The sequence below is a fragment of the Bradyrhizobium sp. JR3.5 genome (assembly GCF_054057015.1).
The window spans coordinates 1-57,104 of the sequence record NZ_JBSRYV010000001.1 but is presented as its reverse complement, the minus strand read 5'-3'; the positions used below and the strand labels follow the sequence as shown (position 1 = coordinate 57,104).

Below are 57,104 nucleotides of genomic sequence, written 5' to 3'. Positions count from 1 at the left end.
ATCCATCGCCTTGTTGTGGGCATCGGTGTCGAGAAGCGACGATGCTTCGTTGGTCATTACCTCCTTGAGAACCGCTGCGATCGACTTACGCTTGGCAAACCACTGGCGTCGGATCTTCATCAGCAGTTTTGTGGCCTCGAGCTTGTCGAGCATGATGGCGCGAGTGGACCACCGATACGGGAATGCCAGGCGGTTGAGATCATCGAGAATGCCGGGCGTGGTTGCGGTCGGGAATCCCACGACGGTCAGAACGCGCAGATGTACGGCGCCCAGCATCGGCTCGAGACCACCGGTCAGCGGCTGATCGGCGACCAGCGCAAGCTCGAGCTGATCGCGCTCGGAATGCTGTTTGCCCGCATGGTCAATGCTTTCACGCGACGATCAGCGGCGTTCCTGGCCCGCATACGGGCGCAGCACCGGGTGCTTCTTGGCCGGCAGCACAGTGCCTTTGCCGGGATCCGAGGTTGACGTCTTGGCGCCGAGGTCAGCCCATGCTTTCAGGTCATCCAGAGCGTAGACGACGCGCCCGCCGATCTTCCGATACGTCGGCCCGGTGCCGTACGTGCGGTGCTTCTCAAGAGTGCGTCCGGAAAGACCAAGATATCGCGCGGCCTCCGGTGTACGCAGGAAGCGCGGGGGCAGTCCGGACATTGCATCGGGCATTTGAGCACTCCAAGGTGACAGCGCACCGCGCACGGCGGAGCCGGCGCGTGTGCGGTCATCATGGAGAAGCAAGTTCTCGGAGGGGGATGCCGAATATTGGGGGTACGATTTTCGATACCCCTCGGCCGAGGGGCTACTTGTCCCTGCGGCCAGGTCGCAGAAGTTTGCGGTAGCCTCCGCGTACCAACGCGAGGCCGCCCTGCACCAGGCGGACCGTTCGATTGCGCAAATCATGCGTCTTCCAGGCGCGATCAGGGATGCGCTTTTTGCCGAACAGCGCTTCGGCGGTGACGCGATAGCTGCCACCCGCAGTATGCGCATCGAGCGCGCGGATAGCGGCGCTCAGGCGCTCGCACCGCTGCTTAGATAGCTTGTGAAAGGCAGGACCTGGCGCGCGTCCATTCATCGCGCGCCACAGCCGCCGGGCTGCATAGGCGCGCGCTTCCAAATCGCCGTCAAACAGCAATTCGGCTGCATAGGACGCGCCGACGACGGGAGGCTCTTTGGACCAGACACGGTGATCCGTCGCCCCGATGCGCAGTACGATATGCCAGCCGTCGGCGGCGCGGCGCACCTGCCCCGCTGTAAGGTCGAGCAGTGGCCGAGAGGCCGAACTGCGACCGGCGGTCGACGCGACCGTGACTGGAACGACAGTCGTTAGAACCTCAGGCGCCCAAAAGATTATCTGCTCGTCGAAGGACCGCTGCGGGTCATGGGCGAAAGCAGATGCCCCACTTCCTCCTGAACTCGGCGGTCGCTTCGCCATCTGGGCTGCTAGCGATCATCGCTTCGTACTCGCGTCGATAGTCCGCGTTGCGGCGAAGACATTCCCAGGCGATGTCGGTGATTTCGGCGTCTTGTAGGCTCTTATAGGAATCCGGCGACCGCCAGTCGAATTCAGGCATTGCTTCCGCCCCATTGCACGTAGCTAACAAGGATTGCGGCGCACAATAACTATGAACGAGACGGTTGCAGGAAGCCCCTAGTTTGGCACCACGTGGTGCTGCGGAATGACCACCGGCTTGCGGAAGAAAAGAATTCTGATTGTAAGGCGCAAGTCGGTGATTTTCTTCTATGTAGAGCCGGCACCGCGTAAGAGACGCCCCTGCTCGGTCACCCATTTAGCGCGCGCAAGATGACTCTGATATGCGCTCCGCGCACGGTCCGGTTCTCGCTCTGGGTCCATATGCAAGACCACTCGAGCCACTTCGCGCCAGTCCGCCCCCTCGCCCTCTGCCTGCAGAAGGCGAATGTACGTGACGACGTGCTGTTCGTCATAGGCTGTCAGCGCCGGCTCGTTCGGCGCAACGTCCGCGACGTCAGGATCTAGCGGCGGTTTCGTCATAAGCATCCCAACAAGCAGCGAATGATTCTAACCTCCCAGGGTTGGCCGAGATCGTGCGCAGGTCTCATTTTAGCCTCATTGCAGACGAGCCGACCAGAAGGGCTGGGTCGAAATACATACTATAGGAGATAAACCTCATAGTATGTAAAGCCGCAATTTGCGCCGATGGACATGCGCAAGTTGGTCGGTCGGAATTTCGCAAGACTGCGGAAGCAGAAGCGGTTCACGCAGGAGAAATTCGCCGAAGTGTCCGGATTCACCCAACAGTATATCAGTGACCTAGAGCGTGGCCGTCGCAATCCAACTGTCGTCACTCTATTTGAACTCGCCAGCACATTGGGCGTTAGTCACGTCGATCTAGTCGTGCCAGATGATGAGGCACGAGACGAGCGACCAAAACTAGGCAAACGGCGGTGATTGTCGCAACCCACACTATGTCGCTTCGGAACAGCTCTAGGGCGGTTTGCGACGGACACAAAAGCAGTTTTGCCGCTCGAAGCGCGACAAGCGAGTTAGGCTGTGTACTCCATTGAGCGGCTGACCGCCTGATGTCCGCTCACCCCCCAACAGCGGCGGGAAAGCGGACGTCTCCTGAGGTCACTGGAGGGGTCCAACAGCAGATATGACGGAAATCGACGGTGCACTTAACTGGTCAGCACATGACGCCTCGTCGGCTCTGACAACACGGCGGAGGGCCGCGGCGCGATTCGATCCCCTAGAAGCACTCGGCAATTAGCGCAGCGCCAACATGATGAGCCGATCCATAGCCCGATCCGACAACCAGCGCCGCATAAAGAGAATCGGACCGGCGGGTCTGCCGGCCTGGTAGCGTGTCCGCGGGCGCTCAGTCTCGAGGGCTCGCACGATCAGGTCGCTGATAACGCGCGGGGACGGCATCTTGCCTAGTCCACTCATCGCCCTTCGCATCTTGACCACCAGGTCAGCGTACGGTCCTTTACCTGAATAGCGTTCTGCTTCGTCTTCGGCGATACCGCCCCATTCGGTCTCTATGCCGCCCGGCTCGATGACTATGACGTCGACCCCGAATGGGCGCACCTCGTTCCGCAGCGAGTCGGAATATCCTTCGAGCGCGAACTTGGAGGCGTGATACCAACCGCCGAGCGGAGAAGCGACTTTTCCGCCGGTCGAGGAGATATTGATAATCCTCCCGAACTTCCGCGCGCGCATGTGGGGCAGGACAAGTTGAGTCACGTGGGCCGCCCCGATCAGATTGACTTCCATTTGGCGACGGCCAACTTCGATCGGGACGTCCTCCAACGCCCCAAACTGACCATAGCCAGCGTTGTTGATCAGGACATCGATCCTTCCTCGCTCGGCGATGATGCGATCGATGGCGGCGACCACCGAAGCGGCGTCGGCTACATCCACCGACAGCGCCGTGCCGCCGACGGCTTCCGATGTCTTTCATCCGTTCGACGCGACGTGCCGCGCCGTATACTGCGTAGCCCTTGGAAATAAGTCTCAAGGCGATATCTTTGCCCATTCCCGAAGACGCGCCGGTGATGAGGGCTACGCTATCGGATTTTGCTGTAGTCGATGACATCTCGTATCCTCTCGTCGAGGCGGCCAAGTCGGCAGGCGTGCGGGGTTCGAAGTTTTCGGCGGCCGCGCGACAGTCGGAAGGAGCCTTTGTCACTCCGTCATTTAGGGGCGTACTGCATCTCGCCGTTGCCGAACGACCAGTTTTCCGGAGACACATCCACCAGGCTGATGAAGACGTCCTGCTTGCGGATGCCCGTCTTCTCGTGGATGTCGTCAGCGATCTTGCGATAGAAGGCCTTCTTCACGTCGGTGGTCCGACCAGCATTCCACGTGATCTGGATAAATACGATCCCGGGAGTGTAGTCGATGCCGAGGTAGCCTTCCTTCGGGTAAACCAAGTTGCCCGGCGTATGCGTCGAGACGATCATAAACTTGTCGTGGACGGGGACCTTCGCGATGCTCGTCATCGCGTCGTAGACTATGTCGCTGAGCTTCCGGCGCACTTCCTGGGAAGTCGAAGCGTCCACGTCTATTCTTGCGAGAGGCATTTTCAAACTCCTTGTTCGGCGGTTGAAAGATTTCCAGTGCAGCGTCGCTGTCGGCGAGAATGATGACCTTCGAGAGCGCCCGCTACGAAGCGTGACCGTTCAGCGTGTCCGTCTTTCCCGCCTGCCAGTCGTCGCTCAGGCCTCCGTACATCGTGTGGTACATCTCATCGCCCGCGTGCTGAGTAAACTCGACGTTGATTGTCGTCTCATCGAGCCCGCAGATCTCGATGCATGCCGCCACCAACTGGCGGGCGAGCTCCGCGCGGACCTCCTTCTCGCGACCCTGCCGGATGTCGCACATCAGCAGCGCCGCCGGCCGGGGCTCGCCGGGCCCGCATCGCCACAGGCCGCCTTCTCCCAGCCCGCGGATGGCGATGCTGATCCGATTGATGTTCGCGCTCATCACGTCGGCGTAGATCTCGCCCATCCGCTTGGCGAGGCGCCGCTTCTGATCGGCCGAATGGGTGAATGGGGTGTCCAACTGCAGATAAGGCATTTCGAAATCCTGCAGGCTTGAGGTTGGGAGGTGGCAGAGGTCTAGGTCTTCGCGCCAAGTCTCTTCAGGTAGGACTGCAGCGGCGCAGGAAGGCCTTCGAACCATTCCTGCTCCTTGCCGGGCAGCGGCAGGACGTATCCGTACTCGACCATGTCCGAAGGCTCGAGGTTGCAGAGGTAGACCCAGATCGACTCCTGCGGAATCTTCGCGATGGCGCCGACGTCCTGGGCGATGCTGACGATGAGCGCTCGACGCACGTCCTCGGACCGGCCAGCCCGGACGTCGCCGCGGATCCAGATGTGGCCGTCGGACGGCTTGCCGCCGAGGTAGCGCCTGGTCGACGTGTTTTCCTCAATGACGACCTGAGCGAAATAGGACGGAGCGCCCGTCGCTTCGCTGTGGCGGCGACCGATCGCGATCGCGATCCGGTCCTTCTGGTCGTCGTTCAGGAGTTTCGGCGGAACGGCGCACACATACGTCGGCATGGGTATCTCCTTTGTGTGAGCTAGATGCGGGCTGCGGCAAGCAGATCACCCGGTCTGATCGGGAGGCGTCGCAGACGGATGCCAGTGGCGGCGAAGATCGCGTTTCCGATCGCCGGCGCGACGACCGTGGTCGGCGGTTCTCCTTTCACCCGTCCGCACTTCAGACTTCACGCACGATCAGGTCGTCGGCGCTGCACATAGGCAATAAAGGGTGGACTTATCCTTCAGATAGGCCGTCCTGCACTGGAGACGTGTCACGCAAGACGGCGACCATCGGATGCGCACATTGCTCGTCGCTCGGCCCAAGCTCCATCGATTCTTGAGTCACCCAGCGAGATCAGGGCGAAATGGCTTTGATAGCGCCGGGCGTCTCTCAGCCTGTCGCTGTGACGACCGGCTTGATCTTCGCCGGTGCCTTGTCGGCGTTCTTCGACCAGGACCGGTAGTACGCCAGTGCGGTCATCATCAAGATGCCGGTAATACTGACTGCGATCTGCATCCAGATGGCGCCGGAAACCTCGACCAGCACGAAATGTGCGGCAAACGACAGGAATATCCCGGCGCAAAACACTTCGAGCGACTGCTGGCCGCATTTGATGGCGGGCCGAAAGATCCGCCATTCCAGCCCCGGCCAATCGCGTGGCAGCAGGCGAACGACGAAGAATGCGAACACGACAAAGTGCAGCAGGCGATAGGGCGCGAGGTTGGTCTTATCGTTCGGATTGAAGGTGCCGTAGATCTCCGGCGGGATCAGTGCCCGCAGTTCGTCAAACCGGGCCGCCATCGTCATCACCAGTGCGAACAGAAGATAAGCAATGCCGAGCACCAACTCGGTTCGCGATCGAATGAATGGCATCGCCTGCGCCGATCCACCAAGCGCAAACCAGGCCCCGAACGTGAACAGAAATTGCCATGCGAACGGATTGAAATACCAGACGCCCGTTGGATAGGCCGGAACGTTCCAACCGAAGTGCCTGGCCATTACATAGAGCAGCGCCGAAGCGGCCAGGGTCATGTTGGGCCGGCGCAGCATCAGCCACAGGATCGGCGGGAAAACACCCATCAGCACGATATAGAGTGGCAGCACGTCCATGTTCACCGGCTTGAAGCGAAGGATCAGCCCTTCGAACAGGAACTGCGCCGGATTTGCCAGAAAACCGCGGATGTTGAATTCATCGGTGAAAGCGGCGTTGCCATACTTCTGCGCGAGATATCCGATTTCGGCGAGGTAGAGCACGAAGAGGAAGACGTGGGCGACATAGATCTGCCAGACACGCTTCAGCAGCCTCGACGCGCCGATGATGAACCCCCGTTCCAACATCATCCGCGCAAAGACAAAGGCGACCGTGTAGCCGGAAATGAATATGAAGAGATCCGCCGCGTCGCTGAACCCGTAGTTCCGCGTCGTCACCCAGTTCACGATGTTGTTGGGGATATGGTCCAGGAAGATTCCCCAATTTGCCACACCGCGGAAAAGATCAAGTCGGAGATCTCGGCCTTTCACCGGGAGCGTAGCGAGAATCTTCATCGTCCTTGCACCGAAGCTGTAACGCGCGATCTCTTCCGCCGACTGCTTGCCTGCGCGGCACCCCGACGTGGTCGCTCCGAGCTTGGCTGGCCGACGACCGCACGTATTGTACAATTATGCGCAAGCCGGACCGGGCTTTTCATTCAGCTCGTATGATCGCTACTTTGGCCGCGGAATCGGGCGACCTATCCATCGGTCACGGCGCGCCGCGCTTGCGTGATTCAGCTCGCGACGTTGTTCGCCCATCCAGCGCCTCAAACCAACAGCACGCCTCGCCCAATCCCGCTAGCTCATTGGGACTACGGACTCTTGCCACATGAAACGATAGAACCGCCCTCGCCTTCTTATGTCTGGCCCGCACCGGCGGATGATATGCGACGATCGGCTGAACATCAGGCTTTGACTTGGCCGTCGATTTAGCCAAGGACTCGACGCTGGCCTGATCCATTATTTCACCAGGCAGATGCTCGACCGATTCCTGGGGCTTCGCCGCCTCAATGGACGATGACGAGAATATCGGCTGGTTGGTATCCAGGACGACCTTTTCCGGCCATTTGCGCTCGGATCTGATCCGGATAACCGCCCTTTCGATGATCTCCAGCCGATCAGAGAAGCTCGCAGGAGGCTCCGGCAAGGACCAGCCGGCTACCAGCAGCAGAACCAGAAGCGCGCTTCCGACAACCATAAAATATCTGGCTATGGGCACAGACGATAGCTCCCGCGAGTTGAGCAATCGCGGTCAGCCCCAGGGCAGCGACGCTTGACCACACTCATGCCGCGCGGCAATCGAATGGGGGGTGCCGCACCGCCGCGTCACGCCTTCAGCGGGACGACGACGCCTCGACTAGAGAACATTCTCCTTCACCATCTCCCAGACGTCGCCTCCCCGGCCATGCAGAATCGCACGCGTCGAATAGAGCGCCATTCCGATCGCCGGCTCTACCTGCATGAACGGCGGCATCACGAGCTGCATCGGGTTGACGTGCACGTGCAGAAGCGCAGGCCCCGGTTGCGCCAGCCAGTCCTTGACCGTGGTCTCGAGCTTGGTCCGCGTTCGAGACTGTTTCGCCCCAGAGACCCAGCGCGCGTGCAACCCCTGCAAAATTCGGGTTCTTCAACTTCGTGAAGGTATCGAGCATGCCCTCGGCCTTCTGCTCGATCTCCACAAAGCCAAGCTTGCCGTTGTCGTAGACGGCAATCTTGATCGGCAACTCCTGTGCGACGACCGTCATCAGGTCTCCGAACAGCATGGAAATTCCACCGTCGCCCGCCATGCACACGACTTGTCGACCGGGTTCCGCCTTCTGGAGTCCAATGGCTGACGGCATGCCATTGGCCATCGTGCCGTGAAGCAGGCTCGCGAACGTGCGGCGCTGACCGTTCGCGTCGATATGGCGATAGGCCCAGGCGGCCGGGGTACCATCGTCGGCCGTGAATAACGCATCCTTGGCCGCGTGGCGGTTGATCACCTGTGACAGATAGCTCCCGGGAATGCTGCCATCGTGGCCGGCAGCGACTTTGGCCAATTGCTGCTCCCGATAGTGCGCGTAGCGCTTGACGTATGCCGTTCGGAACGAGGCGTCGGCACGCTCGACCAGCAACGGCAGCAACGCCGCGATGGTCGCCTTCACGTCGCCGACGACGCCCTTCGTGACCGGGTGGCGGCGTCCGAGATGAGTCGGATCAATATCGACCTGCACGATCTTGGCTTTGTCGGGGTAGAATTGCCGCCAGGCAAAATCCGCGCCCAGCATCAACAACGCGTCGCAGTCCAGCAGGGCATGGTAGCCAGCCTCGTTGCCGAGCATCCCCGTCATTCCGATGTTGTAGGGATTGTCATGCTCGAGGAAATCCTTCGCCCGCGACGTGTGCGCGATCGGCGCCTTCAGTTTGTCGGCAACGGCAAGAATCTCCTGATGCGCGCCCTGGCAGCCCGATCCGCCGTACAGCACGACGTTTTCGCTCTTGTTGAGAATTTCCGCGATCTCGGCGAGATCGGCGTCGTTTGGCCGAGTGACCGGCGTGGCGACATGCACCGCGTAAGGGATGCGGTCGTCCACGACGGAAGCGGAGACATCCGCTGGCACGATCAGAACGGCAACACCGCGTTTCGCAAGCGCCGTCTGGCAGGCAATCACGGTCTTGCGTCGCGCCTGTTCCGGCGTGTGGATCATGTCGCAGAAGACGCTGCAGTCCCGCTAAACCTGCTTGAAGTCGACCTCCTGGATGAAATCGAAACCCAATTCATCGCGAATGATCCGGCTTGCGATCAGGATGACGGGCGCCCGGTTGCGATTGGCCTCGAATATGCCGTTGATGAAATGCAGGCTACCGGGGCCGCAACTCCCGGCAACTGCCGTCAGGCGATCCGCGACCTGCGCCTCCGCCTGCGCAGCAAACGCGCCGGCCTCTTCGTGTCGCATCGACACCCACTCGATTTCGCTTTTTCGAGCGAGCGGGCGATCAGGTTGAGCGTATCGCCCACCACGCCGTAACAGTGCTTGACGCCTGCACTCCGCAGGGTTTCGACAATGATATCCGCGACCAGCCTGCCCATTACATCAAGCCCTGTTGTGATCCTTGGTCACAACGTGCACCCAATCGCGCGCCCGAGGCTTGTATCGGAATGCGAGGACTTGGACCCACCTGCGCTGGCAGCGCGGTGTCTGCTTCAGCCAGAGAAGCCGGTTCGGAGTTGGTTGAGAACCTGCACAGCGCGCGTGTGATCGGGAGACAATATCTCGCCTGGCATTCGATCAACGGCAGCGCCTAGGTGCTTGCGGGCTTCCGGCACGCGATGCTGCTTCAGCAACAGCTCCGCAAGGTCCGTCGCCGCCTTCAATTCGAACAAGGCGGCGGACTGCCGTTTCGCCCAGTCGATGGCCGAAAGAAAGCTTGCTTCTGCTTCGGGATAGTCCTCCTGCGACCTGGATGCTAGGACGACGCCTTTCACTCTCATCAACGCCGGCACGAACAGAAATTTTCCTCCACGTTGCTGGAGGTCAAGAGCATTCGCCACCAGCGTCAATGCCTCTTCGTGAAGGCCAGAAGCAGCAAGACCCGCACCGAGATCGCTGACAAAATCCATATTGAGCATTTCATGACGTTGGGCCTCGAGCTCTTCCGACGCCTTCTTCAGCAACGGAACGCCGTCGCGAACGTTACCTTGAAGCAGAAGCCAGCGACCTCGCATCCCGGTTGCGATGGCTTGGAGCGGCTTGAGGGCGTGAGCTGCGGAGAGGTCGCTCAGTTGCGCGATGTACTGCTCTGCCTTCGGCCAATCCTCCGCCGCCAGATAGAGAGGGAGAACGAGGATGAGGGCTCGGCACAATGTCGCCGGATAGCCGGATTTTTCTCCCTCCTCTATCGCGAGCTTTGCGTAGTCCAACGATTGGTCGAGCACCCCCCTGTACAACAGCGAGCGCGCCATGCCGGCAAGCGAGAGGGTGGTGTGATGAAACAAGTAGTGTCCAGCGCGCGAGCCCGAGCCCGATGCCGAGTGGCGCAGGCTCGCTTCGAAATGCCTCTGTGCAGCAAGATGATTTCCCGCCAGATGATTTGCGGCGCCCAACATCGTTTCAGCGAACGCCATGTCGTCGGGATCTCGGATTTTCAAAGCCACCTTTTGGCTTCGCGCGGCGATATCGAGCGCGCGGTGAATGTCGGTGGTCCAGCTCGAATGCAGGAACAGTCCGCTCAGAAGCCTTAACTCGCGCGCGAGGTCCTGCTGCATCACTAGGGGCAGCGAAGCGGAATCCTCCCTCTCGTGGCTGGAGTTTCCATGCTGACCTTCCAGCCGGGCTATCGCCTGTTCTGCCCAGCCCTGCCATTCGCTCAATAGCGACAGCTCCATAAATGGCTGCGTTGAAGCGACCGCAAGTTCGGTCGCGATCTCGTCGTTGCCGTGCGATCCAAAGCTCCATTCCAGTGCCGACCTGATATTGCTGAGTTGCTGGGAATAGGCTGCAACCCTTTCAGCCCGTGGCAAGGCCGACAGCACCTCTTTTTGCGATTCGAGCTGTTGGGTGACGTATTCCACGTGCCGCAGGAAGATCGGGTCGAACTCGCCATGTTCCTCCAGCTTTCCAAGCGCGTATGCCCGCGTCGTGTCCAGCAACCGATATTGCGCCTGCGTTTCGTCGATCCGGGTTGCAATCAATGACTTCTCGACCAGGCCGGCAAGGGCGTCGAAAATTTCTCCGGCGCCGATGTCGAATTCACCGGCGACGTATCTCGCGCCTTCGAGGGTGAATTGACCGACGAAGGGAGCGATGCGTCGAAGAACAATCCTCTCGGCGTCGGACAGCAGATCGTAGCTCCAATCCAGTGCCGCCTTGAGCGTCCGGTGCCTGGGAACTGCCGTTCGATGACTGAGCTTCAACAATTCCAGCCGGGACACCAGGCGGGCTACCGTGTTCTTGATGCCGAGTACGGCGACCTGGCCCGCCGCCAACTCGATCGCCAGCGGCATGCCATCCAGCTTTCGGCAAATTTCGGCGACGAACGGCGCTTCCTCGTCGGAGAGAACGACGCCTCCCGCCCTCCCCCGCCGACACCCGCCGTACGAACAATTGCACGGCCGGATACCGAAGCACGCTATGTGCGGTCTGCTCGGAGCCATCAGGTGGAACATCGAGGGGAAGAACCCGGCAGCAGTGCTCGCCTTCGACCTTGAGCAATTCGCGGCTCGTGGTCAGGAGATGGATATGCTCTGTTCCCTGGTACAGTTGCTCGGCAACCAGTGCGACCGCCTCGATCACGTGCTCACAGCTGTCGAGAATGATCAGAAGCTTCTGCGAACCAACGAGGTCGACCAGCTCCAGACCGGGATCTTTCGATTTGAGTGTAAGTCCCAGCGATGTCGCGACGGCCCCCGCTACATGCCGCGGATCGGTCAGGCTTTCCAGGTCGATAAAATGCACCTTGCCGTCAAACTCCTCGGCAACCGCGCGGCCGACAGCCAGCGCAATGGTCGTTTTGCCGATGCCGCCTGGGCCGAGCAGTGTTACGAACCTTGCTTCCCGCAGCTTGTCGCTGACCTCACTGACGGCTATTGCGCGCCCGATCATCGTGATCGGCCGCAAGGGGAGCCTGCGTTGTTGCCGGAACCTGGCGTTCCCGCTTTCCGCCCCATCGGCGTGAGAGGCAACGTTACCGACGAACGAGTAGCCCCGTCCCTTGACGTTTGCGATGTATCGGGTGCCAAATTGGCCGTCACCGAGCGCCTTGCGGATCGCGGCGACGTGGACCCGGATGCTTCCCTCCTCGACGTTCACGTCCGGCCAGACGTGATCGATCAGTTCCTGCTTTGCGATCACTTCCCCCGGACGCCCGGCCAGGTAGATCAGAATGTCAAGGGCCCTGCTGCCAAGGGGCAGCACCTCACCCTCGCGCCGAAGCACCCTTTCCCTGCTCGAAAGCTCAAAGGGGCCAAACTGCAGATTTCCCTGAGCTTCATCGTCAACCATGGTTCTTGACCTGGACTTGGTTTGCTTGTCCGGGTGTTCAACTATACGTGCAAAACCCAAGCGTGCGGTCCTGCTAGACATGAGCTTGCTTCGCCTCTCCGGTAAGCTTTGTCCCCATGATGCCCGGCGCTTCCCTCTCGCTAACAGAAATCGTACACTTTAGTCATCGGGGGTATCCCCCGAATGGGGGGAGCCCCCACGGCGATAAGGGGGAGCCCTTGATCCAGCCGCGATCGAGCAATCTTGCTACCGGGAGGGCTGGCTTGCCTGCCAGGGGACAGCTGCCATTCCTCGCAACCAAGGTTTTGCCGGCACGATTCGGCGGGCTGGTAGCGCGTCCCCGGCTCGTCGCGATCTTGTCCGAACTCCCCGCCAAGCGACTTGCCGTCATCAAGGCGCCGGCGGGCTTCGGCAAGAGCTCGCTGGCGGCCGCTTGCGCCGAGCAGCTCGAGCAAGGTGGCAACTGCGTTGCGTGGCTGACCATCGATTCAGACGATGACGAGGCCACGCGGTTTCTGTGTTACGTATCGCAGGCCCTGCACCAGGCCTGTCCGGACGTTGGCGCCGGCGCATTAGGGCTGGTCCTCGAGAACAACCTGATCGACCCGACAGCGATCCTGTCGAGCCTGATCAACGATCTGGCCGAGATCGAGGATGATGTATATCTGTTCCTCGAAGATTATCACTGGCTCAGCGCTTCGCGCATCCATCAGACGGTCGCGTATTTTCTGAAGCACGCGCCGTCTCATTGTCATGTGGTGCTTACGACACGCACCGAACCTCCCCTGCCGCTCGCGACCCTGCGAGCCCAGAATCAGCTGATCGAAATTGATTCCATAGCCCTGCGATTCGATATGCAGGAGACCCAAGCGTTTCTCGACCACGCCAAGCCTGGCGTTCTGGAACTCTCCGACGTCCAACTCCTGCAACGCAAGACCGAAGGGTGGCCCGCCGCCCTGCGAATTGTTGCGTCGATGCCCTCACAGTTCGGATTGTCATTCAAGGAGTACGTACAGAGCCTCTCAGGTTCGCAGCGTCCAATTGCGGCCTACTTGTCGGAGATGCTGAACACGCTTCCGGTCGAAATGGTCGACTTCATGCTGCGAACCGCCATTCTCGATCGGCTCTCCGGTCCACTATGCGAGGCCGTAACCGGTTCGAGCGCGAGCCGAGCAATCCTGGCATCGCTTGCCGGGCGCCAAATGCTGCTCACGCCGCTTGATAATGACGGGGTGTGGTTTCGCTATCACGCGCTGCTCGCCGAATATTTGAGACAGAGGCTGGAGGCCGACCGCGGCATTGAAATTCCAGAGCTGCACGGACGTGCCGCGCTTTGGTATGCCTCCCACGAATTATGGACCGAGGCGGTACAGCACGCGATTGCAGCCGGCGCTTCTGACCGTGCGATCGGCTGGATCAAAAATTGCGCCATGGCCCTGATAAAGAAAGGCGATCTCTTCACCTTGCTCGAATGGCAGCGCCAATTTCCCGACGAACTGATGCGAGGTCAGCCCGAGGTCAGGTTGGCAATCGCCTGGGGATTGGCGCTCGCGCTTCGTTTTGATGAGGCCCTACAGCTTGCAACTGAAATAGAGACCGATATCGCTGCCACTCAGCTGCCGGAGAGCGACTTGCTGTGCGCATGCCAGGCGATCCGCTCTGTTGCTATCGCGCTGAAGGATGACAGCGAGCGGGCGCTGCCTCTGGCACAGGATTGTGTGAATCGCTCGTCCGATCCCTGGACCGCGAATGTTGCCTCAAACGTCGTTCGCTTCGGCCACCTGCAAGCTGGTGACCTCAAGCAGTTCTATGCGACGCCCTGGATGCCCTATTCGCCGGAGGAAGACCGGAGAAACGTATTCGCGTCGGTATATCGGCGCTGCCTTCAAGGTATCGCAGAGCTCCGGCAGCTGCGACTCGCCGCGGCGGAGGGTCATTACCGTGAGGGGCTGCGCATTGCGGAGCAGTACGTCGGCCCGCACTCGGTGGCAGCGGCTTTGCCTACCAGTCTGATTGCACGAATCCTGTACGAGCAGGGCCAGCTGGACGAAGCAGAAGCCCTGGTGATCGATCGCGCATCGCTGATCAACTCCGGGACAATGCTCGACTGCGTTCGCAGCGCCTATTTCGTGATGGCCAGGGTAGCCGCTGCCCGGATGAACCTCGATCGTGCCCAAACGCTGCTGGAACGAGCTGAATGCCACGGCATCTCACGTGATTGGGGAAGGCTGACGGCAGCTTCAACAGCAGAACAAGCGCGGCTTTACCTCAACGAACGCCGCATCGATGAAGGCGCCGCGTGCGTCGATCGGCTGGAGCGGCTTGCGAGAAAGTACCCTGCGCCGCGACTTTGTGCATGGTCGGAAATTCAATGGGACCACAAACTGGCCCAAGCTCATTTGCTGGGACAACAGGAGCGCCCCGAGGAGGCGATGTCTATCCTGCGGGAACTTCAGCGTGAAACCGAAGCGGCCGACCATCGCTACTTCCTGATCCGGGTCGAGATTCGAATCTCGGCCCTTCAGCTACGCCTTGGCAAGGCCGCGGAAGCAACAAGTCGATTTCGCCGTATCCTTGCCGCATGCGCCAGCGGGGGTCTCTATCAGATCATTTTGGACGAGGGTTCGCTCACTTCCGAGCTCGTCCAGATGGCCCAGCAGAGCGGCAGCATTGGCGCGCACTTGACGTCTTATGTTGATCGACTCGTGGCCGATTTCCAAAGGGCCCGGCAAGATAGCCTTGCGCCGCCCTTCAGAGTCCAGGCCCTGCAGGCATTGAGTCCCCGCGAGACCGACATCCTCACGCTGATTGCGGGAGGATTGTCCAACAAGGAAATCGCCCGGAGCCTTTACATCGGTCCTGAGACCGTGAAGTCGCACCTCAAGAGCGTCTTCACCAAGCTGGGTGTGGAGAGGCGCGCGCAAGCGGTATCACGCGCGCAGACCCTGGGTCTTGTCACAACGCAGTGACGCTGAGCCTGGACGCATATGGGTCTATTCAAGCTTTCGCTCTGCCCGATGATTTCGCCATCCCTAGCCCGGTTTGCAGGGCCCTAACGCTTGCCTGTTCGAGGATTCGCCTGGCCAAAATGAGATCGGGTGTCGTGAGACCTTCGGAGAACCGACTGTAGACCGGACTGATCAGATCACGGGCTCTCTGCACCTCGCCGCGCCCGATCCAGATCCGCGCGAGCTCCAATCCAGCACGCAGTTCGAACGGAAGCGCTGATTCTTGGCGGGCCTGCTTCATCGCCTTCGCGAAAAACTCCTCTGCCAAGAGCCCCTCGGGCACATCCCCGGACGCGAACGCCGAGCCTTTCGCCAGGAAAAATGCGGGCAGACGAAGAAGCCTATTGGCCTCGATAACGGCGGAAATCGATCGATCGATGAGCGCCAACGCTTCCGAGCGCGCGTTTTGCTTCGCCAAGCTAACAGTTAATTCAGAGACAAGATCGCTCGTCACTACGTCGTACCGGTGAATGGCCAGTTTCTCCAAACTCTCTTGCAGATATTGTATGCCATCCGCCATTCGCCCGATGCGGACCAAGTACCGCCCCCTAAACCCTAAAGCGACTGCACGAGCTGGTGCCAACGAATGCCTCTCGGCGGTCTGCTCGAGTTCTGCAAGACTACGCTCGATCTGCTCCAAATCGTCGATCCAAAAATAGAGCCGCATCGAGTTGGTGAGCGCGCGACACAGTCCGACTGGATGCCCTGATCTTGCGGCCTCCTCAATGTTCATTTTGGTGCAGTCGGCGGCTTGGTCGAGATTACCAGAGAAGAAAAATGAATGGGTAAGAACACTAAGCGAAGAGCTCCGCAGATCGAACAGGTATTGGCTTGCATTGAACCGTCGAAGCGAGCCATGCAATGAGCGTTTCAGATGTTGTTGCGCCCGCCGTTGATCGGAACGAAGACAATATGCTGCCCCTAGCATGGCATCAGCGATGGCCGCATCGTCTGGATTTCCGGTTTTTCTTGCGGCGGCCACGCTACGAAGCGCGAGTTCATACGTTCCTGCCGCGTCGACAAGCCCATGAAGATACATCGACAATCCGCTAAGTAGAGACAGGTGCAGGTGGGTATCTTCGTGCTGTTGCGCAAAGTTCAGCGCTGTGTGGAAAGCCTCGCGAACCCTGTCACTATTGCCTTCGGTGTACATGAGCGACATAGCAAGCGCAGCGTGACTCTTCATCTGATGCCGAGGATCGCAGTCCGACGGCATCCGATCGATCGCCTTCTCCATCCATGTTCGGCATTCCAAAAGGAGCGACATGGCTAGAAGCGGCTGCGAAGCTGTGGCCGCCAATCTTATGGCTGCGGCGTCGTTTCCATTGGGACCAAAGCTCCATTCAAGCGCGGCACGGACATTTCCAAGATAGTCTCGAACGGCGTCGACTGCAGCTTCCGTGAACTCCAAGTCGAAGAGATTGACCGGGTTGCTTTCCAGCATTTGAATCGAGAAGCTCGCGTGCCGCCCGGCAATAGAGTCTCGCTCGCCGCTGGTGGCCAACTTCTCCAAAGCGTAGGCACGCGTCGTATCGAGCAACCGGTAGAACCGTCCCCGCGATTCGGTCCAAAACCCCGATCAGGGATTTATTGACGAGATTTCCCAACGCACCCGATATCTCGGACTCGTCTATCCCCACTTCCTCCGCGACTGCGAGCACGGCCTCCAGCGTGAAGCGCCCCACAAAAATAGCGACACGTCGCAAGACGACCCGTTCGATCTCCGAAAGATGGTCGTGGCTCCAGTCCAGCGTTGCGATCAGCGTTTGATGCCGTGGATTTGCGGTCCGTCGGCCGAATTTCAGGAGATCGAGGCGCGAACCCAGTCTTGCCACCGTATTCCCAACGCCAAGAACAGCGGCCCTTCCGGCGGCGAGTTCGATGGCGAGGGGAATGCCGTCAAGCTTGCGGCAGATCTCGGCAACCATGGGGGCTTCGTCGTCACGAAGCGAAAACTCGCCGCGGCGAGCACTGACGCGCTCGGCAAACAACCGTACCGCCGGATAGGCAATCGCCTCCGACGCTGTCAGCCCCGGCTGCTCCGGCGGGCAATCCAGTGGACAAAGACCAACCACGTGTTCACCAGCGACGTGAAATGCCTCCCTGCTGGTCGCAAGCAGGTAGATGTCGGGGGCATTTCGAAAAATTTGGCCGGCGATGTCAGCAGCTTTCTCGATGAGATGCTCGCAACTATCGAGAATGATAAGTGCCTTGCGAGGGCGCAGAAAATTAAGCAGCGCCGCCTTTGGATCTACCAACTGCGGGCCGAGCCCGACCGCGGAAGCGATCGCGCCGATCAGATATACCTGGTCGTTTACGGTTGAAAGATCGACAAAGAATGCCGCGCCGGAGAAGTCGGCCAGCGCCCGGTGTCCGACCGACAGGGCGACCGTTGTCTTGCCTATACCGCCAGCCCCCAGAATTGTAATCAGGCGCTGTCCGGTCTGGAGCAAACCTTGAATTTCAAGGACAACATTGTTGCGACCGAGCATGCGGCCCAGCGCGGGCGGCAGGTTGGGCATGCCCGCGGACGCACTACCGCTGTCGTGGTCCGCGGAAAGGCGAGCGACCGGCGCGATGAAGCTGTAGCCCTGGCCCTGTACGTTCGCGATGTACTTGTTACCGAACTGCCCGTCGCCCAGTGCCTTGCGCAGCGCCGACAGGTGGACGCGAAGACTGCCCTCTTCAACCGTTACGTCGGGCCATGCCCGCGCGATCAGCTCGGCTTTCCCGACAACCTCACCGGCGTTTTCGAGAAGCGCGATCAAAATGTCGTAAGCCCTGCCACCAAGTGGAAGGGCCTGGTTCGCCTTCTTCAGGGAGCGCTCGGCGACATTGAGCTCGAATGGGCCAAACCGAAGCCGGATTGCACCGGGTGAGCCAATTTGCGGCAAGCTAATTTGTTGAATCGACATAAGTTAGTCCGCCAAGATCCCCGACGATTCGGTCGTTGCGCCGTTCGTCGTCGGACCTGTGGAAATACACTCCCAGCCGATCAAGTGTTAGCCGAAACCACCTGCAGCAACAAGCGGTCAGTGGTACGAGTTGACGGCGCTGTCGGGCCGGTATGAGCCGTTCAACACCCGCTTGGCCAACCGAAGATCGGAGGTCTCAAAGCCTTCTCGAAATTTCATGTAGGTGGCCTGAAGGGTCCGCCACGCGGCCTCCTTTCGCCCGAGCGACTTCTCAGCAATGGCAAGGCTGGTCGCGGCTCTCAACCTCCACGACAAGCTTCCTTGCCTGTCCGACATCTCGATTGCACGAAGAAAATACGCTCTGCAAACAGCCAGCCCTTCCTTGCCGCTCAAGGCCATTTCGCCCCTGATGCGGAGCAATTCGGGGGCATGAAGTTGATTTTCGTCATCGAGGTTGATTTTCGCCCGTTCGAAAACGGCCATGGCCTGCCGGGCGTGACCAGCAACGGCTACACATCGTGCAAACTCCGCCTGCAGGATCGGATGGAAAACACCGTAGCGCGCCGCTGACAGCTTCTCCAGTCCCGAATAAAGCAACTCGGTGGCCGCCTCGGTATCTCCTTGCCTGACCCTGCCGAGCGCCTGCATGGCAAGGCCGAAGCCGTGATAACTCTCCACACCGTACTTGCCGGCATGGTCGACGAGTTCGTTGGCAAGCGCTTCGGTCCGGTCATCCGTATCTGCCAGATATGCATTGAAGCTTGTCCCGGCGAGCGCCACGCACAGGGGGACGGCGTGATCGAGTTGGCGCGCCTCGGCCAGAGACATCTGATTCAGTCGCCGCGCATGATCGGGAGAGCCGCGCAGCCACGCCACACTTGACAGGATCATCAGCGCATCCACCTTGCGGTCGTAGCCGAAGCGCTTGATCAGCGCCTGTCGCGAAGCCTCATCATCACGATGGAGCGACATCTCAAGGCAGTTTTCGGCCTCCAATAGTCGACCGGTGTGGTGGTAGCTGATACCACGCATGTAGTTGGCCGTTGCGATCGCCCCGCGATCGCCGATCTTTTGCGCGACCTCACCGCAGCGTTCCGCCAGTTCGATTGCTTCAGCGTATCGTGGAAGCCGAATCCTGTGAGCCCAGAGAACAAGCAGGGAAGCCAGCTGATATTCGATATCGCCAAGTCCCTCGGCGAGAAGACGTGTCTTGGCCCAGGTCGCGTATGACTCTTCGGTCATCCCGCCTGTGAACATCATGGAACTCGCAAGGGCCGATTGAATGACCATTTCCTGTCTCGTGCCTGAATTCACGCCTTTGAGACGACCGACAGCTTTCGTCATCCACTCCCGGCATTCGGCAAGGAGAGCCATTGCCATCCAGATGCTTGCCGAGGCGGCCGCAAGTTCAACGCTAATTTTCGCCTCGCCTTCGACTGAGAAACTCCAATTCAGGGCAGCTCTGAGATTGTCGACCTCATCTTCAAGCTCCTTGAGCCTTTCATGCACATCCGTTGAAGCGCCTTGCTTGAACAAGTCGCAGTAGTAGAGCGCGTGACGCCGGCGACAGCGGTTCTCCTCATCGCTCTCGGCAAGTCGTTGTGAAGCAAAGGCAAGAGTGGTGTCGAGCAAACGCAGCCGCCCCTCCTGCCCCCGAACGGCAATCATCGATTTCGAACGAAGCTCCCAAACGCAATCGGAGACATTCGCTTCATCTATCGTGTCGTCGGCGGCAACCGCGACAGCCGCTTCGAACGTGAACCCACCGGCAAAAACGCTGAGGCGGCTCAATACACGCTTCTCTGCCTTACCTAGCAGGTCATAGCTCCACTCAAGTGCCGCGTTCAAGGTCTGATGTCTCGGCAGGGCCGTTCTACGCCCCACCCACGACAGGTTCAGCCGCTCCTCGAGCAAGGTTGCCGTCTTGCTGAGGCCAAATATGTCAACCCGGCCGGCGGCGAGTTCGATTGCCAACGGAATTCCATCCAGCCGCCGGCAGATTCCCGCGGCAATCGACGCATCCGCATCGACCAGCTCAAAATGACTTCGCACGGCCCGCACGCGGTCGACCAGCAATTGAACCGCGGGATATTGCAGGACATCCTGCGCCGACAGGTTGCCATCTTCAGGGGGACATGCAAGCGCGCAGAGTTCATGGACATGTTCACCTTCAACCCGCATCGCCTCCCGGCTGGTCGCGAGCAAATGCAGTGTCGGAACATGCCGAAACAGTTCCTCCGCGACAGCCGACGCGCCATCAACAAGGTGCTCGCAACAGTCGAGCACGATGAGCGCTGGCCTTTCCCGCAAGCGATCGATCAGGGCTGGTACGACATTGCTGGTTTGCACCGATACGCCGAGTGCGGTGGCCACGGCGGGGGCGACCAGCGAAGCGGTGCCGAGAGCACCCAAGTCGACGAAATGAATATGGCCGTTGAAAGCGGCACTCATCTCGTGGGCGGCAGCGACCGCCAGGGTGGTCTTGCCGATGCCGCCGGGCCCGACGATCGTCACAAACCTCTGCTCGGTCAGCTTCATCTGGATCGCGGTCAAGGCGTCCCTTCGTCCGAGCATCCGCATCAAGCGCGCAGGCAATCGGGACCTCGCGGGATCCCCCGACGTTGGTGAGGAAAGTGACGTTACGGGTACGACAAAGCTGTACCCCCGTCCGGGCACGTTCGCGATGTATCGCCTGCCAGGGTCACTTTGATCGAGGGCCTTCCGTAGCGCCGAGATGTGGACGCGCAAGCTGACTTGTTCGGCTCCTCTCATTGGCCAAACGCGCTCTATCAGGGTTCTCCTGCCGACGACCTTGTTTGCCTGCTCCACCAGAGCGATGAGGAGATCCATGGCCCGCGCGCCGAGCGGCACGACCTTGGCGCCATTTGTCAGAAGCCTGTTTCCGATCGACAGTTCGAAAGGGCCGAAGCTCAGCACTTTGCCGCGCTGATCGCTCATGGGATGTTCTCGTCCATGCCGGTTCTTGAGCTGACCTCGCTGGGCGTTCCGCGCTCGCGTCGCCAGTTGGCCGGGCTTTGGCCAAAGGCCTGCCTGAACAACCTACATAGATGTGCCTGATCCGAAAGGCCTACGCTCAAGGCGATTTCACTCAGTGATGCCGCACCTGTTATCATCAGGTGGCAGGCTTTCTCCAGACGCCTTCTCACCACATAGGCATGTGGCGATTCGCCAACAGCCAGCTTGAATTTCCGGGAGAAGTGCGCCGGGCTTCGACGTGCGACCGCACTGAGATCCCGGATGTGAATGGTGCGGTGCAGGTTGCCGTCAATGTAAGCGCGCACCCGAAGGATTTGCCAGGCTGCCAGACCGCCCCTTGTGGCACCGTTAGCGCCCGAACAGCGTTCGATCTCCGCTTGCAGAATGTGCGATGCTGTGGCCAGCGACGCCTTGGCCGCTTCCTGATCATGCCCCAGCTCCCGCCTTGCCGTTTCAAGTAGCTGGGCCACGCTGTTCGCAACCAGGTGGAACTGTTGATCGTCTGCAAACGAAGACTCTGGTGCGGTGGTTTGAAGTCCTTCCATGATCACTCTCTCGACAAGCTATCCGAGGCTTCGGATCGGCGGGAGAGTGCCGCAGAGGACGCCGTTTGGCTCGTTAATCAGCGTTATGGAAGGTTAATGCTGGCGCGATGCGCTGAACGCTTTTCATATTAAATATCAATATATTACACGTTTTATAATGCAGCCTTGCACCAATTTCGAACACCTCGACAAGCGCTCACGTCGAAAATGCCATGAGAGATGCGGGGTCCACAACAACGTCCTCCGGCCGAGGGCCTCCGCGGGACGGGGGGTGCCGCGAAGACCCTCCGGCGAAGCAAGGGACTATATGCTTCGCCGTTTCGGAGAGAGTGCACAGTTACCGCGAGCCGTGATCCTCGAGGATCTTCAGATCGCTGACCGAGTAGGAAAGCGAGTAGCGAAACCCGGACTCGATTCTTTTCGGCGCGAGCGCGTTGAGTTCTTCGCCATTCGCTTCCGGAAAGTTAAGTTCGCCCTTCCCGATCCATGCGCCGGTAACCGTGAGATTGTCGGTGATCGACATCGCCAGTTCGTTGACCGCTGGCTTGTCCTGGTATCCGGCCGCCAGTCTCGGAAAGTATCGCAACAGAACCGTGGGTCGGCTGAGGAGGGACAGTCCGTTCTCGACCGGTCTGTGCAAGGTGACGCAGGCTTCCGCAAGACGTTGGCCATGCGCCGAAAGACTGGCGCCAAACCGGCTGCCGGACGCCACCGGCGCCGCGGCAGGACCTGAAGCCGCAAAGGAGCGGGTCTGAAAAATGCTCCCTATTTTCTTAGGAAACCCCTGCGTCCAGCCGCGCGCCAGAGCAGCGTCGTTGTCGACGTAAATGTAGGGGCACCACATGACCGGCTCGTCGCGATACATGGCATCGACCAGAATAAACGCCTCGCGATATTGATAACGCGCCGGATCGAGATATTCGTCGTCCTGTGCCGTGAATTGCCAATCCAGGAACATTATGACGGCATGACCGTTTGAGGTCGAATCCGGAGAAAGACCATTCGGCAATGTCGCCGCCGTCGCGACGGGGTCGGTCCAGAACTCTATCCCGACGACGTCGCCGGCATAGTGCCAGGGTGGCGGTGGAGTTAGAGCGGCCTGGCCGAACGGCGATTTCGGAACTGTAAAACCCCTGAGCATTCCCGTTTTTCCGATGCATCACTTTCGGTGAAGATGCTACCGAAACCAGCCGCAGTTGATTTGCTCGAAGTGCGTCGACTTGTTTATTCCTGCCGCAAAACCAGAACGTCGGGAGCCGCCGCGACGGCTAGGCGGTAAGGTCGGCCAGACTCTCGATATCGGTGACAGAATAGGAAAACGAGAAGCGATATCCGCGCCCCACCTTCAGCGGCCCCAGCATTTCCAGCTCTTCGCCATAGGCCTCCGGAAAATTGAGTTCGCCCGCGCCGCTCCAGATGTTCGTGATCCGGAGCTGGTTCGAGACACATCGAACGAGTTCATCGACGGCCGGCTTGTCGTGCATGCCGGCAGAGAGCCGCGGAAAATATCGCCGTCCGACAATCCGGCGATCAAGCAGGCCAACCAGCCGCTCGGCCTTTTCGTGCAGGGTAACGCGGGCTTGCACCAGCAAGCGGCCGTGAGCCGACATGCAGGCCGAGAACCTGCCATCATGCACGAGTGGCGCCGAAGCAGCGCTCATGGTGGCGAAAGTACGGGTCTGGTGTATCGTCCCGAGCTTTCTCGGATAGCCCTGAATCCAGCCCCTCATCAACGCAGCATCGTTGTCGACGTAGCAATAGGGACACCACGCTATTGGTGTCCCCTTCCATATCGCGTCGAGCAGGACACTGAAGCCGCGACACTGGTACCTGGCAGGATCCAGGTGCTCATCGTTCTGCGCCGTGAACTGGTAGTCCGTGAACAGCGCGACGGAGTGACCTGGACGTTCCCTGTCAGGCTCGACACCGGCTGGAAGAATATGGAGCGACACATCAGGATCGTTCCAGAATTCCACCGCCAGGACATCACCTGCGAAATGCCAGGGCGGCGACGGGACCAAGGCGGCCGCGCTCAGAGGGGACCGAGGCGCCGTGAATCCTTTCAGCATTTCTCGTCCCCACCGCCAGTGGCGTATCCGCCGCGCATTACCTCAACATGAAATGCTATCGTTGGCGTTGTTGCCAACGCTTGGACGAACGTGTGACCGTTTGGTGGTTCGTGCGCAGCCGACATTGATGCGAAATCGGCTACCCTTCAATGTTGCATCCTCATGCTCATCGGCGCGCCCGACGGCATCATCATGTTCGCGTTCATATCTGCCACGATCCACATTGTGCCGGCGACCACGACGAATACGATGAGAACGCCAAAGGCAAGCGCGAGCACGTTGTTGGTGCTTTCCGGCCCGCTGGAGATGTGCAGGAAAAACACCAGGTGAATGCCCATCTGGGCAATGGCGAGGACAGCGAGCCCCAGAAATACGCCGCCTGGCCAGATCAGTGTCGTGTTTGCAACCCAGAACGACGTGGCCGTGAGAACAACCGCCACAAATAGGCCAATCGTGTAGATAAGAAACTCGGATGGAGCCGACGCTTCCATCTCGCGGCTCGGCCTGTCTCCGGGTGCGCGTTCGTATTGAGTGTCGGTCATGGGCTCACTCCCATCAGATAAACCACCGTGAATACCCCGACCCAAACGATGTCGAGCGCGTGCCAGAACAAAGAGAAGCAGAGCAGGCGGCGCTGCACCCTCGCAGCGAATCCGAATACCGCCACCTGCACCATCATCACGATCAGCCAGATGAGTCCGAGCGTGACGTGCAGCCCGTGGCATCCGACAAGCGTGAAGAATGCGGACAGAAAGGCGCTCCGCTGCGGCGTCGCGCCGATGGCGATCATGTTTGAGAATTCGCGGATCTCGAGACCAAGAAATGTGGCTCCGAGCGCGAATGTGATCAGGGCCCCCAGATAAGCCCCGAGACGGCGTCGCGAGTTGACGGCCAGTGACATCAATCCGCAGGTGTAGCTCGAAACGAGAAGGCAAGCGGTTTCGATCGCGACCGTAACCTGATTGAACAGCTGGGCGCCGGTTGGACCGCCGGCCGTGGAGCGCACGAGGACCGAGTAGCTCGCGAACAGCGCGGCAAACATGACGATGTCACTCAGCAGGAAGATCCAGAAGCCATAGGCGACCACGATCCTCTTTGGAGCAGGCCCTGCTTCACTCGCACTTGGCAGTGCGTCTTGCGGGATCTGATCGATTGCGACGGCTACGTTCATGCTGCAACTCCTGCCTGGTGAGCCCGTTCGAACCCGGCGATCTGCTCGGCTGTCACCTCAAATTCGCTCTGACGGCGGAATGAGAAGGCAAGCAACGTCATGAATGCGCCGAACACTCCGACGCCGGCCAGCCACCAAATGTGCCAGATCAGTGCAAAGCCGATGACGACTGCGAAGAAAGCAGTAACGAAGCCGGTGGCGCTGTTACTCGGCATTTCGACGGGCTCGTACTTGCGCGCCGGCGTCGGCTCGTCCTTTGTCGCTTGCGTACGGCTCTTGCTGCTCCAGAACGCGTCCAGTCCGGCGACCCTGGGCTGGAATGCAAAGTTCCATGCCGGCGGCGGCGACGCCGTCGCCCATTCGAGCGTGCGACCGTTCCACGGATCACCGGTCACGTCGCGCAGCTCCTCGCGATTGCGGATCGACACGACGAGTTGCACGACCTGGCAAACGACGCCGACAAGGATGATAGCGGTGCCGAATGCCGCCGCTATCAACCACGGCTGCCAGGACAAATTGTCGTAATGTTGCATGCGCCGGGTCATGCCCATCAGGCCCAGCACGTAGAGCGGCATGAAGGCGACATAGAAGCCGACGAGCCAGCACCAGAACGAGGCTTTGCCCCAGCGTTCGTCGAGCTTGAACCCGAATACCTTGGGGAACCAATAATTGTACCCCGCCATCACGCCGAACACGACGCCGCCGATGGCGACGTTGTGGAAGTGGGCGACCAGGAACACGCTGTTGTGCAGCTGGAAGTCGGCCGGGGGCACCGCCATCAACACGCCGGTCATGCCGCCGATGACGAAAGTCACCATGAAGCCAATCGACCACAGCACCGGCACCGAGAACCGAACCCGGCCGCCGTACATCGTGAACAGCCAGTTGAAGACTTTCGCCCCCGTCGGCAAAGCGATGATCATGCTCATGACACCGAAGAAGCCGTTGACGTTCGCGCTGGCACCCATTGTGAAAAAGTGGTGCAGCCAGACCAGGAAGGAGAGGATACAGATGGCCATCGTCGCGGCGACCATCGAGCGATAGCCGAACAACGGCTTGCCGGAGAAGGTCGCCATGACTTCCGAGAATACGCCGAACGCCGGCAGGATCAGGATGTAGACTTCGGGATGCCCCCATACCCAGAACAGGTTGGAGTACAACATCTGATTGCCCTGGCCTTCGAGCGTGAAGAAGTGAAAGCCGAGATAGCGATCGAGCGCCAGCATCGCGAGCGTCGCGGTCAGGACCGGAAAAGCCGCGATAATGAGCAGGTTGGCGGCAAGCGCGGTCCAGCAGAAGACCGGCATGCGCATATAGCTCATCCCTGGTGCCCGCATTTTGAGGATTGTTGTGACGAAGTTGATACCCGCCAGCCAAGGTGCCGATACCGGAGATTTGCAGCGACCAAAGATAGTAGTCGACGCCAACGCCGGGCGAGTATTGCATTTCGCTCAGTGGGGGATAACCCCACCAGGTGGCTTTTGAGAACTCGCCGACCGCCAGCGAAATGTTGACCAGCAACGCACCCGAGGCAGTGAGCCAGAAGCTGACGGAGTTGAGCGTGGGGAATGCGACATCGCGAACGCCAAGCTGCAACGGTACTGCGAAGTTCATGAGCCCTACCACGAACGGCATTGCCATGAACAAAATCATGATCGTGCCGTGCGCCGAGAAAATCTGATTGAAATGCTCGGGCGGCAGATATCCTTGCGCACCGCCGGCTGCGAGCGCCTGCTGCGCGCGGATCATGATCGCGTCACTGAAGCCGCGCAGCATCATGACGAGCGCCAGTATGCAATACATGGCGCCTATCCGCTTGTGGTCGACCGAGGTGAGCCATTCGCGCCACAGATAGAGCCAGGCTCCCTTCGCCGTGACGAATCCGAGAACAGCCAGAATGACCAGCACCATGAAGCCCGTGGCGCCCATGATGATCGGCTCATGGAGGGGGATCGCGTTCCAATCAAGCTTACCAAGGAGATTCATCGCTCTGCCCTCTGCGACGTTGAACAAGTTGATAGAGAGGAGTCTTGCGTGCACAGGCCAGCGTTTACGATGCTGCTGAACAGATCGGGGGCGACGACGCGATAGGTGATCGGCACGACCGCCTTGCTCGGCTTGACCAGGTCGGCATAAGCCTGCTTATCGAGTGCCGAACCAGTTTCGCGGGCCTGGCGAACCCATTGCGCAAATCCGTCATCGGTCACTGCATCGACCGTAAAGCGCATGTCGGGAAAGCCTTCACCGCTGAACATAGCGGATACCCCTGCATAGGTTCCGAGATGGTCCGCCTGGAGGTGGAGGCGCGTCGCCATTCCGGACATGGTGTAGATCTGGCTTCCGAGCTGAGGCACGAAGAAGCTGTTCATGACGCTCGATGAGGTCAGTTCGAAGCTGATCGGCGTGCCAACCGGCACGACCAGCTTGTTGACGCTCGCGATCCCCTGCTCGGGATAGATGAACAGCCATTTCCAGTCGAGTGAGACGACCTGAACATTGACAGGCTTGACCGTTGAGCTAATCGGCCTGCCCGGATCGAGGTCGTGTGAGCCGACCCATGCGACGCCGCCGACCAGGAGCACTGTCATCGCGGGGACGGACCAGACCAGCAATTCAAGACGTCCGGAGTATGTGAAATTTGGCCGATAGCGCGCACGCTCGTTCGATGCACGAAACCAGAAGGCAACACCAAGCGTGGCAAGGATCACCGGGATCACGATGACCAGCATGATGCCAAGCGCGTTGAGCAGAATTTGCCGCTCAGCGAAGGCAATCGGGCCTTTCGGGTCGAGCACGCCGTCGGTGCAGCCACCGAGTGTCGCGGCGCCGATCACGACGGTGGCAAGTAGACCATATCGCATGTTAGACCTCACTGAAGTTGACGATGCGGCATACGCTGCGGTCGGCGCCTGAAAGAAATACGGCATGCACCGGGACGCCGCAGCCACCATCCGATGATCGCATCGGCGAGAATGAGCCATTTCCTCGGTCGATCAGGAGGCCGGCAAACAGCGCGAACAAATAGACGATCGAGAACACGAACAGCCTGTGAGCCGCGCGGCGATCGGTCTCGATGCTTCCTTTCAGTTGCCATGCAAGCAGAAGGAAAAGCGCGCTACAGATCGCGGCGATCGCGCCATAGACCGCGCCTGCAAATCCGAGCGCCCAGGGCAGCCCCGAGGCCAGAGCCATCAGGCCGCTATAGATCAGGATCTGGCGCGTCGTTGCGGCGCGTCCCGCGACGATCGGCAACATCGGCACGCCCGCACGCGCATAGTCGTCGGCACGATTAAGCGCCAGAGACCAGAAATGCGGCGGCGTCCAAAGGAAAATAATGAGGAACAGCGCGAGCGGCTCGAGCCCGACCTCTCCGGTCGCCGCAGCCCACCCGATCACGGGCGGCACCGCTCCCGCGGCGCCGCCGATGACGATGTTTTGTGGTGTCGACCGCTTCAGCCATGCCGTGTACACGACAACGTAAAACAGGATGGTGCCGGCCAACAACGCGGCTGCCGTGAGATTAGCCGCAATAGCCAGAACCACCACCGCCAAGCCGCCAAGCAACAGGCCAAGAAGCAGCGCCTCGAACCGGGAAATCCTGCCCCGGGGAATTGGCCGCATCGCAGTACGGTTCATGACCGCATCAATATCGGCGTCGTACCACATGTTGAGCACGCCGGCGGCGCCAGCCCCCGCGGCGATGGCAAGGACCGCGGCGAAGGCTGACAGCGAATCCAGTCGAACCGGCGCGCGGCTCAATCCCACGAGCGCGGTGAAGACGGCAAGCATCATCACACGCGGCTTTGTGAGGGCGATGAAGTCGGACAAGCTTCGATGGTCCGCCAGCGCAGGCGCCGGATTGGGCGTTAACGCGAAGCGCGCCCGTCTTTCCCCAGCAATGGATTTGACGTTCATCTCGGCGCTCCGGGTTCATTCAAAATGAGAGCTGTCGTGTTCCGTTCGAACAGCCGCAGTGTGGCTATTCAATATGCATCCCCACTCTCGGCCACGATTGAACGCCGATGCTCGATTGGGGCCAAACATGCTCAAAACCGTCAGCTGATGGGCTGCGGCCAGGAGACACGAGTCGCGATCGCACGATTTGGGTTAGTTCGAGCACGTTTCAACAAGCGCGCTGCGCCGCCCCTTTCTAAAGCAGATGCTGGTTTGGATAGCCGCAACGCGCCACTTCCCAACGCCGATCGACCAGGTCTGTTGCTTTGGAAGCGGCCGCTGCACCTAACGGAGAACTATCAATGAAGACATCTTCGCTCTGGATGATCGCAGTCGCCTGCCTGATCGCTCCGGTATCTATCGCACACGCGCGCTCCGCCTATGATGGATCCTGGGATCTCAACTTCGTGACGCAAACCGGCACCTGCGATCCCGCCTATAACTTCACCGTCAATATTTCCGACGGCGTTGTGACCCATCCCAATCTGGTAAGATTCAAGGGATATGTCGCCAGATCCGGTTCCGTTCGTGCGTCGGTGACGGTTCACGACAAATTTGCATCCGGCACCGGCAAGCTTTTCGGAACCTCGGGTCGCGGAAGATGGAGCGGCAGCGCGGCAGGTGCCCGATGCTCTGGCTACTGGACCGCGCAACGCAATTGACCAATTTCAAATGGGAAACACCGGGCTTCGGGCCGCTGACGTACGAGCCAGCATTGAAGACGACCGCGCTGGCGGCGACACTCCTGTTTGGGCACGGCCAGACCACGGAGCGCACCGTTACCGCTGCCGAGCGGCTTGGGCGCGCGCTCGGCGTGACGGTCAGGGTGCTACCTTGCTGGGACGCGATCACCGTCGATCTCGATGGAGCGCCTCTCTCGCAAATCGTCCCCGCCAAGCCGCTCGGTGTCGACATGGGCCGGGTGCTGGCTGTCACGACGGTGATCGATCAGATATGCGACGGAAAATTGCCGACCGAGGCCGCACAGTCCGCACTTGAACAGGCCGGCCGGCTGCCGCCGGCTTCCACGCCACGCTTCACGTTATTCGCCGCCACTGGCGCGGCTTCGCTCGGCGTGATTTTCGGCAACCTCGATCCGGCGAGCCTGGTGCTGATCGCAGCCTCTGCCGCCATCGGCGCACTCGTCCGCCGCGGGCTGTCCCGCTTCAGCGGCAACCCGCTGATTCAGCCGCTCTGCGCCGCATTGATCGCAGGTGTCGTGGCTGCCGCTGCCAGCCGCTTCCAGCTTTCGGTGGCCACGGCGCTGGTCGCTTTCTGTCCCTGCATGGTGCTGGTCCCCGGTCCGCATATCCTCAACGGCGCCATCGACCTTGCCCGGACGCGCATCGCGCTCGGAATCGCGCGCCTCGCCTATGCCGGCGTCATCGTGCTCCTGATCTGCGCCGGCGGCCTGATCGGGGTTCACGGCGGTCGGCGGACACCTCGCGATCGCCGAATCCTCTCCGCCCGTGCCGCTGCTCCTCGACGTGATGGCGGCAGGATGCGCGGTCGCCGCCTTCGGTACCTTCTTCTCGATGCCGTGGCGCCTGCTGGCGTTCCCGATTGCGATCGGCATGCTCGCGCATGCCGCACGTTGGGCGCTGCTGTCCCTCGGCGCCGGAACCGCTCCAACCGGAGCGCTTCTCGCCTGCATGCTCGTGAGCGTCATCGCGACGCCGGTCGTCGACCGCCTGCACCTGCCGTTCGCGGCTGTGGCCTTCTCCGCCGTCGTCTCGCTGATGCCCGGCTTTTTCCTGTTCAACGCTGCGACGGGGCTCGTCGAGCTGGTCGCGGTCGGTCCGAACGCCCCGCCAACTCTCCTGAACAGCATCGTCACGAGTGGTGTCACGGCATTTCTGATCATCTTGGCCATGACAATCGGCCTGATTCTCCCGCGCATGTTGTTCGAGCGCGCAATATCCGCGACAGCATGAAAGCGGCATGGACGTTCTAGCCAGCGCAACGCCGTCCAAGATAAGCCGCGGCCCCCGCTGTATCCGATGCTGACCGGGCGGCTGGCGCCCTGGACACCGTCGGTACATCCATGACGACAGTTCTGACCAAATCGTTTTCGCAAGAAGCGCCTCCGGTAGCAAAGGCGGTTCCGGGCAAGAAACGCGTCTTGATCGTCGGCGGCGGTTTCGCCGGCATCGCCGCGGCCCGCGCGCTAAAACGCGCCGACGTCGAGATCACGCTGATCGACCGGCGCAATCACCATATCTTTCAGCCTCTGTTGTACCAGGTCGCCACGGCTGTTTTGTCGCCCGCCGAGATCGCGGCCCCGATCCGCCAGCTCGAGGCGAAACAGAAGAACCTCAGCGTGCTGCTGGCGGAGGTCAAGGGCATCAATCTCGGCGCACGTACCGTCGAGATCACGAGCCCAGGCGTTGGCAGCCAAAAACTCGATTACGACTTCCTGGTCATCGCCCCCGGAATGCGTCCGAGTTATTTCGGCCATGACGAGTTCGCGCGGTTCGCGCCGGGCCTCAAGAGCCTCAACGACGCCGAGACGATCCGAACCAGGATCTTGAGTGCGTTCGAACTGGCCGAATCGACCGACGACCCGAAAGAGCGTGCGCGCCAGATGACATTCGTGCTGGTGGGCGGCGGCCCGACCGGCGTCGAGCTCGCTGCCTCGATCGCTCAACTGGTCGCCGTGACCCTGCGCAACAACTTTCGCAGGATCGACGCTGCCAAGAGCCGAATTCTGCTGCTCGACGGCGGTGCTCGCATTCTTCCGACCTTTGCAGAGTCGCTGTCAAAAAGGGCCGCAAAACGGCTGACGAAGCTCGGCGTAGAGGTTTCGACGGGCGTAAAGGTCGAGAAGGTCGACGACCAGGGCGTGATCGCGGCCGGCGTCCGGATTCCCAGCGCCACCGTGCTCTGGACGGCAGGTGTCAGCGCCTCGCCGGTGGTGAAAATGCTGGGCACGCAGACAGATCGCGCCGGGCGCGCTTTCGTTGGTGCCTTCATGGACATTCCCGACGCGCCCAACGTGTTCGTGGCTGGGGATGCAGCCACGATCACCCAGGATGGTCACCCCGTCCCCGGCGTGGCGCAGGCCGCCATTCAACAGGGACGCTTCGTCGGACGCGTGATCGCCAACCGTGTCAGGGGGCGCAAGGACGGTCGGCCGTTTCGATACCGCAACAAGGGCAATATGGCGGTGGTCGGCAAGAATTTTGCCATCCTCGAGGCCGGCCATGTGCGAACCAGCGGCTTTATGACCTGGTTGATATGGGCCGCGCTGCATGTGCTCGCGCTGCCGCAGCTTCAGAACCGCTTCCGCGTTCAAACGCAATGGTTCTGGTCGTATCTGTCCGGGCAACGGAGCTCACGGCTGATTTCCGAAGGGCCGCAGTCGTCCGCGTCATAGCGCAATAGTTAGCCTCGATAATTATCACTCCCAGCAGCAGATTGCGGACCGCACCCGTGGACGTCTCCATCATCTCCGCCCTCGCCGCCCTCACCGGCGCGGCCGTCGGCGGCTTGACCAGCGGAATGGCAGCCTGGCTGAACCACCGAAGCCAGGTCCGCGTCGAGTGGGCCCTGCACGAGAAGAGCCGCCGGCAAACCCTCTACAGGGATTTCATCGAAGACGCCGCCAAATGCTACATCGATGCGCTACAGCACGATAAGGCCGACATTCCCGGCCTGGTCAGCCTGTACGCGAAGCTGAGCTCGATGCGGGCGGTGTCTTCGAAGAGGGTGGTCCAGTACGCCGACGACGTCGTCCGGAAAATTCTGGACGCCTATCTCGAACCGGACAAGAGCTTCGTCGAACTGCGCGAAATGGCCATCGACGGCACGATCGATCTGTTGCGGGGATTCAGCGAGGTGTGCCGCGAAGAATTCGAACGGATGCGGCCGATACAATTTTGAGATTTGGCCGCAATCCGCGGTTAGAAGGCGGCGCTGCTGGCACTGGCGCGCCGGGAGCCAGTCTTCTCCGCCCAATTCGCGAACGCCTGAATGAACTGCTGGAGGAACTTGCTGGTACCTTCGTTGACGAGCTTGCCCTGTTCATCGAACAGCTTGTCGGCATGCCCGATATAGGCTTCGGGTTGCTGCAGGATCGGCACATTCAGAAATACCAGCGACTGCCTGAGATGATGATTGGCACCGAAGGCCCCGATCGCGCTCGGCGAACAACTGACGATCGCACCGGGCTTGCGGTCCCAGACGCTGCTTCCATACGGCCTGGAGCCGACATCGAGCGCATTCTTGAGAGCGGCCGGCACCGACCGGTTATATTCGGGCGTGACGAACAGCACCGCGTCGGCGGCCTTGATACGTTGGCGGAACGCGGTCCATGACGCCGGCGACGCACCGGCCTCCAGATCCTGATTGAACAACGGTAATTGCCCGATCTCGACGATTTCGAGCTTCACCGAAGATGGCGCGAGCGAGATCAGCGCATTCGCCAGCATCCCGCTGAGCGACGCCTTGCGCAAGCTTCCAACCAGCACGGACACATTCATCGGTCTCTCCATGGTCATGCCGTCGCTTTGGATTTGGCGGTCTTCGTGAAGTCAGGCTTCCGTTTTTCCAGAAAGGCCGAGAGCGCCTCCTTGGCGTCTTCGGAACGGACTTGCACACTGAACTCCTCATTCTCGGCCTTCATCGCCGCCTTGAGCTGCTCGCGGAATGGCTGCTTCATGAGCCTCTTGCTGGCCTGCAGCGCCGCAGCCGGCCTCGCTGCTAGCTTCCGGGCCGTTTCGGTCGCTTTCGCGACAACGTCCTTGTCGGATACGACCTCGGTGACGAGACCCAACTCTGCGGCCCGCCTGGCATCAAATGGACCTCCCAGCAAGATCAGCTCCGCGGCGCGGAGATGACCGATCCGCGCCGGCATCGAGCAGCTCGATCCGAATTCCGGTACGAGACCGAGATTGATGAAGGGCATCTGGAATTTTGCGCCCTCGCCGGCGTAGACGAAGTCGCAGTGGGTCAGCATGGTAGTGCCGCCGCCGATCGCCGCGCCCTGGACCGCCACGACGATCGGTTTGTTGAAATTGACGAAGGCGTGCATGAGCGCGGACTGTGGCGATTCGCCCGCCCCCGGCGGGTTCTTCAAAAAGTCCTCGATATCGTTGCCCGCGCAGAACGAATCTCCCGCGGCGTGCCAAAGCACGACCCGCGTGTTCTCGTCATTGGCAGCCTTGTTGAAAATGCCGGCGAGAGCCACGTACATGGCCGACGTCATCGCATTCCGCTTGGTCGGGCGGTTGAACTGGACGCGCAGGATGTTTCCCGCTTGTTCGGTAACGATATCATCCATGGTCGAACTCCCGGTCCGTTTGGTGAATTGCGCGACAGGTCCTGGTTCGGTGCGGCTCACAACGCCCCGAAAGTGTCGTCACTTCCTGTTTGCCGCTACACACTTTTCCGGATCATGCGTCAGGCCGCATGTTCCTTTGGTTTCGGAATCGCACCGTTCGCACGCAAACCGTCGATTTCGGTCGCGCTGAAACCGAGCTGCCGCAGCACCTCGTCGTTGTGTTCGCCGATTTTCGGGGCGCGTTTCGCCGGCACCTTGGTGACGCCATGTACCTGAAGCGGGCTGGAGATGGTGGACGTCAGCTTGCCGCCGGCGCCATTGAGCGGAACGATGATGTCGTTGGCCTGGAGCTGAGGATCCTTGATCACTTCCTGCGGCCCGCGCACGGCTCCGAACGTCACGTGGACGCCGTTGAAGACCTCATACCAATGCGCCATCGGCTCGCCACAGAAAGTCTGGTCGAGGATCGCCGTGAGCGCCGGCATATTCGCCATCAGCTTCGCCGGATCGGAAAAGCGCGGATCGGTCAGGAGATCGGGGCGGCCGATGGCTTTTGCCACGGCTGCAACCTTGTCCGGCGTTATGATGAGAACGAACCAGGTGTCATCCTTGGCGCGATAGACGTTCATGGCCGCGTTGGCGGGATGCATGCGGTCGTGCAACCCGAAGAATTTCGCCTCACACAGCGCCGCCTGGATCGAGACGCTGGCGGACCATACGCCTTCCGCAAGAAGCGAGGTCGTAACATGCGCTCCCTCCCCGGTGCGCTCGCGCCGATAGAGCGCGGTGACGATCGCCGAATAAAGGCCGACCGCCGTGGCATTGTCGCCGCTGCCGGCCACCGGCCAGGTCGGCGGTGCGCCGGCATCGCGCGTCATCGACAGCAGGCCGCTGCGTGCCCAGTAGGACGTGATATCGAAACCCGGCAGATCCGCATCGGGTCCCTTGTCGCCGAAGCCGGTGATGTCGGCATAGATCAGCCGCTTGTTCCACGGCAGCACGTCCTCGTAATTGAGCTTTAGCCGTGCGCGCGCCGGATGCGGCGTATTGACGATGAGCACGTCGGCCCATTTGACCAGCTTTTCGAGAACCGCATGGGCGCTTGGCGATTTCAGATCGAGCGCGATGCCCCGCTTGTTGCGGTTGGCGAGATGCCAGGGATAGGGATCCTCGGCGACCGGCTGTGGCGGCATGTTGTGCGCGTGTCGCCACAGCTCGCCGCTCGGCGGCTCGACCTTGATGACATCTGCGCCGAAGTCCGACAGGATCACCGCGGCGCTGGGGCCTGCGATAAAGCTCGCCAGATCCACCACTTTCAATCCAGAGAAAATATTGTCGCTAGCCATGGCTGTCTCTTTCCAACTGTGCGGACTGTTTCAGCGACCGCGGAACTTCGGTGCACGTTTCTCGAGGAAGGCAGCGGTGCCTTCCTTCTTGTCTTCCGTTGCCGCGCAGATGCCGAAATAGGACGCTTCGAGCGCGAACCCCTCGGCCTGGCTGGTATCCATTCCCCGGTTGGCCGCCTCCAGCGAGAATTTTACGGCGATCGGCGCATTGGCCATGATCTGCTTCAGGATGGCCTCGGCGCGATCAATCAGACTGGCTGCCGGGACGACTTCGTTGATGAGGCCGATGCGGTAGGCTTCCTGCGCCGAGATCGTTTCACCGGTAAGGATGAGCTGCAAGGCGCGGCCCTTGCCGACCAGGCGCGGCAGCCGCTGCGTACCGCCACCGCCCGGCAACAAGCCGAGCTTCACCTCGGGTTGCCCGAACTTGGCATGCTCGACGGCGATCCTGATCGTGCAGGCCATCGCCGTCTCGCAACCGCCGCCGAGCGCAAAGCCGTTGATCGCCGCGATCACCGGCTTGCCGAGATTTTCGATGAGTTCCAGCACGCCCTGCCCGAACCGGCTCGACTCCTCGGCATCGTAGGCATCGACATGCGCGAGTTCGCTGATATCTGCGCCGGCGACGAAAGCCTTGTCGCCCGCCCCGGTAAGGATGACGCCGTGCACGGACGCGTCGGCCTTGGCATCCTCGAACGCGACCTTCAAATCGCTCCAGGTCGGCGTATTGAGCGCGTTGAGCACTTTGGGCCGATTGATCGTCACGTAGGCGATCGAACCGTTCTTCTCGTACAAGACATTCGCGAGCGAAGGGGTGAGCGGTGCAGCTTGCGAAGCCATAATCATATCTCCTGGATTGAGAGGGCAGCCGGCGCCAGAGCGCCGGCGCCGCCGGGATGTCAGATGAAGGCGCCGTGACCGGTGATGGCCTTGCCGACGATCAGATTCTGCATCTGATAGGTGCCTTCGTAGGAGTACAGGGCCTCGGCGTCGGCGAAGAAGCGCGCGACATTGTAGTCGGCGACGATACCGTTACCGCCGAGGACCTCGCGTCCCCATGAGACGGTCTCGCGCGATTTCGCCGTGCAGAACGCCTTCGCCAGCGCCGCGTGGTGGTCGCCGAGCTTGCCTTCGTCGTCGAGCGTCGCCAGGCGGAGCATCAGGCACTGGCACGCAGTCAGATTGGCCAGCATCTTGGCGAGCAGATCCTGGATCAGCTGGAACGAAGCGATCGGCTTGCCGAACTGCAACCGCTCCTGGGCGTATTTGACGGTTGCTTCGAACGCGCCCATCTGGATGCCGGTCGAGGCCCAACCCACCATGTATCGCGTCATCCGCAGTACGCGTGCGGTATCGCGGAACGAACTGCCGCCCTGCAGGCGATTGGCTTCGGGCACCCGCACATCCTTCAGGGTGATCTGGCCGTTCTGGACCACCTTGAGCGCGATCTTGTGCTCAATCTTCTCGACGCTGAAACCGGGCGTCGACTTGTTCTCGACGATGAATCCCTTCACCTGGTTGTCGGCGAGATCGCGCGCCCAGATGATGGAGATGTCGCACCACGGCGCGTTGCCGATCCACCGCTTCTGGCCATTGAGAATCCAGGTATCGCCTTCCCGCTTGGCCGTCGTGGTCAGACCGCCGCTGGTTCCCGAACCGACTAGCGGCTCGGTCAGACCGAAGCAGCCGATCTTTTCCCAACGCGCCATCGCCGGCAGCCACTTCTGCTTCTGCTCCTCCGATCCGTCGAGATAGATCGATCCCATGGCGAGGCCGCTGTGCACGCCGAAGAACGTGCAGAACGACGCGTCGGTGCGCGCCAGCTCCATCGCGACGAATCCGAACAGCTTCTGGCTACCGCCGGCGCAGCCATAGCCCTCAAAGCCGAGCCCGCCGAGGCCGAGCTCCTTAAACGACGGCAGCAGCTCGAACGGAAACGCGTCATCGGACCAATACTTGTTGATGACCGGCTGGACCTTGGTCTCCATGTAAGTCCGCACCTTTTTGACGAGCGCTCTCTCCTCAGGGTTGAGCAGGTCCACCAACTGATAGAAGTCGCCATTCGGGACGGGCACCGGCTTCGGCGCGGCGGTCTTGCTGGCTGTGGCTGCGGTGGGCATTTAGAACTCCTTTGGCTGCGGCTTCAGCGCCGGGCTTTTTTGGCAGGATGTGTCGGGTGTGGTCGGTAGCGACTGATCTCAGGCGACCGACTTCTTCGATTTCGCATGGCTCGAGCTGGCAACCTTGTTGCGTAGTTCGATCAGACCGAGCAAAACTTCGTCGCGCTCCGCGCCTCCAGCTCCGCGATGCTGCGCGATCCGGCCTCGGCATGAACGCTGTCGATGAGTATCTTTTGCACTTCCGGCGTCAGCACCGGCGAACCGAGCGTCTTCCACCAGGCCGTCATCGGGCCGGTGAACTGCTGGAAGAAGTGCTCGATGCCGCCTGGACCGCCGCCGAGGTGGTTGAGCATCAAGCCGCCCATGACGCCCCAGCGCAGGCCCGGGCCCCAGGAGAGCGCGGTGTCGACGTCGGCGGCGCTCACCACGCCCTCGGCGACGAGGTAGTAGATCTCGCGGCTGAGCGCTGCCTGCAGCCGATTGGCGACATGCCCCGGCATCTCCTTGTTGACGCGCACCGTCCGTTGCCCGATCGAGGTGTAAAATTCGTCGGCGCGCCGGATCGTCGTTTCCGAGGTCTTGGCCCCGCCGACGATCTCGACCAGCGGGATCAAGTGGGGCGGATTGAACGGATGACCGATGACGCAGCGCTCAGGATGGGTTGCAGCGCCCTTCTGGATTTCGCTCATGGTGAGCCCCGACGAACTCGACGCGATGATCACCTCCGGCGGCAGCAGCTCGTCGAGCTGCCCATAGAGCTTCTGCTTGAAATCGATCCGCTCGGGCCCGTTCTCCTGGACGAGGTCGACACCGTTGAGCGCCTTCGCGAGATCGGGCGTGAACGTCAGGTTCGACTGCGACGCTCCCGGCGAAAGACCCAATCGTTTGAGCGCGGGCCAGGCAGTCTCGACGAACTTCCTCAGCGCGGCCTCCGCGTTCGGAGCGGGGTCGGTGGCGACGACCTGCAATCCCTTGGCGAGATACAGTGAGCTCCAGCTCGCGCCGATCACGCCTGTGCCGATGATGGCGATGCGGCGAATGGGCTTGATGTCGGTCATGTCATGTCTCCGAAGCGTTGGTCAGATTTCGGCGTAGGCGATGCCGGTGAGATTGCCCTGGGCGAACAGGAAATTCCGTTCACCGGATCCGTCGAGCCGTGCGACATAGACCGAGCCGGCGAAATCGGTCACGAACATGCGATCGTTTGCAACGTCGAGCGCGATGCCGATCCCCTCCATGAGATGGGTGACGACGATCTCCGGCTCGGCCGGTTTGTTGTCGACGGAGGCCCGGTTCACCGTGTTGCCGCGCGGCGGGTCGCCGCGATCGGTCCAGTAGAGAATACGGTTCTTGAGGTCGAGCTCGAGATCGATCGGCTCCGGCAGGCGATCGTAGAAGATCTCGATGTCGGACCTGGTCGCCGCCGTCTGGCCGGCGGGAATTTCGAGATTGGCACGGAAGAGGCGACCGAGCCCGGCATTATCAGGACCTTTTTGCGTCCAATAGAGATGTCCGAGTTTCGGGTCGATCGTCAGTCCGACGCACCACCTAGTCTGATCCCGGCTGTCGGCTTCACCGCGGCCTGCGATGATGAGCGTCTCCAGCTGCGAGCCGTCGAGATTGCAGCGCATGACGCGCATACCCTCGCGGTCGCACCAATAGAGCTTGCCGCCCTTCTTATCGAGAATGATCTGCTTCGGCGTGTGGGTTTTTCCCCGCGGGACGATGGTCTTGCGGTTCTTGCCGTCGATATCGGCGCGCTCGATATATCCGTCATCCAGATTTGGGATGCCCATGTTGGTCCAGTAGATATGACCCGCTTCGACATCGACGACGATGCCATCGGGCAGATGGCAATCCGACACGATGGTCTTGCGGTCGGAACCGTCCGTATTCATGGAGTGAATGCGGCCGGCGTTCAGCTCAAGGACAAACAGGCGAGCGGCGACGGCGCTGGCGCTGGCGGTTCGATTGCTCTTGGCGGCTTCGGACATGTGGCACCCGTATGAAGGTTGACGCGAAATCGGTCAGCGCTTGACCGCAACAGTGCCGCGATTACTCGCCGCGATATTGAATAAGACGATCACAGCTGGAATGGTTGTGCTGCTTCTTCGCTGACGCATAGCGCTCGCTCCGTCGCTAACGCTGGCGCGGAAGTGAGCGCACGAACATGGCAAATCAGAGCGCATCCGGACAAGCAGCAAAATGCACGTGCTGGCTAAGTCACGGTACCGCCAAGTCAGACACGGTGCATGGAAGTCCGGCGAGGCCTGGCAACCAAGACGGTCATGAACCAAGTGGAGACAGGCATGGACACGCCGACCTCTGGCGAAGATGTTCAAATTGCGTCCGATGCAACGCATGACGGAGGGGACACGAACGCGCGCACCGCGACACGTGTTCCCTCCATTATCGTCGGCATCGTTGCCGCCGCCGTTGTAGCGCTATCTGTCTTCTATCTGTTGCGGCCGGTACCGCTTCTGGTACAGGGCGAGGTCGATGCAACACGGCTCGACATTGCCGCGCGTGTCGACGGACGCGTCAAGGAGATCCCTGTCAATCGCGGCCAGAATGTCCCTGCGAAGGCTGTGCTCGTAAGCATCGACAATCCAGAAACTGTCGCCAAGTTCGAACAGATGAGGGCGGCTAAGGCTGTGGCCGAGGCCCAGCTTGCCAATGTACTCATCGGAACACGGGTGGAAACCGTTGCCGCGCGGAAGGCGGAGCTGGAGCGTGCGCAGGCGGCGTTGGTGCTGGCCCAGAAGACCTATGATCGAACCAATACGTTGACCGGGCAAGGCAACGCACCGCAAGCCCGCCTCGACCAGGTGACCGATTCACTGCATGAAACCGAGCGCGCGGTCGATCAGGCCCAATCGGCCTACGACCAGGCCGTCAACGGCTACACCAAGGAAGAGCGGGCGATTGCCCGGACCAGCGTCGAAAAGGCCAATGCCGATATCCAGAGCGTTCAATCGATCATCGATCAGCTCCAGGTCTATGCTCCCATCGCCTCGCAGGTCTATCAGCGCAACGTCGAGCCGGGCGAGTATGTCTCGCCGGGCGTACCGCTCGTTACCTTGATCGATCTGGCCGACGTCTGGATTCATTTCGATCTTCGCGAGGATCTCGTCAAGGGATTGAAGGTCGGCGATCGGTTCGATGTCCGCATCCCGGCTCTCGCCGACCGCCGCGTCACGGTCGAGGTCAAGCTCGTTGCGACCAAGGGCGAATATGCGAGCTGGCGGGCCACGCGCGCCACCGGCGATTTCGACCTGCGGACGTTTTCGATCCGCGCCTACCCGGTCCAGCCGGTGCCGGAGTTGCGACCCGGAATGAGCGCCTATCTCGACTGGCGGACACGGCAATGAGGCCGGCGTCGAAGCCCGGCTTCTGGCGGGTCGCGCGACGCGAGTGCCACTGGCTGTTTCACGATCGTGTCGCACTGCTCTTGATCTTCGGCGTGCCGCTGTTTGCGTTCGTGGTTCTCACCACCGTCTTCAGCCATCCGGTCATACGGGGGCTCGGGGTAACCGTCGTCGACGAAGACAACTCGGACGCGTCGCATGCCCTGGTCGAATACGTCGCGGCCTCGCCGAGCCTGAATATCGTCGACCGCTCCGGGACGCTGTCGACGGCGGTGCAGGACATCCGCTCGGGCAGAGCGATCTCGGCCGTCCATATCCCGCCGGATTTCGAGCGCGACCTGAACGCCGAACGGCGCCCGCAGGTCGTCGGCTTCTATAATCAGCAGTTCCTGACAGCGGCCGGCATTGCGTCCTCGGGCCTGAGCGATGCGCTATCTGCCGCGGCGGCGGTGGCCGCTCCCGCCAGGCGCGCCGCACTGGCTCCGGCTTCGATGGGAACGCTCACCGCGGAGACCATCGCGCTGGTCAATCCGCAAAAGAACTATGCACAGTTCCTGCTCCGCGCGTTGCTGCCGACGATCATCCATGTGGTGATCACCCTCGCCGCCGGCTATTCCGTCGGCTCCGAATTCCGCCGTCGCAACGCAAGGGAGTGGCTGGAAAGTGCCGGCGGCGATCCGGTCGCAGCGCTGGTCGGCAAACTGGCGCCGCTATTTTGCATCTTCCTCCTCATCATGCTGGCCGAGCCGCTGTTCCTGGAAGGCGTGCTGGAAATCCCCTTCCGGGGAGACCTGCCGTTGATGCTCGCCGCCGGCTCCCTGCTGATCATTGCCTATTTGTCGGTCGGCGCCCTGCTGCAGCTTTTGGCCGGCGACCTCGCGACCGGGCTCGGGCTTACGGGCCTGTTTGCCTCGCCGGCATTCGGCTACGCCGGCGTCGGCTTTCCCACCGTGGGCATGAATGCCTTTGCGCAAGTCTGGAGCACGATCCTGCCGCTGCGCTGGTACATGTCAGTCTTGCTGGGACAAGCCGCGCGCGGATTGCCGGTCTCGGAAGCCGCCATTCCCTTTGCGGCACTCGCCGGCCTGGCCCTGCTCTTTGTCGCTCTCCCGTTGCTGCGCATGGTGAGCCTCACGCGCAAAGGCCGGTTTGCAACGACGCCGCCAGCCGAGCCGCCCGAGGTCACCCCCACGCCACGGGGCATCGGCACCGCCTTCACGGCGGAGTGGCGGCGCGTGCTCGGGACGCGGAGCGCCTTCAGCGTCCTGTTCCTCGCGCCGCTGGTTTACGGCATCTATTATCCCGCAACCCTATCTGAACCAGATCCTTCGCAAGCTTCCCATCGCGGTCGTCGATAACGATCTCAGCGATCTCAGCCGCCGGATCGTCGAGACGCTGGATGCGAGCGGCGCTTTGAACGTTACGGTTCGTGCCCGCACGCTTGCCGAGGCACACACCGCCATCGATCTCGGGAAGGCTTTTGCGGCGGTCGATATCCCGGAAGGAACCGAACGCGACGTCCTTAAGGGCATCACCGCTCACATCCCGGTCTACGCGAATGCGACCTATCTCTTCATATTCAGGTCGACAGCCAGTGGCGTAGCCACGGCGATCGGAGCCTTGACGTCCGAGATCGCCTCGCGCGGCGCGCGCTCGGACGGCAGCCTGGTCAAAGCAAAACTGGCGAGCCAGAACCCGGCCGACGTTCTGCTGCAACCGATCTTCAACCCGGTGGGCGGCTATGCGAGTTACGTCGTTCCGGCGGCGTTCATGCTGATCCTGCAGCAGACGCTCCTGATCGGGGCGGCGATGCTGACCGGCACCGCGCTGGCAGGCGCCGGCGGCGCGTTCGCCGGCGTGCTCGGCCGCGGCGTCGCCCACCTGACCATCTACCTTCCAGCGCTCGCGCTCTATCTGATCGTGCTGCCGCGGATCTACGGCTTTTCGACGCTCGGGCACGTTCCACAGATCTTCGCGCTCGCGACTGTCTTTTTGCTGGCGACCAGTTTTCTGGGACAGGCCATCGGGGCCTGGTTCACACGGCCGGAAAACGCCACCCTGCTGCTGCTGGCGACCAGCCTGCCGCAGTTCTTCACCGCCGGCTTCGCATGGCCGCGCGAAGCCATCCCCGAAGCGGCCATCGCGCTGGGCAAGATGTTCCCCGCTGATTCCGCGATCGACGGCCTCGTGCGCATCAACCAGCTTGGCGCCAGCATCTGGGAGGTCGGGCATGACTGGCTCTGGCTATGGTGTCTGGCGCTGGGCTATTTCGCGCTCGCGGTGATCTCCGCACTTGCCGTCAAGAGAGGAGCGCAACATGCGCAAAGCTAGGTACGCCATTGTTGCGACCGTGCTCGTGCTCGTCGCGGGCGTCCTGATCTATTCCGCACGTCGCCCGGATTCGTCGACCACGATCGTGGGTGTGGTGCGGGCGACCGAAGTCAGGGTCGAGCCGGAGGTGAATGGCCAACTTGTGTCGATCGCCGTCGGGAAAGGCGCGCTCGTCCATGCCGGCGATATCCTGGCGCGGCTCTCCGCGATCGAGTTGACGGCACAGGCAGACCAGGCGCGTGCCGCCCTCGCCTCCGCAACCGCGAACCGCAACAACGTCTATGCTGGCATCCGCCGCGAACAGGTCGACTCCCTGAAGTCTGCGATCGCCAAGGCAAGCTCCCGCCTCGACGACGTCCAGGCCCAGCTCACGAGAACCAGCACGCTGGCACGCCAGAGTTTTGAGTCCCAGCAGTCGCTGGACCAGGCCGAGAACGACGTCGCCATCGCCCGCGCCGACGTCGCGGGGGCTCAGGCGACTTACGATGCGGCAGTAGCGGGCCCGACCCGGGAAGAGCGCGCGATCGCCGACGCGCAGGTGCAGGCGGCCGCCGCCGCCGTCACCGTGCTCGAGCGCCGGCTGGACAAGATGGTCCTGCGTGCTCCGGCCGACGGCGTCGTGACTGTCATTGCCGCAGAGGTGGGCGAAAATGTTCGCGCGGGCCAGCCGATCCTGATGGTCGAAGCGGCGGGCAGGCAATGGCTCTCGTTCAACGTGCGCGAAGATCATCTCAACCGTCTCGCGATGGGAGAAACCGCAAGTGTGATGCGAAACGGCGCCGGCGCGATCAAGGCCGGTGTCACCGAACTGCGGCCGCTCGGGATCTTCGCCACCTGGCAGGCCGAGCGGGTCATTGGCGATCATGACCGCAACACGCTCCGACTGCGCCTCGACCCGGGGGAGCCGGCGGCCCTTGAGCCGGGCATGACTGTTTGGATCGAGCGCTAACGAAGACACAAGCGAAGAAATCGCCCCTGCCTCACCCGTCCAGAACTCCATCACCGCGCGCGAATTTCCGAAATGGCTTGTGCCGGCTCCGCGACATACCGTGATACTAGGACTATCCGATTTCTTCGCTGCACTGTCCAATTCTACGACAGGCGTGCAATCGACCTATGCGAACCAATGTGCGCGCAGCATCTCGATCGCATATTGCTCATATGATATTTACATTCGTGTCGGGTTATCGCGCCCGAGAGCTCCGTGCTGGCGACGCCAACTGGCCGGGCTTTGACCAAAGGCCACTCGGAAATGCCTGCACAGATGCGCTTGATCCGAAAAACCCACATTCAATGCTATCTCACTCAGGGATGACGCGCTGGTCACCATGAGGTGGCAAGCTCTCTCCAAACGCCTTCTTACCACGTAGGCATGCGGCGGCTCGCCAACGACGAGTTTGAATTTTCGACAGAAGTGAGCCGGGCTACGCTGCGCAACCGCGCTGAGATCCCGAATGTGAATGGAGCGGTGTAAATTGCTATCGATAAAGGCGCGCACGCGCAACATCTGCCACCGCGCCAGCCCGCCCCTTGCGGTGTCGCCAGCGCTCGAGTAGCGCTCGACCTCCGCTTGCAGAAGAGTTGATGCGGTGACCAGCGATGCTTTCGCCACGTCAGGATCACGCTCGAGCTCACGTGTCGCTGTCTCAAGAAGTTGGACGAGGCAATTTGCCAGATAGCCTAACCCGGGGCAAGCTGGAGGAGAATCTCTTGCGGTGCTTTGAGAGACTTCCAGTTGCGGCGCGAAGCTGGCCTGTTCAAGTGGTTTCACCCGTTCGAAAACTGCGTTCGTTGCCAATGCGCCCATTGTAACCTCGCGTCCGTGCGGCAGAACTATTGAGTTGCGTTTTGACGGCTTACTGCGCCGACGTCGATTGCGCGGTGGTCGTGTGAAGTTCGCTGGTGGTTGCTTGTGCTAAGCGATGGCTTAGGGACGACGCGGTTCGAAATCTCTAACCTCACGGTTCTGCATCTGTCGACCGAAGAGCACGTAATGCCCAACGACCAGCGTTGCAGCAAATGAGGCGGCGCCTTATTGATCTGAGTACGAATCCGTCCGACGATATCCTTGGCTCGGTCCGCATCCCTGACAACACAGCCGAGCGCTTCCCTGGCCTCATCCAGATTCGGCGGATTCATTTCCAAAAAGCGCATCCCTGTACGGGCGTTGTTGCGCGCGGTCGCGATAGGATGCAGGATTTCGTGAGACAGCGAGGCAGCTAACTCCCCCATCATGCTCACGCGGTTCATGTGGGCGAAATCCGATTGCATTTGCTCCAATTGCGCCAGCGCTCGTGTGCGATCATCAATGTCCGTCAGTAGAACGTACCATCGCGCGATGCGCCCGGAGTCATCGCGAATTGGGCGGCCGCGGACGTCAAACCATCGATATTCACCGTCGAAGCGCCGTAGGCGTTGGTCGTAATGGTAGGGAGTTCCCGTGGCCACCGCTCTCGTAAAAATTTTTCAACAACATGGGGCAGGTCTTCAGGATGTACGGCATCGTTTGTTCCCCAGTTCTTCAGCCATTCCAGCGATCGGCCAAAATACTCGAAGACCTGACGATTGACGGTCTCAAGCTCACCGTTCGGGGTCATGATCGCAATGAGACCGGCTATCCCGTCAATTGTCGAACGCAAACTTCGTTCGCTTTCACGCAGCGCCTCCTGCGCGTGCATGATCTCTGTCACATCTGTACATGTGCCACGATAGCCTTGAAATTCTCCGTTGGCGTCAAACAAGGGCTTGCCACTCGCCCTCACATACATCGGAGAGCCGTCGCTGCTCAGCCCGCAATACACAAAGTCCCGGAACGGTTTACGTGAATCGATGGTTTCCCGGAGACGCTGCCATTTCTCGGGTTCGGTTTGAAGATCGAGGGCGTGATCCCAGCACGCCGTGCCGATTCGATCGGCCGCGCCTGAACCAAAGGCATTATCGCTCAGCAGCGTGTATTTGTAATCCGGGCCGATTTCGCAGAGCCAGTCCGAGGCTGTCTCAGCGAAGTCGCGGAACTTCGCCTCGCTCTCCCGCAATGCCTGTTCGGCGCGCTTGCGCTCGATGAACTGACCGATCTGGCTTCCGATGGTAGCCAGCATGTTGAGAAGTTCCTGATCGGGCTGCCTGATCTCGCGGCTGAAACACTCGATCACGCCCAGGACTTCGCTGCCAAGCAGGATGGGAAAGCCGAAGGCCGTGTGTAGTCCTTCGCGTTCGGCGATCGAGGCCCGCGGAAAATTCTCATCAGAAACGACATCGGGAACGTATTCGGGCTCACGGCTGGACCAAACCCGGCCCGGCAGTCCCAAGCCCGGAACGAAAGTGAACTCCCGGCTAACCCTTTCAAATTCGGGGACTTCTATCGACGCCTTGTGCCAAAGCTCGACACAGCGCAAAACCCCGGCCTCCCGGTCCACGCGCCAGAGCGCGCCCACGTCCCATCCCAGATACTCGCCTATAGCCCGCAGTATTCTCGGAGTCGCCTCTTCGATCGTGGTCGTTTCCGCCAAAATCCGCGCGACCGCGTGCTGCACGCGGAGGCGTTCCTCTGAGCGCTTGCGTTCATCGATGTCAACCGACAGGCCGCACCACTGGACGATTTGCCCTTCTGGGTCGCGCTGAGGCTCAGCGCGTACCCGATGCCAGCGATACTCGCCGTCCGCCCGGCGTAAACGGTGCACGCGCTCAAAGGACTCTCCAGTTTGAAATGCGTGATTAAGAGCCCTTTCGGTTTCTGCAACGTCGTCCGGATGCAGGACCTCCATGTCCCCTTTTCGATCTTCAAATCGAATCCCAAAATAGTCGAGAAGGCGCTGATTGGCATAGGTCGGCTCGCCGTTAGCGTTCGCTGACCAGACGTGACATGGAACGCTCTCGATCAATTGGCGGTGCTTGCGTTCACTTTCGCGAAGGGCTTGCTCCGCGTGCTTGCGCTCCGTTACGTCGACATTTGTGCAAATGACCTCGGGTAGCGCGCCGAGTGGGGAAAATTCATGATGGCTGTTTGTTTCCAGGTATTTGACTGTTTCATCAGGCAGCAGGATTCTGAACTCGGCAAGGAAATCTCTTTTCTCGCGCAATGCTTCCTGGACTTCTCCCCACACCCTTTCTCGATCGTCCGGGTGAATGCGTTCCCACATGTCGTCTCGGCTTGGGAGCCCCTGCAGCGGATCAAAACCCCAGATGCGGTAACTCTCGTCCGACCAATACAGAAAACGCCTCGTTGTCCCATCCAGAACCCAGGTACCGGTATGGCTTGGCCTCTGTGCTTGTGCGAGCCAGGTTTCGCTGCGGCGTAGCCGGTCCTCGGCCTTCTTGGCTTCATCGACCTCAATAGTCTCATTCGCGCTGAACAGCTTGGCGGAAGTTAACTGCCGTACTCCGCCCTCAGCCGGGACGGCGGTTGCAGGCTGAGAAAAGGGCAAGGACATTCATCCGCCCCCGTTCATGGAAAATTTGGCGATAAAGCCAGCTTCAAGGCCGCTTGAATGAGAGCCAAAGATATGTCGGGCCCCTCGGCCGAGCGGAACGACCCCGCCCGCCCGTCTGAGCGAGCGCTCGGTGACGGTCATCTCTAAGAGCCGCAACAGGTTTTTGGTTGCTGTGGGTGTACGAAGTTGATCGGGTGGCATCGTTGGCCCCGCTCAAATAGAAGGACTGCCCCCTGCCCGTTCGAGGTGAGAATCCCGGCGAGCGGGCCGCATTCGTTCATCACTTCAGCATCCGCCCAGCATTGATATTTCGGTACCACCGGCGTGTTCCGGCAAGTAAAATTTGGTAAAAAGACCTGAAGGGAACCCAGCCAAGGCGTCTTCATGGACGAACGCGCGATCTTGTTTGGCCCGTTCTCGCTTCTCCCGGAGCAACGGCTTCTGCTTGAGGGCGACAGGCAGGTGCGGCTCGGCGGCCGCGCCTTCGATATTCTTGCCTCTTTGGTCGAGCGTGCCGGAGAGGTAGTCGGCAAGGAGCAACTGATCGCCCGGGCCTGGCCGCAAACATACGTCGAAGAATCGAACCTGAAGATTCAGATGAGCGCTCTGCGCCGCGCCCTCGGCGATGGCCATGGCGGCCAGCGCTACATCGTCACCGTTCCAGGGCGAGGCTACAGTTTCGTCGCCCCCATGCGTCGCGAGGAGCCATCACGAACCCTGCTGCCGCCGACAGTAGCATCTATGCCGGCGCACAATTTGCCCTTTGCTGCAACCCGCGTGATCGGCCGCGAAGAGAGCGAGGCGGCCGCGATTTCGCAACTGTCGCAGCAACGCCTCGTCACGATCGTCGGGCCTGGTGGAATCGGCAAGACCACGGTCGCCCTGGCCGTCGCCGAGCAGATGATCGGTGCTTATGAGCACGGTGTCTGGCTGGTTGATCTGGCGGCGCTCCACGACGCTCGGCTGATACCGAGCACGATTGCCAGCGTGCTCGGCCTGGAAATACACACCGAGGATCCTCTTCCCGGTCTCGTCGCTGCCCTAAGAGACCGCCGTATGCTGTTGTTGCTCGACACCTGCGAGCATGTCATTGGCGCGGCGACTGACCTGGCGGTGACGATACTCAGCGGCGTGGCGGGCCTTACCATTCTGGCGACCAGTAGGGAACCGCTGGGAGTATCCGGTGAACGGGTGCTCCGACTGGAACCCCTCAGCAGCCCCGAGTTTTCGTCTGAGCTGACAGCAACGGAGGCTGCAGCTTTTCCTGCCCCGCAGCTTTTCGTCGAGCGGGTAACAGCGATCGTCCAAGACTTCGTTCTGACCGATGCTAACGCCTCTCTGGTCGTTGCGATTTGCAGGAAGCTGGACGGCTTGCCACTGGCGATTGAATTTGCCGCGCCGCGCGTCGAGGTCCTCGGACTTGAAGGCCTTGCCTCCCGCCTCGATGACGGCTTGCGGCTGATAGGAGGACGGCGCCGTGGCGCCACGCCCCGGCACCAGACGATGCAAGCTGTTGTGGACTGGAGCTACAGCCTGCTCGGCGAGTCCGAGCAAGGCTTCTTTCGTGCACTGGGCATCTTCACGGGCGGTTTTACCGTGGAGGCAGCTGCAGCGGTTGCGATGGATGCAACGGGCGTCAGTGCGATAGACCGCCTGGCCGATCTGGTAGCCAAATCGTTGGTCGTCGCTGATATCAGCGGCATCGAGCCATGGTTCCGACTGCTGGATATGACCGGCGCCTATGCCCTTGGGAAACTGGAGGAGCATGCTGAGTTCGACTCAACTTCTTTGCGGCATGCTGAATACGTCACCCGGCAGCTGGAACCGCAAAAAGAGCCGCTTTCGGCTCAGCCAAGAGCCGATAGAGTTACGGCCTATTCCCGGCAACTCAGCGATGTTCGGGCGGCGCTGGAATGGAGCTTTGGATCGCTTGGCAGCGACGAGGTTGCGACGAGACTTGCAGCTGCTTCAATGCAGGTCTTTCTCGAACTCTCCCTGTTGACTGAATGCCGAAGCTGGGCAGAGCGCGCGTTGGGACCGCCTCGGAGCTCAAGACAAGAACTCCCGACGGGAGATGCAGATATGTGTGTCATTGTCATTCGCGCTGATGCATACAGCTGGCAGCAACAACGAGCGCGTTCGCGAGATTTTTTCTCGCGCGCTATCCATTGCGGCCATACAAGGAGACCTTGCCTGCGAGGTGCGGCTCCTGAATGGGCTCTTCGCATATTACTGTTCGAACAGTGACATTCGGAGTGCGCTCGATGCCGCCTCCCGAAGCAAAGAAGTTGCCATCAAAACCAATGATCCCGACGACGTGGCGCTCGCTGAATGGATGTTGGGTGTCGCCAACCATTTGGTTGGCAATCACGTCGTCGCACTCAAGCATTTGGAAGCCAGCCTCAGCTACATAGCATCCGGTTCGCACTTTCGTGCCGGGCAAGACCATGGGCAGAGCTGTCTTTTGCTTGGCGGGATGGCTCGTTCTCTGCTGTACAGAGGTTCGCTTGACCAGTCACTTAAGTGCGCAAATCGCGCGATAGACGAGGGAGAAAAATCCGGACATCCATACACGCTGTGTCGAGCTCTGTGCGTCACATTTTCAGTCTATTTGGCTCTGGCGGACTTTAGGCGATCGGAGCTGCACCTCGCGCAGTTGACCGAACTCTGTGCACTCGACTCCCTGATCGATTTTCGCCCTGTGGTGACCGGCCTACGAGGCCAGTGGTACCTCCGTCAAAATAATTTTCATGAGGGAATTCCATTGCTGAGGCGAGCTTTTAGAGAGCTTCAGGCACAACGGAACGAAAACCAGACCATAGACATCCTTTGCGATCTGGCTGCGGGCCTGGCCGACATAGGAGAGCACGAGGAAGCCTTGGAGCTGACCTTGAACGCAATCGAGGTGCAACAGCGCGGTGGGAAGTTAGTGTACATGCCCGCCTTGTTCAGGGTTAAGGGCTGTATCCTCGCGTCTCGATCGGAGGCAGACCATGTCAAAGCGGAAAGCAGCTTTCTTTCGGGAATCGACTGGGCGAAACGCCAGTCCGCCACCCTGTTTGAATTGATGGCTGCGACGGACCTTGCTGAGCTGTTGTTAAAGCAGGATCGCATGTCGGACGGCTACAAACATCTCAACGCGGCTATTGGTCGAATGCCGGAGGGAATTGTATCACCCGCTCACGAGCGCGCCCTACAAATCCTCGACCGGTTTCAATTCGGCACCAAGGCTGCCGGCTAGTCTAGCTCGCAATGCGCTGCAGCACTCGCCTCGCAGCGTCGAACACCCAGTTGGCCGACTGCCAGCGGTAGCGAGCTGACCACCGAGTGTGCCGCCCGTCGCGTTGTGGCAGTCCTCGCCAACCAAAGCGCCGGCAGACGCTCTGAACGAAATCCCTGCACCTGTCGCTCGACCCACCGCCGCCGTTGATGCCGATTTAGAAACCGCTCCAATCGTACACAGCGACGACCGCCGCAGAAGACGTCTTGGCGTTAGAACGCGCAGCCAAAAGCGCGCTGGTTCGGTCACGGTGCGTGGGGTAGGATCAGCGCATGGATCTTTCGCACCCGACGGCCGGAGCGACAGAACTCCCGGCGAACCAACTCGATCGCCTGCGGGTCACCTCGCTGCATTGGGCGATCGTAGTCCTGTGCGCCCTTGGCCTCGCCTTCGACGTGATGGAGTCGGCGCTCAGCTTTGCGCTCTCGGTGGCATTCTTGAGTCCACCGCACCAGGTCGCGCCGTATCAGCTCGCGCTCCTGCTCGGATCGATTGCCGCTGGCGGCGCGGTCGGCGCCCCGCTGCTCGGGTGGCTTGCGGACCGCAGCGGGCGCCGCCTTGCGCTCAGCTTGAGCCTGCTCGTGTCGGCGGTGACCTCGCTGCTGGCTGCGGCGAGCCCGGATGTCGCTTGGTTGACATTCTTCCGTGTGCTGTCCGGGATGGCGCTCGGCGCCTATCCGCCGCTGATGGCCACCTATCTTTCCGACGTGCTGCCGGCGGCGCGCCGCGGCATGCTGATCCTCCTGGTCGGCGCTTTAGGCTCTCTCGGCGCGCCTGCCGTCGTGTTCTTGATCCGCACCCTCACGCCACTGCAGCCATTCGGCCTCGACGGCTGGCGCTGCGCGCTGATCATCGGGGCCGTCGGCGCCGCCGCGACCGGCGCGGCGTTTTGTACGCTGCCGGAGTCGCCACGCTGGCTGGCCGCCGCCGCGCGCTTCGAAGCCGCCATCGATGCGTACAACCGCTTTTTCCGCCATGCCGGATACGAGGCCGTTCGGGCTGACGCGCGGCTGCATGCGCCCGTTGCCGGTGTCGAGCGTGCGAACTTCTGGTTCGGTGCAGCGGGTGCGTATCGGCCGCGAACAGCTCTGCTCTGCGCGCTATATTTCCTCGCCTCTTGGGGGATGAACAGCTTTCCGCTGCTCAGCGGCGCTGTGCTGGTCGAAAAGGGATTCCGCGTTGCGGATTCGCTGCTCTATCTCGCCGTCTCGCTGTTCGGCCCCTCGATCGGCGCGCTGCTGGCGGCAACCTTCATCGATCGGATCGAACGGCGTACGACGCTGGCGCTATGCGCGGCCGCAATGGCGGCCACGGGTATCGGGTTTGCGACCAGCAATGCGCCGATCCTGCTAATGGCGACGGGCACGGCATTCAATATGATGGTTGCGATCTATGGAGGCGCGCTGTCGGTCTATGGTGCGGAGCTGTTTCCGACCGCGCTGCGCGCAACCGTCACTTCGACCGCCTGGGCGGTGAATCGCGTAACCTCCGCGCTGGCGCCGCTCGTCCTGCTGCCGCTGCTCAAATCTGCCGGCCCGCTCGCTATGACGGCGGCGATCGCTTTAGCCATGTGCGGCAGCGCGGCCCTTCTCGTTGCGTTCGGCGAACGCGGCCTCTCGGGCAAGCCGGTGGTGTAGGGTCCGATAAAGTCAGGTTGAATTGATGCCGCGGTGACGGTCCATTTTTTCCCAGTCCCATAAGGGTGACGGAAGAGCGCTAAACATATCCAGCGACGGCAATTGTGTCTCACCCAAGGGTCTACAAATTGAAGACTAGAGCTCCTAGAAAATTCAATGAGGATCCCTCTGTTGGAAAGTACGAAATACTCGGATGATCGGTATATGCGATGCCGACCGTTCCATAAACGCCCGGCATCAAACGTGCAAAGTAGGTGAGGCTATATGTGTTGGTGTACTTGTTCGCAAATACGTTGGTAAGTGCGGAATTCAGATTTGTTAGAGCGGTAATATATTTGCTAATATCATTGTGCGTATAGCTAAAGGTTAGCATGTCTTGCGGACGGCTATCAAATGGCCCGATCCAATATACGCGTGTCTCGTAATACTGGTAAAATGCCGCGGTTTCCGGCGGCGTATACATGTATGTAAACCCAGCATATATTCCGCGGTAGGACGACGCATCCGAAGACGGAGCCTGCTGCCACAGCTGTTGATCTGCCAAAAGGTAAACTCCAGGCACGTTGGACTTTGTGCCGGCACTTCTCACCGATGAAAAATCGGTGAACTCGGTTGTATTAAGTATCAGTCCGCCTCGTACCCACGTCGACAGAACGCCTGATTTTTCGTGCTGCCGATAACCAAGCTCATCCAGCAGAAAAACTCCGGTCCCCGCAACGTCAGAGCCGAAATTTGGCCAACAATTATTCTTGCTGCGGCTGATCTCGTCGTAAATCGGGTTGCCGGTAACGCCTCTTACCGGGAGACTCCGTTGAACATAAATCTGGTCGTATACGGTATCAGTGATATTCAGTTTCGCGCGCAGGCCCGGTGCAAATGCGGGTACAATCGCCATGCCGAGTTCGACCGGAATCGAGGCCGCGGAGCCGAAGGGTTGCGCGTAATTCCCTCCAATGCCTAGCCCAATTAATTCTGCGATAGGAGCAAGCCAACCGACCTTGAACTCAACCTTGTTGTCAAAGAGCGGTTGATACCAAGAGACACCGACAACTCCGGCATCGTTGACCAAAAAGGCTTCATTATTTGATGTCTGGGACACGATATGGGCCTGGAGTTTGCCCTCCCTCGAGGCCGACTCGTCCGAGATCATAAGTTAGATATGTATTATGGTTATAACCAAGGCCGAACGACTCGCCAAAATAGGCCTGGTTGCCTGCACAAATCCCTCCCAGATGGTTCTGATACGTGCACGGTGGATAGGAATTTGGCACGCTGCGAGGCGTATCCAACATATTTGCCTGGCTTAGCGTTATCCCGAAGGACAGAAATCCGATTCCCTGAGAGGCCAACGCTGTGCGGAAGCCCCCATCGTCGAGAAGAAGCGTATCGGCAAACGACGGAAACGGAATATTCCATCCCTTGTAACCAAGTACCTTATCCAGGGCGCGAAGGTTATCCAGGGTGGAGCGGCCGTTGGTGTCATTGATCGGAAGAACCGGACGGTTGTCATCTTCTGTTTTCTTTGCGACGGGTTTTGCTTGCGTTTTCTTTGCCACGATCTTTTTTTCGGATGACTTCGATTTGGTGTTTGCCGCGGGCGCGCTTAATGAGCGAATCGAATCGGGGGTTTCAGCGCGGGTCGGTGTAGCGGAGAGTTGCTGCGCCAGCATACAAGCAGCACCTGTGACTATGAATATTCGCGCTTTATCGCCGCGGCTATGTCGTTTGGGAGATGTGCAGATCAAAGTCCGTAGGATTGCAACAACGTCTTGATCCATAGGAGTCCTCCAAGGAACGGCTCATCGCGCTGCCCTACTCAACCTCGCACTCTGGCTGCGAGGTGGACACCTTCGACCCGTAGCGCATAATCCTCCGGCCGCATCCAGGGCGGCCTTTGCTGCCAACGCCGAAGTTGCTCCGCCGATTGCGGAGGAACACGTTCCAGCGCTTCGCGCGCCTCGTCCAATTGCCCGAGATAAGCGTGCGACGCGGCGACGTACTCGTAAGGGGGAGCATAGCTCGGGCGCAGGCGAACAACTTGGCGCAATGTCTGCAGCGCAGCGACGAAATCGCGTGAAAAAAACTGCAAGAGCGCACGCCAGATCGACCAAAGCCAAATCAGGGGATCGTGTGGGCTGGCACGCATTGCCTGCTGCAACCGCTCGAGCGCTTCCTCTCGATAGCCGCCGAACCCGAGTACGCAACCAAGCATGCTGATGACAAAGGCGCTGTTTGGATTGAGGGCAACCGCGGTGCGCGCTTCGGCGATCGCCGCCTCCCACTCGCCGCCCCACATCATCATGTGTGCCAGCACAGCATGCGCCATCGCATCCTTGTCGTCGAGCGATACCGCGATTTGCGCTTCTTCACGCGCGGTTTCTTGAACCTCCAGGAAAGGACGACTCGAGAAGTGCCAGATGTCCCACTGGAGAGCCAGCGCATTTCCGTAGTGGCCGGGAGCGAAATTCGGATCGAGCGCGATAGCTTGGCGAAAAAAGGTCTGTGCGGTCTGGTTTTCCTCCGGTCGGTATTTGTTGAAGTGCCAAAGTCCTCGCTGGTAGGCTTCCCAGGCATCGAGCCGCTCCGGCGGCTTGCGCAACACTCGCTGCTGCTCGGCCTCAGCCAGCGCCGGCTCGATGACTCCCGCAACACTCGCCGTGATCTCGTCCTGCACGGCAAAGATATCGCTGAGATCGCGGTCGTATCGCTCGGCCCAAATATGGGCGCCGGAGATCGCGTCGATCATTTGCGCGGTGACGCGCACCCGATTTCCGCCCTTGCGCACCGATCCTTCGAGCACATAGCGCACACCCAGTTCGCGCGCCACCTGCTTCACAGCAACCGCCTGGCCCTTGTAGGTGAAGGTCGAGTTGCGAGCGATCACAAACAGCCACCGAATGCGGCTCAATTCCGTGATAATATCCTCAACCATGCCATCGGCGAAATATTCCTGCTCGGGATCACCACTCATATTCTGAAATGGCAGTACCGCGATCGAGGGCTTGTCCGGCAGGGCGAGCGCCGGCCTTTCCCTCGGCGCGCTCCGGCCAATCAGTACGCGATAGACGCGGACCGGACGCGCGATGTTCTTGAGCTGCTGCAGGCCCATATCTTCGAATGGGATGGTGAACTTGTCGCGCACTTGCTGATAGGACGAGTCCGAGATACAAATGCCGCCGGGCTCCGCTATGCTTTCCAACCGCGCCGCGATATTCACGCCGTCGCCATGAATATCCTCGGCTTCGATCATGATATCGCCAAGGTTGATCCCGACGCGAAACTCGATCCGGTGCGCATCTGTAACATTCGCGTTGCGCTCGGCCATGCCGCGCTGGACGTCCATTGCGCAGCGCACGGCGTCCACCACGCTCGGAAACTCGATGAGAATGCCGTCTCCGGTGGTCTTGACGACGCGCCCACGGTGCGCCGCAACCTCCGGGTCCATCAATTCGCGACGGCAGGCCTTCAGGCGTGCGAGAGTGCCTTCCTCGTCAGCTCCCATGAGTCGGCTATAGCCAGCCACATCGGCGGCAAGGATGGCGGCGAGCTTGCGTTCGATCCGCTCGGAAGGCACAGGGGAGCCCTCTCGTGACCTGTAGCGAAAGCCTAGCCCAAAGGTACCTCCAATTCAACGTCAGCCGTTCGCGCTCCGCTTCGGAAATTCGAACACAAGGCACGTCGTCGTCGCATGCGCAAGCAGCCGATCCTTTGCATCCGTGATGCGCGCCTCAGCGGTAGCAACGCGGCGGCCGGCGTTGAGTACGCGGCCCTCGGTGCGGATCACGCCGCTCGTCTTGCTCATGCCGCGCACGAATGAGATCTTGAACTCCAGCGTGGCATAACCACTGCCCGCGGGCAGCGTGCTCTGCACCGCGAGCCCCATCGCGGAATCCAGGAGGATCGCGGCATAGCCGCCATGCACCGAGCCGATCGGATTGTAATGGCGCAGGCCCGGCACGCTGTGAATCACGACGGCGCCGGGTTCAACCGTGCAGTCGAACGGCTCGACCGTCTGCATGATCGGCGGCTCCGGTAATCGTCTCGCGAAGATCGCGCGGACAAAATCGAGCCCCGACATCGATGCCATCACGTCGATGGGTACGATGCCATATTCGACAGCGTGCTTGCCGGATTTATCGTCCATGATCTCTCAACACACGGCGTCGTCATGCCGGAGCTGATCCGGGCATTTATGATTATTCAGAGAGAATTGCCGAGCTGCGCAACCAATTTTCGCATGGGCCAATGTGACGTTCAAACAAGCTACCGTCTTGAAGGCTGTTATCGCGGCTAGAACGTTCCTGCCGTGTTTGTTCCGAAAACGCGCCCGTGTGCCTTCAAAGCAAACGCCTCCAGCGCGTGAACGACCGCTTTGCGTGAGAGCGAGAATTCCAGCGAGGTCGGTTTTTTGACCCTGTCAATGCCAACATCCGAGGGCGCTCGCGTGCGACAGCGCACGTCAGCGGCGGTTTGAATATTTCCGGACACCAAGGGCGACGAGGAAATTTTCGCGAATGCGCCAGCCACAGTGAGGCATCGCGCCGAGGCCAGCTGCTAATGTCGGCAGCAAATTCCGCAAGCGTTCGCCGCTGTTCACCAGCGTCTTTTTCAGCGAA

At 60.6% G+C, this 57,104-nt stretch carries 50 protein-coding genes and 6 pseudogenes (1 of these 56 running past the window's edge); 15 read left to right on the top strand and 41 right to left on the bottom strand.

Annotation, left to right across the window (positions count from 1 at the left end; genetic code table 11):
• A pseudogene (locus ACVWW1_RS00280) lies at positions 1-318 on the bottom strand (VirB4 family type IV secretion/conjugal transfer ATPase); its annotated part reaches 365 nt to the left of the window's first position; the annotation flags it as partial.
• On the opposite strand from ACVWW1_RS00280, the gene ACVWW1_RS00275 reads away from it, so the two are divergent.
• Positions 259-468: a hypothetical protein gene (locus tag ACVWW1_RS00275; protein WP_456656692.1), complete on the top strand. Its 210-nt coding sequence runs from the start codon at positions 259-261 to the stop codon at positions 466-468. The pseudogene ACVWW1_RS00280 and the gene ACVWW1_RS00275 sit on opposite strands and share 60 nt — an antisense overlap.
• Here ACVWW1_RS00275 and ACVWW1_RS00270 read toward each other — a convergent pair.
• From ACVWW1_RS00270 to ACVWW1_RS00255, 4 genes are all read right to left on the bottom strand, one after another.
• Positions 382-663 (bottom strand): helix-turn-helix transcriptional regulator, encoded by a 282-nt coding sequence (locus tag ACVWW1_RS00270; protein WP_456654410.1) that lies wholly within the window; start codon positions 661-663, stop codon positions 382-384. The two genes, ACVWW1_RS00275 and ACVWW1_RS00270, sit on opposite strands and share 87 nt — an antisense overlap.
• A gap of 133 nt (positions 664-796) precedes the next feature.
• The gene (locus ACVWW1_RS00265; protein ID WP_456654409.1) at positions 797-1,237 is read right to left on the bottom strand and encodes a DUF2285 domain-containing protein; all 441 of its coding nucleotides are present in this window, start codon (positions 1,235-1,237) and stop codon (positions 797-799) included.
• A gap of 136 nt (positions 1,238-1,373) precedes the next feature.
• A complete protein-coding gene (locus ACVWW1_RS00260) occupies positions 1,374-1,568 on the bottom strand; it encodes a transcriptional regulator domain-containing protein (protein ID WP_456654408.1) in 195 nt (64 codons plus the stop codon).
• A gap of 167 nt (positions 1,569-1,735) precedes the next feature.
• Positions 1,736-2,008 (bottom strand): DUF2285 domain-containing protein, encoded by a 273-nt coding sequence (locus tag ACVWW1_RS00255; RefSeq protein WP_456654407.1) that lies wholly within the window; start codon positions 2,006-2,008, stop codon positions 1,736-1,738.
• A 165-nt stretch (positions 2,009-2,173) separates the two neighbouring features.
• On the opposite strand from ACVWW1_RS00255, the gene ACVWW1_RS00250 reads away from it, so the two are divergent.
• Entirely contained in the window at positions 2,174-2,425 is a 252-nt protein-coding gene (locus tag ACVWW1_RS00250; RefSeq protein ID WP_456654406.1) for a helix-turn-helix domain-containing protein, read from the top strand.
• A gap of 315 nt (positions 2,426-2,740) precedes the next feature.
• On the opposite strand, the gene ACVWW1_RS00245 is transcribed toward ACVWW1_RS00250, so the two are convergent.
• The 10 genes and pseudogenes from ACVWW1_RS00245 to ACVWW1_RS00200 all read right to left on the bottom strand — a co-directional run.
• Entirely contained in the window at positions 2,741-3,397 is a 657-nt protein-coding gene (locus ACVWW1_RS00245) for an SDR family NAD(P)-dependent oxidoreductase (protein ID WP_456654405.1), read from the bottom strand.
• Positions 3,398-3,669: 272 nt separating this feature from the next.
• Entirely contained in the window at positions 3,670-4,059 is a 390-nt protein-coding gene (locus ACVWW1_RS00240; RefSeq protein ID WP_456654404.1) for a tautomerase family protein, read from the bottom strand.
• Between the two features lie 82 nt (positions 4,060-4,141).
• The gene (locus tag ACVWW1_RS00235; protein WP_456654403.1) at positions 4,142-4,555 is read right to left on the bottom strand and encodes a tautomerase family protein; all 414 of its coding nucleotides are present in this window, start codon (positions 4,553-4,555) and stop codon (positions 4,142-4,144) included.
• 41 nt (positions 4,556-4,596) lie between these two features.
• Positions 4,597-5,040: a tautomerase family protein gene (locus ACVWW1_RS00230; protein WP_456654402.1), complete on the bottom strand. Its 444-nt coding sequence runs from the start codon at positions 5,038-5,040 to the stop codon at positions 4,597-4,599.
• Between the two features lie 373 nt (positions 5,041-5,413).
• Entirely contained in the window at positions 5,414-6,568 is a 1,155-nt protein-coding gene (locus tag ACVWW1_RS00225) for an OpgC domain-containing protein (protein WP_456654401.1), read from the bottom strand.
• Between the two features lie 196 nt (positions 6,569-6,764).
• Entirely contained in the window at positions 6,765-7,253 is a 489-nt protein-coding gene (locus ACVWW1_RS00220) for a hypothetical protein (RefSeq protein WP_456654400.1), read from the bottom strand.
• A 136-nt stretch (positions 7,254-7,389) separates the two neighbouring features.
• On the bottom strand, positions 7,390-8,742 hold the full coding sequence (locus tag ACVWW1_RS00215) for a thiamine pyrophosphate-dependent enzyme (protein WP_456654399.1): 1,353 nt from the start codon (positions 8,740-8,742) through the stop codon (positions 7,390-7,392).
• 24 nt (positions 8,743-8,766) lie between these two features.
• Positions 8,767-8,991, bottom strand: coding sequence for a thiamine pyrophosphate-binding protein (locus ACVWW1_RS00210; protein WP_456654398.1), 225 nt, complete (start codon positions 8,989-8,991; stop codon positions 8,767-8,769).
• Between the two features lie 248 nt (positions 8,992-9,239).
• Positions 9,240-11,039, bottom strand: coding sequence for an ATP-binding protein (locus ACVWW1_RS00205; RefSeq protein WP_456654397.1), 1,800 nt, complete (start codon positions 11,037-11,039; stop codon positions 9,240-9,242).
• Positions 11,040-11,397: 358 nt separating this feature from the next.
• Positions 11,398-12,036, bottom strand: a pseudogene (locus ACVWW1_RS00200) (winged helix-turn-helix domain-containing protein); the annotation flags it as partial.
• A gap of 218 nt (positions 12,037-12,254) precedes the next feature.
• Between ACVWW1_RS00200 and ACVWW1_RS00195 the strand changes: the two are divergent.
• Positions 12,255-15,005 (top strand): LuxR C-terminal-related transcriptional regulator, encoded by a 2,751-nt coding sequence (locus ACVWW1_RS00195; RefSeq protein WP_456654396.1) that lies wholly within the window; start codon positions 12,255-12,257, stop codon positions 15,003-15,005.
• Between the two features lie 28 nt (positions 15,006-15,033).
• Here the strand turns inward: ACVWW1_RS00195 and ACVWW1_RS00190 are convergent, their stop codons facing one another.
• The 11 genes and pseudogenes from ACVWW1_RS00190 to ACVWW1_RS00140 form a co-directional block, all read right to left on the bottom strand.
• Complete coding sequence (locus ACVWW1_RS00190) at positions 15,034-16,488, bottom strand: hypothetical protein (RefSeq protein WP_456654395.1); 1,455 nt, start codon at positions 16,486-16,488, stop codon at positions 15,034-15,036.
• The gene (locus ACVWW1_RS00185) at positions 16,388-17,959 is read right to left on the bottom strand and encodes an ATP-binding protein (RefSeq protein WP_456654394.1); all 1,572 of its coding nucleotides are present in this window, start codon (positions 17,957-17,959) and stop codon (positions 16,388-16,390) included. Before ACVWW1_RS00185 ends, ACVWW1_RS00190 begins: the two co-directional genes overlap by 101 nt.
• 117 nt (positions 17,960-18,076) lie before the next feature.
• Entirely contained in the window at positions 18,077-20,917 is a 2,841-nt protein-coding gene (locus ACVWW1_RS00180) for an ATP-binding protein (RefSeq protein WP_456654393.1), read from the bottom strand.
• The gene (locus tag ACVWW1_RS00175) at positions 20,914-21,501 is read right to left on the bottom strand and encodes a helix-turn-helix domain-containing protein (protein WP_456654392.1); all 588 of its coding nucleotides are present in this window, start codon (positions 21,499-21,501) and stop codon (positions 20,914-20,916) included. The genes ACVWW1_RS00180 and ACVWW1_RS00175 overlap by 4 nt, the downstream gene beginning before the upstream one ends.
• Positions 21,502-21,838: 337 nt before the next feature.
• Positions 21,839-22,642, bottom strand: a complete 804-nt coding sequence (locus ACVWW1_RS00170) for an acetoacetate decarboxylase family protein (RefSeq protein WP_456654391.1) — start codon at positions 22,640-22,642, stop codon at positions 21,839-21,841.
• Between the two features lie 127 nt (positions 22,643-22,769).
• Complete coding sequence (locus ACVWW1_RS00165; protein WP_456654390.1) at positions 22,770-23,570, bottom strand: acetoacetate decarboxylase family protein; 801 nt, start codon at positions 23,568-23,570, stop codon at positions 22,770-22,772.
• Between the two features lie 146 nt (positions 23,571-23,716).
• Positions 23,717-24,112, bottom strand: a complete 396-nt coding sequence (cyoD, locus tag ACVWW1_RS00160; RefSeq protein ID WP_138836832.1) for a cytochrome o ubiquinol oxidase subunit IV — start codon at positions 24,110-24,112, stop codon at positions 23,717-23,719.
• Entirely contained in the window at positions 24,109-24,741 is a 633-nt protein-coding gene (gene cyoC, locus ACVWW1_RS00155; protein ID WP_456654389.1) for a cytochrome o ubiquinol oxidase subunit III, read from the bottom strand. The genes cyoD and cyoC overlap by 4 nt, the downstream gene beginning before the upstream one ends.
• Positions 24,738-26,727, bottom strand: a pseudogene (cyoB, locus tag ACVWW1_RS00150) (cytochrome o ubiquinol oxidase subunit I). Before cyoB ends, cyoC begins: the two are co-directional and overlap by 4 nt.
• A complete protein-coding gene (gene cyoA, locus ACVWW1_RS00145; RefSeq protein WP_456654388.1) occupies positions 26,724-27,602 on the bottom strand; it encodes a ubiquinol oxidase subunit II in 879 nt (292 codons plus the stop codon). The pseudogene cyoB and the gene cyoA overlap by 4 nt, the downstream one beginning before the upstream one ends.
• A gap of 1 nt (position 27,603) precedes the next feature.
• Positions 27,604-28,656 carry a heme o synthase gene (locus tag ACVWW1_RS00140; protein ID WP_456654387.1) on the bottom strand — a complete coding sequence of 351 codons (1,053 nt, stop codon included), beginning with the start codon at positions 28,654-28,656 and terminating at the stop codon, positions 27,604-27,606.
• Positions 28,657-29,018: 362 nt separating this feature from the next.
• On the opposite strand from ACVWW1_RS00140, the gene ACVWW1_RS00135 reads away from it, so the two are divergent.
• The 5 genes and pseudogenes from ACVWW1_RS00135 (at position 29,019) to ACVWW1_RS00115 (ending at position 32,577) form a co-directional block, all read left to right on the top strand.
• Positions 29,019-29,357 carry a hypothetical protein gene (locus tag ACVWW1_RS00135; RefSeq protein WP_456654386.1) on the top strand — a complete coding sequence of 113 codons (339 nt, stop codon included), beginning with the start codon at positions 29,019-29,021 and terminating at the stop codon, positions 29,355-29,357.
• A pseudogene (locus ACVWW1_RS00130) lies at positions 29,297-30,055 on the top strand (threonine/serine exporter family protein); the annotation flags it as partial. The gene ACVWW1_RS00135 and the pseudogene ACVWW1_RS00130, both read left to right, overlap by 61 nt.
• A gap of 130 nt (positions 30,056-30,185) precedes the next feature.
• On the top strand, positions 30,186-30,629 hold the full coding sequence (locus ACVWW1_RS00125) for a threonine/serine exporter family protein (protein WP_456656575.1): 444 nt from the start codon (positions 30,186-30,188) through the stop codon (positions 30,627-30,629).
• Positions 30,630-30,817: 188 nt separating this feature from the next.
• Positions 30,818-32,071 (top strand): NAD(P)/FAD-dependent oxidoreductase, encoded by a 1,254-nt coding sequence (locus ACVWW1_RS00120; RefSeq protein ID WP_456654385.1) that lies wholly within the window; start codon positions 30,818-30,820, stop codon positions 32,069-32,071.
• A 56-nt stretch (positions 32,072-32,127) separates the two neighbouring features.
• The gene (locus tag ACVWW1_RS00115) at positions 32,128-32,577 is read left to right on the top strand and encodes a hypothetical protein (protein ID WP_456654384.1); all 450 of its coding nucleotides are present in this window, start codon (positions 32,128-32,130) and stop codon (positions 32,575-32,577) included.
• Positions 32,578-32,597: 20 nt separating this feature from the next.
• On the opposite strand, the gene ACVWW1_RS00110 is transcribed toward ACVWW1_RS00115, so the two are convergent.
• The 7 genes from ACVWW1_RS00110 to ACVWW1_RS00080 form a co-directional block, all read right to left on the bottom strand.
• Positions 32,598-33,188, bottom strand: a complete 591-nt coding sequence (locus ACVWW1_RS00110; RefSeq protein ID WP_456656574.1) for an NADPH-dependent FMN reductase — start codon at positions 33,186-33,188, stop codon at positions 32,598-32,600.
• A 2-nt stretch (positions 33,189-33,190) separates the two neighbouring features.
• A complete protein-coding gene (locus tag ACVWW1_RS00105; protein ID WP_456654383.1) occupies positions 33,191-33,976 on the bottom strand; it encodes an enoyl-CoA hydratase in 786 nt (261 codons plus the stop codon).
• Between the two features lie 119 nt (positions 33,977-34,095).
• Positions 34,096-35,322: a CaiB/BaiF CoA transferase family protein gene (locus ACVWW1_RS00100; protein ID WP_456654382.1), complete on the bottom strand. Its 1,227-nt coding sequence runs from the start codon at positions 35,320-35,322 to the stop codon at positions 34,096-34,098.
• A 30-nt stretch (positions 35,323-35,352) separates the two neighbouring features.
• A complete protein-coding gene (locus tag ACVWW1_RS00095) occupies positions 35,353-36,162 on the bottom strand; it encodes an enoyl-CoA hydratase-related protein (RefSeq protein WP_456654381.1) in 810 nt (269 codons plus the stop codon).
• Positions 36,163-36,221: 59 nt separating this feature from the next.
• Positions 36,222-37,442, bottom strand: coding sequence for an acyl-CoA dehydrogenase family protein (locus tag ACVWW1_RS00090; protein ID WP_456654380.1), 1,221 nt, complete (start codon positions 37,440-37,442; stop codon positions 36,222-36,224).
• A gap of 140 nt (positions 37,443-37,582) precedes the next feature.
• Positions 37,583-38,500, bottom strand: a complete 918-nt coding sequence (locus ACVWW1_RS00085) for a 3-hydroxyacyl-CoA dehydrogenase NAD-binding domain-containing protein (protein WP_456654379.1) — start codon at positions 38,498-38,500, stop codon at positions 37,583-37,585.
• A 21-nt stretch (positions 38,501-38,521) separates the two neighbouring features.
• Positions 38,522-39,436, bottom strand: a complete 915-nt coding sequence (locus ACVWW1_RS00080; protein ID WP_456654378.1) for a 3-hydroxyacyl-CoA dehydrogenase — start codon at positions 39,434-39,436, stop codon at positions 38,522-38,524.
• Between the two features lie 315 nt (positions 39,437-39,751).
• Here ACVWW1_RS00080 and ACVWW1_RS00075 point away from each other — a divergent pair, with 315 nt between their 5' ends.
• From ACVWW1_RS00075 to ACVWW1_RS00060, 4 genes are all read left to right on the top strand, one after another.
• Positions 39,752-40,813 carry an HlyD family secretion protein gene (locus ACVWW1_RS00075; protein WP_456654377.1) on the top strand — a complete coding sequence of 354 codons (1,062 nt, stop codon included), beginning with the start codon at positions 39,752-39,754 and terminating at the stop codon, positions 40,811-40,813.
• A gap of 80 nt (positions 40,814-40,893) precedes the next feature.
• Entirely contained in the window at positions 40,894-42,168 is a 1,275-nt protein-coding gene (locus ACVWW1_RS00070) for an ABC transporter permease (protein ID WP_456654376.1), read from the top strand.
• A complete protein-coding gene (locus ACVWW1_RS00065) occupies positions 42,107-43,141 on the top strand; it encodes an ABC transporter permease (protein WP_456656573.1) in 1,035 nt (344 codons plus the stop codon). Before ACVWW1_RS00070 ends, ACVWW1_RS00065 begins: the two co-directional genes overlap by 62 nt.
• The gene (locus ACVWW1_RS00060) at positions 43,128-44,090 is read left to right on the top strand and encodes an HlyD family secretion protein (RefSeq protein ID WP_456654375.1); all 963 of its coding nucleotides are present in this window, start codon (positions 43,128-43,130) and stop codon (positions 44,088-44,090) included. Before ACVWW1_RS00065 ends, ACVWW1_RS00060 begins: the two co-directional genes overlap by 14 nt.
• A gap of 219 nt (positions 44,091-44,309) precedes the next feature.
• Here the strand turns inward: ACVWW1_RS00060 and ACVWW1_RS00055 are convergent, their stop codons facing one another.
• The 4 genes and pseudogenes from ACVWW1_RS00055 to ACVWW1_RS00040 all read right to left on the bottom strand — a co-directional run.
• Entirely contained in the window at positions 44,310-44,948 is a 639-nt protein-coding gene (locus ACVWW1_RS00055) for a helix-turn-helix domain-containing protein (RefSeq protein ID WP_456654374.1), read from the bottom strand.
• Positions 44,949-44,974: 26 nt separating this feature from the next.
• Positions 44,975-45,391 (bottom strand): histidine kinase dimerization/phospho-acceptor domain-containing protein, encoded by a 417-nt coding sequence (locus ACVWW1_RS00050; RefSeq protein ID WP_456656572.1) that lies wholly within the window; start codon positions 45,389-45,391, stop codon positions 44,975-44,977.
• A 105-nt stretch (positions 45,392-45,496) separates the two neighbouring features.
• Positions 45,497-45,589: pseudogene (locus tag ACVWW1_RS00045) on the bottom strand (PAS domain-containing protein); the annotation flags it as partial.
• Positions 45,590-45,810: 221 nt separating this feature from the next.
• Positions 45,811-47,571: pseudogene (locus tag ACVWW1_RS00040) on the bottom strand (PAS domain-containing protein); the annotation flags it as partial.
• A 384-nt stretch (positions 47,572-47,955) separates the two neighbouring features.
• Between ACVWW1_RS00040 and ACVWW1_RS00035 the strand changes: the two are divergent.
• The 3 genes from ACVWW1_RS00035 to ACVWW1_RS00025 all read left to right on the top strand — a co-directional run bounded on the left by ACVWW1_RS00035 (position 47,956) and on the right by ACVWW1_RS00025 (position 52,488).
• Complete coding sequence (locus ACVWW1_RS00035; RefSeq protein ID WP_456654373.1) at positions 47,956-49,818, top strand: ATP-binding protein; 1,863 nt, start codon at positions 47,956-47,958, stop codon at positions 49,816-49,818.
• Positions 49,772-50,812, top strand: coding sequence for a hypothetical protein (locus tag ACVWW1_RS00030; RefSeq protein WP_456654372.1), 1,041 nt, complete (start codon positions 49,772-49,774; stop codon positions 50,810-50,812). Before ACVWW1_RS00035 ends, ACVWW1_RS00030 begins: the two co-directional genes overlap by 47 nt.
• Positions 50,813-51,123: 311 nt before the next feature.
• On the top strand, positions 51,124-52,488 hold the full coding sequence (locus ACVWW1_RS00025) for an MFS transporter (protein ID WP_456654371.1): 1,365 nt from the start codon (positions 51,124-51,126) through the stop codon (positions 52,486-52,488).
• A gap of 121 nt (positions 52,489-52,609) precedes the next feature.
• On the opposite strand, the gene ACVWW1_RS00020 is transcribed toward ACVWW1_RS00025, so the two are convergent.
• Genes ACVWW1_RS00020 through ACVWW1_RS00005 form a run of 4 tightly spaced genes read right to left on the bottom strand, consistent with a single transcriptional unit; the run spans position 52,610 to position 56,632 of the window.
• A complete protein-coding gene (locus ACVWW1_RS00020; protein WP_456654370.1) occupies positions 52,610-53,587 on the bottom strand; it encodes a carbohydrate porin in 978 nt (325 codons plus the stop codon).
• Positions 53,568-54,266, bottom strand: a complete 699-nt coding sequence (locus ACVWW1_RS00015; protein ID WP_456654369.1) for a hypothetical protein — start codon at positions 54,264-54,266, stop codon at positions 53,568-53,570. The genes ACVWW1_RS00020 and ACVWW1_RS00015 overlap by 20 nt, the downstream gene beginning before the upstream one ends.
• A 38-nt stretch (positions 54,267-54,304) precedes the next feature.
• A complete protein-coding gene (locus tag ACVWW1_RS00010; RefSeq protein WP_456654368.1) occupies positions 54,305-56,062 on the bottom strand; it encodes an adenylate/guanylate cyclase domain-containing protein in 1,758 nt (585 codons plus the stop codon).
• 60 nt (positions 56,063-56,122) lie between these two features.
• Positions 56,123-56,632 (bottom strand): PaaI family thioesterase, encoded by a 510-nt coding sequence (locus ACVWW1_RS00005; protein WP_456654367.1) that lies wholly within the window; start codon positions 56,630-56,632, stop codon positions 56,123-56,125.
• Positions 56,633-57,104 lie beyond the last annotated feature (472 nt).

What these genes read in the sequence shown, in the direction of transcription:
- ACVWW1_RS00275 (WP_456656692.1), top strand. Translation starts at nt 259, where the DNA reads ATGTACGGCGCCCAGCATCGGCTCGAGACCACCGGTCAGCGGCTGATC.
- ACVWW1_RS00270 (WP_456654410.1), bottom strand. Translation starts at nt 663, where the DNA reads ATGCCCGATGCAATGTCCGGACTGCCCCCGCGCTTCCTGCGTACACCG.
- ACVWW1_RS00260 (WP_456654408.1), bottom strand. Translation starts at nt 1,568, where the DNA reads ATGCCTGAATTCGACTGGCGGTCGCCGGATTCCTATAAGAGCCTACAA.
- ACVWW1_RS00255 (WP_456654407.1), bottom strand. Translation starts at nt 2,008, where the DNA reads ATGACGAAACCGCCGCTAGATCCTGACGTCGCGGACGTTGCGCCGAAC.
- ACVWW1_RS00250 (WP_456654406.1), top strand. Translation starts at nt 2,174, where the DNA reads ATGGACATGCGCAAGTTGGTCGGTCGGAATTTCGCAAGACTGCGGAAG.
- ACVWW1_RS00240 (WP_456654404.1), bottom strand. Translation starts at nt 4,059, where the DNA reads ATGCCTCTCGCAAGAATAGACGTGGACGCTTCGACTTCCCAGGAAGTG.
- ACVWW1_RS00235 (WP_456654403.1), bottom strand. Translation starts at nt 4,555, where the DNA reads ATGCCTTATCTGCAGTTGGACACCCCATTCACCCATTCGGCCGATCAG.
- ACVWW1_RS00230 (WP_456654402.1), bottom strand. Translation starts at nt 5,040, where the DNA reads ATGCCGACGTATGTGTGCGCCGTTCCGCCGAAACTCCTGAACGACGAC.
- ACVWW1_RS00225 (WP_456654401.1), bottom strand. Translation starts at nt 6,568, where the DNA reads ATGAAGATTCTCGCTACGCTCCCGGTGAAAGGCCGAGATCTCCGACTT.
- ACVWW1_RS00220 (WP_456654400.1), bottom strand. Translation starts at nt 7,253, where the DNA reads ATGGTTGTCGGAAGCGCGCTTCTGGTTCTGCTGCTGGTAGCCGGCTGG.
- ACVWW1_RS00215 (WP_456654399.1), bottom strand. Translation starts at nt 8,742, where the DNA reads ATGATCCACACGCCGGAACAGGCGCGACGCAAGACCGTGATTGCCTGC.
- ACVWW1_RS00210 (WP_456654398.1), bottom strand. Translation starts at nt 8,991, where the DNA reads ATGCGACACGAAGAGGCCGGCGCGTTTGCTGCGCAGGCGGAGGCGCAG.
- ACVWW1_RS00205 (WP_456654397.1), bottom strand. Translation starts at nt 11,039, where the DNA reads ATGCCGCTGGCGATCGAGTTGGCGGCGGGCCAGGTCGCCGTACTCGGC.
- ACVWW1_RS00190 (WP_456654395.1), bottom strand. Translation starts at nt 16,488, where the DNA reads ATGCTGGAAAGCAACCCGGTCAATCTCTTCGACTTGGAGTTCACGGAA.
- ACVWW1_RS00185 (WP_456654394.1), bottom strand. Translation starts at nt 17,959, where the DNA reads ATGTCGATTCAACAAATTAGCTTGCCGCAAATTGGCTCACCCGGTGCA.
- ACVWW1_RS00180 (WP_456654393.1), bottom strand. Translation starts at nt 20,917, where the DNA reads ATGAGCGATCAGCGCGGCAAAGTGCTGAGCTTCGGCCCTTTCGAACTG.
- ACVWW1_RS00175 (WP_456654392.1), bottom strand. Translation starts at nt 21,501, where the DNA reads ATGGAAGGACTTCAAACCACCGCACCAGAGTCTTCGTTTGCAGACGAT.
- ACVWW1_RS00170 (WP_456654391.1), bottom strand. Translation starts at nt 22,642, where the DNA reads ATGCTCAGGGGTTTTACAGTTCCGAAATCGCCGTTCGGCCAGGCCGCT.
- ACVWW1_RS00165 (WP_456654390.1), bottom strand. Translation starts at nt 23,570, where the DNA reads ATGCTGAAAGGATTCACGGCGCCTCGGTCCCCTCTGAGCGCGGCCGCC.
- cyoD (WP_138836832.1), bottom strand. Translation starts at nt 24,112, where the DNA reads ATGACCGACACTCAATACGAACGCGCACCCGGAGACAGGCCGAGCCGC.
- cyoC (WP_456654389.1), bottom strand. Translation starts at nt 24,741, where the DNA reads ATGAACGTAGCCGTCGCAATCGATCAGATCCCGCAAGACGCACTGCCA.
- cyoA (WP_456654388.1), bottom strand. Translation starts at nt 27,602, where the DNA reads ATGCGATATGGTCTACTTGCCACCGTCGTGATCGGCGCCGCGACACTC.
- ACVWW1_RS00140 (WP_456654387.1), bottom strand. Translation starts at nt 28,656, where the DNA reads ATGAACGTCAAATCCATTGCTGGGGAAAGACGGGCGCGCTTCGCGTTA.
- ACVWW1_RS00135 (WP_456654386.1), top strand. Translation starts at nt 29,019, where the DNA reads ATGATCGCAGTCGCCTGCCTGATCGCTCCGGTATCTATCGCACACGCG.
- ACVWW1_RS00125 (WP_456656575.1), top strand. Translation starts at nt 30,186, where the DNA reads ATGGCGGCAGGATGCGCGGTCGCCGCCTTCGGTACCTTCTTCTCGATG.
- ACVWW1_RS00110 (WP_456656574.1), bottom strand. Translation starts at nt 33,188, where the DNA reads ATGGAGAGACCGATGAATGTGTCCGTGCTGGTTGGAAGCTTGCGCAAG.
- ACVWW1_RS00105 (WP_456654383.1), bottom strand. Translation starts at nt 33,976, where the DNA reads ATGGATGATATCGTTACCGAACAAGCGGGAAACATCCTGCGCGTCCAG.
- ACVWW1_RS00100 (WP_456654382.1), bottom strand. Translation starts at nt 35,322, where the DNA reads ATGGCTAGCGACAATATTTTCTCTGGATTGAAAGTGGTGGATCTGGCG.
- ACVWW1_RS00095 (WP_456654381.1), bottom strand. Translation starts at nt 36,162, where the DNA reads ATGGCTTCGCAAGCTGCACCGCTCACCCCTTCGCTCGCGAATGTCTTG.
- ACVWW1_RS00090 (WP_456654380.1), bottom strand. Translation starts at nt 37,442, where the DNA reads ATGCCCACCGCAGCCACAGCCAGCAAGACCGCCGCGCCGAAGCCGGTG.
- ACVWW1_RS00085 (WP_456654379.1), bottom strand. Translation starts at nt 38,500, where the DNA reads ATGACCGACATCAAGCCCATTCGCCGCATCGCCATCATCGGCACAGGC.
- ACVWW1_RS00080 (WP_456654378.1), bottom strand. Translation starts at nt 39,436, where the DNA reads ATGTCCGAAGCCGCCAAGAGCAATCGAACCGCCAGCGCCAGCGCCGTC.
- ACVWW1_RS00075 (WP_456654377.1), top strand. Translation starts at nt 39,752, where the DNA reads ATGGACACGCCGACCTCTGGCGAAGATGTTCAAATTGCGTCCGATGCA.
- ACVWW1_RS00060 (WP_456654375.1), top strand. Translation starts at nt 43,128, where the DNA reads ATGCGCAAAGCTAGGTACGCCATTGTTGCGACCGTGCTCGTGCTCGTC.
- ACVWW1_RS00055 (WP_456654374.1), bottom strand. Translation starts at nt 44,948, where the DNA reads ATGGGCGCATTGGCAACGAACGCAGTTTTCGAACGGGTGAAACCACTT.
- ACVWW1_RS00050 (WP_456656572.1), bottom strand. Translation starts at nt 45,391, where the DNA reads ATGAACCGCGTGAGCATGATGGGGGAGTTAGCTGCCTCGCTGTCTCAC.
- ACVWW1_RS00035 (WP_456654373.1), top strand. Translation starts at nt 47,956, where the DNA reads ATGGACGAACGCGCGATCTTGTTTGGCCCGTTCTCGCTTCTCCCGGAG.
- ACVWW1_RS00025 (WP_456654371.1), top strand. Translation starts at nt 51,124, where the DNA reads ATGGATCTTTCGCACCCGACGGCCGGAGCGACAGAACTCCCGGCGAAC.
- ACVWW1_RS00015 (WP_456654369.1), bottom strand. Translation starts at nt 54,266, where the DNA reads ATGGATCAAGACGTTGTTGCAATCCTACGGACTTTGATCTGCACATCT.
- ACVWW1_RS00005 (WP_456654367.1), bottom strand. Translation starts at nt 56,632, where the DNA reads ATGGACGATAAATCCGGCAAGCACGCTGTCGAATATGGCATCGTACCC.